At 41.8% G+C, this 57671-nt stretch carries 45 protein-coding genes (2 of these 45 only partly in view); 23 read left to right on the top strand and 22 right to left on the bottom strand.

The window, feature by feature from the left end; translation table 11 throughout:
* From LEP1GSC058_RS01180 to LEP1GSC058_RS01170, 3 genes are all read right to left on the bottom strand, one after another.
* Positions 1–1165, bottom strand: partial view of a sensor histidine kinase gene (locus tag LEP1GSC058_RS01180; protein ID WP_016547516.1) — the 5' portion only. It extends 524 nt beyond the left edge of the window; the window shows 1165 of its 1689 coding nt (coding positions 1–1165); it begins with the start codon at positions 1163–1165; its stop codon lies off the left edge, out of view.
* 181 nt (positions 1166–1346) lie between these two features.
* Positions 1347–2519: a DUF418 domain-containing protein gene (locus LEP1GSC058_RS01175; RefSeq protein WP_016547523.1), complete on the bottom strand. Its 1173-nt coding sequence runs from the start codon at positions 2517–2519 to the stop codon at positions 1347–1349.
* 29 nt (positions 2520–2548) lie between these two features.
* Entirely contained in the window at positions 2549–3472 is a 924-nt protein-coding gene (locus LEP1GSC058_RS01170) for a thiamine-phosphate kinase (RefSeq protein ID WP_016547737.1), read from the bottom strand.
* Between the two features lie 66 nt (positions 3473–3538).
* On the opposite strand from LEP1GSC058_RS01170, the gene LEP1GSC058_RS01165 reads away from it, so the two are divergent.
* Complete coding sequence (locus LEP1GSC058_RS01165) at positions 3539–4213, top strand: YceI family protein (RefSeq protein WP_051133747.1); 675 nt, start codon at positions 3539–3541, stop codon at positions 4211–4213.
* 84 nt (positions 4214–4297) lie between these two features.
* Here LEP1GSC058_RS01165 and LEP1GSC058_RS01160 read toward each other — a convergent pair whose 3' ends face one another.
* Positions 4298–4690 (bottom strand): hypothetical protein, encoded by a 393-nt coding sequence (locus LEP1GSC058_RS01160; RefSeq protein WP_016547477.1) that lies wholly within the window; start codon positions 4688–4690, stop codon positions 4298–4300.
* Between the two features lie 583 nt (positions 4691–5273).
* On the opposite strand from LEP1GSC058_RS01160, the gene rplM reads away from it, so the two are divergent.
* The 5 genes from rplM (at position 5274) to mpl17 (ending at position 9961) form a co-directional block, all read left to right on the top strand.
* Positions 5274–5723: a 50S ribosomal protein L13 gene (gene rplM, locus LEP1GSC058_RS01150; RefSeq protein WP_010568923.1), complete on the top strand. Its 450-nt coding sequence runs from the start codon at positions 5274–5276 to the stop codon at positions 5721–5723.
* A gap of 12 nt (positions 5724–5735) precedes the next feature.
* Positions 5736–6134 carry a 30S ribosomal protein S9 gene (rpsI, locus tag LEP1GSC058_RS01145; protein WP_016547528.1) on the top strand — a complete coding sequence of 133 codons (399 nt, stop codon included), beginning with the start codon at positions 5736–5738 and terminating at the stop codon, positions 6132–6134.
* 83 nt (positions 6135–6217) lie between these two features.
* A complete protein-coding gene (gene alaS / locus LEP1GSC058_RS01140) occupies positions 6218–8983 on the top strand; it encodes an alanine--tRNA ligase (RefSeq protein WP_016547639.1) in 2766 nt (921 codons plus the stop codon).
* The gene (locus LEP1GSC058_RS01135; protein WP_016547712.1) at positions 8980–9474 is read left to right on the top strand and encodes a YajQ family cyclic di-GMP-binding protein; all 495 of its coding nucleotides are present in this window, start codon (positions 8980–8982) and stop codon (positions 9472–9474) included. Before alaS ends, LEP1GSC058_RS01135 begins: the two co-directional genes overlap by 4 nt.
* A gap of 91 nt (positions 9475–9565) precedes the next feature.
* Positions 9566–9961 carry a cell surface protein MPL17 gene (gene mpl17, locus LEP1GSC058_RS01130; protein WP_016547628.1) on the top strand — a complete coding sequence of 132 codons (396 nt, stop codon included), beginning with the start codon at positions 9566–9568 and terminating at the stop codon, positions 9959–9961.
* Positions 9962–10675: 714 nt separating this feature from the next.
* On the opposite strand, the gene LEP1GSC058_RS01125 is transcribed toward mpl17, so the two are convergent.
* From LEP1GSC058_RS01125 to LEP1GSC058_RS01110, 3 genes are all read right to left on the bottom strand, one after another.
* The gene (locus tag LEP1GSC058_RS01125) at positions 10676–12592 is read right to left on the bottom strand and encodes a beta strand repeat-containing protein (protein WP_232224584.1); all 1917 of its coding nucleotides are present in this window, start codon (positions 12590–12592) and stop codon (positions 10676–10678) included.
* Positions 12593–13137: 545 nt separating this feature from the next.
* Complete coding sequence (locus LEP1GSC058_RS01115; protein ID WP_016547748.1) at positions 13138–13560, bottom strand: lipoprotein; 423 nt, start codon at positions 13558–13560, stop codon at positions 13138–13140.
* Positions 13561–13574: 14 nt separating this feature from the next.
* Positions 13575–14267, bottom strand: a complete 693-nt coding sequence (locus LEP1GSC058_RS01110; protein WP_232224583.1) for a hypothetical protein — start codon at positions 14265–14267, stop codon at positions 13575–13577.
* Between the two features lie 69 nt (positions 14268–14336).
* On the opposite strand from LEP1GSC058_RS01110, the gene LEP1GSC058_RS01105 reads away from it, so the two are divergent.
* From LEP1GSC058_RS01105 to LEP1GSC058_RS01080, 6 genes are all read left to right on the top strand, one after another.
* Positions 14337–15905, top strand: a complete 1569-nt coding sequence (locus LEP1GSC058_RS01105) for a M16 family metallopeptidase (RefSeq protein ID WP_016547725.1) — start codon at positions 14337–14339, stop codon at positions 15903–15905.
* Entirely contained in the window at positions 15902–17335 is a 1434-nt protein-coding gene (locus LEP1GSC058_RS01100) for a M16 family metallopeptidase (protein WP_016547676.1), read from the top strand. Before LEP1GSC058_RS01105 ends, LEP1GSC058_RS01100 begins: the two co-directional genes overlap by 4 nt.
* A 1-nt stretch (position 17336) precedes the next feature.
* Complete coding sequence (locus tag LEP1GSC058_RS01095) at positions 17337–18167, top strand: MBL fold metallo-hydrolase (protein ID WP_016547527.1); 831 nt, start codon at positions 17337–17339, stop codon at positions 18165–18167.
* A gap of 27 nt (positions 18168–18194) precedes the next feature.
* Positions 18195–18881, top strand: a complete 687-nt coding sequence (locus tag LEP1GSC058_RS01090) for an O-methyltransferase (protein ID WP_016547617.1) — start codon at positions 18195–18197, stop codon at positions 18879–18881.
* Positions 18882–18938: 57 nt separating this feature from the next.
* Positions 18939–19694 carry a hypothetical protein gene (locus LEP1GSC058_RS01085; protein WP_016547614.1) on the top strand — a complete coding sequence of 252 codons (756 nt, stop codon included), beginning with the start codon at positions 18939–18941 and terminating at the stop codon, positions 19692–19694.
* Positions 19695–19814: 120 nt separating this feature from the next.
* Entirely contained in the window at positions 19815–21167 is a 1353-nt protein-coding gene (locus tag LEP1GSC058_RS01080; RefSeq protein WP_016547705.1) for a hypothetical protein, read from the top strand.
* 214 nt (positions 21168–21381) lie between these two features.
* On the opposite strand, the gene LEP1GSC058_RS01075 is transcribed toward LEP1GSC058_RS01080, so the two are convergent.
* Entirely contained in the window at positions 21382–22767 is a 1386-nt protein-coding gene (locus LEP1GSC058_RS01075) for an SBBP repeat-containing protein (RefSeq protein WP_016547493.1), read from the bottom strand.
* A 756-nt stretch (positions 22768–23523) separates the two neighbouring features.
* Entirely contained in the window at positions 23524–23691 is a 168-nt protein-coding gene (locus LEP1GSC058_RS20240) for a hypothetical protein (RefSeq protein ID WP_198014367.1), read from the bottom strand.
* Between the two features lie 657 nt (positions 23692–24348).
* On the opposite strand from LEP1GSC058_RS20240, the gene LEP1GSC058_RS01070 reads away from it, so the two are divergent.
* Positions 24349–26904, top strand: a complete 2556-nt coding sequence (locus LEP1GSC058_RS01070; RefSeq protein ID WP_016547526.1) for a SpoIIE family protein phosphatase — start codon at positions 24349–24351, stop codon at positions 26902–26904.
* A gap of 22 nt (positions 26905–26926) precedes the next feature.
* Complete coding sequence (locus LEP1GSC058_RS01065; protein WP_016547760.1) at positions 26927–28501, top strand: ABC transporter substrate binding protein; 1575 nt, start codon at positions 26927–26929, stop codon at positions 28499–28501.
* Positions 28502–28557: 56 nt separating this feature from the next.
* Here LEP1GSC058_RS01065 and LEP1GSC058_RS01060 read toward each other — a convergent pair whose 3' ends face one another.
* Entirely contained in the window at positions 28558–31296 is a 2739-nt protein-coding gene (locus LEP1GSC058_RS01060) for a TonB-dependent receptor plug domain-containing protein (RefSeq protein ID WP_016547648.1), read from the bottom strand.
* A gap of 827 nt (positions 31297–32123) precedes the next feature.
* Between LEP1GSC058_RS01060 and LEP1GSC058_RS01055 the strand changes: the two genes are divergently transcribed.
* The 4 genes from LEP1GSC058_RS01055 to LEP1GSC058_RS01040 all read left to right on the top strand — a co-directional run bounded on the left by LEP1GSC058_RS01055 (position 32124) and on the right by LEP1GSC058_RS01040 (position 35828).
* A complete protein-coding gene (locus LEP1GSC058_RS01055; RefSeq protein WP_016547619.1) occupies positions 32124–32348 on the top strand; it encodes a hypothetical protein in 225 nt (74 codons plus the stop codon).
* Positions 32349–32356: 8 nt separating this feature from the next.
* Entirely contained in the window at positions 32357–33349 is a 993-nt protein-coding gene (locus LEP1GSC058_RS01050; RefSeq protein WP_084680317.1) for a patatin-like phospholipase family protein, read from the top strand.
* Between the two features lie 311 nt (positions 33350–33660).
* Positions 33661–34266: an SCO family protein gene (locus LEP1GSC058_RS01045; protein WP_016547644.1), complete on the top strand. Its 606-nt coding sequence runs from the start codon at positions 33661–33663 to the stop codon at positions 34264–34266.
* Positions 34267–34283: 17 nt separating this feature from the next.
* On the top strand, positions 34284–35828 hold the full coding sequence (locus LEP1GSC058_RS01040; RefSeq protein ID WP_016547657.1) for a methyl-accepting chemotaxis protein: 1545 nt from the start codon (positions 34284–34286) through the stop codon (positions 35826–35828).
* A 426-nt stretch (positions 35829–36254) separates the two neighbouring features.
* Here LEP1GSC058_RS01040 and LEP1GSC058_RS01035 read toward each other — a convergent pair whose 3' ends face one another.
* The 4 genes from LEP1GSC058_RS01035 to LEP1GSC058_RS01020 form a co-directional block, all read right to left on the bottom strand.
* A complete protein-coding gene (locus LEP1GSC058_RS01035) occupies positions 36255–36677 on the bottom strand; it encodes an SCO family protein (protein WP_016547692.1) in 423 nt (140 codons plus the stop codon).
* An 86-nt stretch (positions 36678–36763) separates the two neighbouring features.
* Complete coding sequence (locus LEP1GSC058_RS01030; protein WP_016547507.1) at positions 36764–37444, bottom strand: formylglycine-generating enzyme family protein; 681 nt, start codon at positions 37442–37444, stop codon at positions 36764–36766.
* A 71-nt stretch (positions 37445–37515) separates the two neighbouring features.
* Positions 37516–38892: a copper-containing nitrite reductase gene (nirK, locus tag LEP1GSC058_RS01025; protein WP_016547624.1), complete on the bottom strand. Its 1377-nt coding sequence runs from the start codon at positions 38890–38892 to the stop codon at positions 37516–37518.
* A 451-nt stretch (positions 38893–39343) separates the two neighbouring features.
* Positions 39344–39604: a nuclear transport factor 2 family protein gene (locus LEP1GSC058_RS01020; protein WP_269571678.1), complete on the bottom strand. Its 261-nt coding sequence runs from the start codon at positions 39602–39604 to the stop codon at positions 39344–39346.
* Positions 39605–39639: 35 nt separating this feature from the next.
* Here LEP1GSC058_RS01020 and LEP1GSC058_RS20235 point away from each other — a divergent pair, with 35 nt between their 5' ends.
* Together LEP1GSC058_RS20235 and LEP1GSC058_RS01015 are read left to right on the top strand one after the other, a co-directional pair.
* On the top strand, positions 39640–39804 hold the full coding sequence (locus tag LEP1GSC058_RS20235; RefSeq protein ID WP_198014366.1) for a hypothetical protein: 165 nt from the start codon (positions 39640–39642) through the stop codon (positions 39802–39804).
* 379 nt (positions 39805–40183) lie between these two features.
* Positions 40184–40705 carry a tetratricopeptide repeat protein gene (locus LEP1GSC058_RS01015; protein ID WP_156860621.1) on the top strand — a complete coding sequence of 174 codons (522 nt, stop codon included), beginning with the start codon at positions 40184–40186 and terminating at the stop codon, positions 40703–40705.
* Positions 40706–40739: 34 nt separating this feature from the next.
* On the opposite strand, the gene LEP1GSC058_RS01010 is transcribed toward LEP1GSC058_RS01015, so the two are convergent.
* From LEP1GSC058_RS01010 to LEP1GSC058_RS00990, 4 genes are all read right to left on the bottom strand, one after another.
* On the bottom strand, positions 40740–42572 hold the full coding sequence (locus tag LEP1GSC058_RS01010; protein WP_016547631.1) for an outer membrane beta-barrel protein: 1833 nt from the start codon (positions 42570–42572) through the stop codon (positions 40740–40742).
* 514 nt (positions 42573–43086) lie between these two features.
* Positions 43087–44172 (bottom strand): fatty acid desaturase, encoded by a 1086-nt coding sequence (locus LEP1GSC058_RS01000; RefSeq protein ID WP_016547483.1) that lies wholly within the window; start codon positions 44170–44172, stop codon positions 43087–43089.
* Between the two features lie 214 nt (positions 44173–44386).
* Positions 44387–45283: a bile acid:sodium symporter family protein gene (locus tag LEP1GSC058_RS00995; protein WP_016547580.1), complete on the bottom strand. Its 897-nt coding sequence runs from the start codon at positions 45281–45283 to the stop codon at positions 44387–44389.
* A 39-nt stretch (positions 45284–45322) separates the two neighbouring features.
* Complete coding sequence (locus LEP1GSC058_RS00990) at positions 45323–47608, bottom strand: SpoIIE family protein phosphatase (protein WP_016547740.1); 2286 nt, start codon at positions 47606–47608, stop codon at positions 45323–45325.
* 339 nt (positions 47609–47947) lie between these two features.
* Between LEP1GSC058_RS00990 and LEP1GSC058_RS00985 the strand changes: the two genes are divergently transcribed.
* Complete coding sequence (locus tag LEP1GSC058_RS00985) at positions 47948–49030, top strand: hypothetical protein (protein WP_232224582.1); 1083 nt, start codon at positions 47948–47950, stop codon at positions 49028–49030.
* Between the two features lie 85 nt (positions 49031–49115).
* Here the strand turns inward: LEP1GSC058_RS00985 and LEP1GSC058_RS00980 are convergent, their stop codons facing one another.
* Both LEP1GSC058_RS00980 and LEP1GSC058_RS00975 read right to left on the bottom strand, forming a co-directional pair.
* Entirely contained in the window at positions 49116–49703 is a 588-nt protein-coding gene (locus tag LEP1GSC058_RS00980; protein ID WP_016547520.1) for a hypothetical protein, read from the bottom strand.
* 66 nt (positions 49704–49769) lie between these two features.
* Positions 49770–50600, bottom strand: coding sequence for an extracellular medium-chain-length polyhydroxyalkanoate depolymerase (locus LEP1GSC058_RS00975; protein WP_016547742.1), 831 nt, complete (start codon positions 50598–50600; stop codon positions 49770–49772).
* Between the two features lie 359 nt (positions 50601–50959).
* Between LEP1GSC058_RS00975 and LEP1GSC058_RS00970 the strand changes: the two genes are divergently transcribed.
* Complete coding sequence (locus LEP1GSC058_RS00970) at positions 50960–52009, top strand: DUF3089 domain-containing protein (protein WP_016547714.1); 1050 nt, start codon at positions 50960–50962, stop codon at positions 52007–52009.
* Between the two features lie 83 nt (positions 52010–52092).
* The gene (locus LEP1GSC058_RS00965) at positions 52093–54420 is read left to right on the top strand and encodes a sigma-54-dependent Fis family transcriptional regulator (protein WP_016547627.1); all 2328 of its coding nucleotides are present in this window, start codon (positions 52093–52095) and stop codon (positions 54418–54420) included.
* Positions 54421–54453: 33 nt separating this feature from the next.
* Here LEP1GSC058_RS00965 and LEP1GSC058_RS00960 read toward each other — a convergent pair whose 3' ends face one another.
* Both LEP1GSC058_RS00960 and LEP1GSC058_RS00955 read right to left on the bottom strand, forming a co-directional pair.
* Positions 54454–55032 (bottom strand): hypothetical protein, encoded by a 579-nt coding sequence (locus LEP1GSC058_RS00960; protein ID WP_016547772.1) that lies wholly within the window; start codon positions 55030–55032, stop codon positions 54454–54456.
* A 184-nt stretch (positions 55033–55216) separates the two neighbouring features.
* A protein-coding gene (locus LEP1GSC058_RS00955; protein ID WP_016547525.1) for a SpoIIE family protein phosphatase crosses the window boundary here: on the bottom strand, positions 55217–57671 show its 3' portion. Its footprint extends 692 nt past the window's final position; 2455 of the gene's 3147 nt are visible here — the last part of the coding sequence; the start codon falls outside the window, past its right edge — the gene reads right to left on this strand; the stop codon is at positions 55217–55219.

Genomic DNA, 57671 nt, shown 5'->3' with positions numbered 1-57671 from the left:
GTAGACTTGTGTTCCGCATATACTCGTCGTCGAGCAGGTTGTTAAGCAAAGTGAATTCCAGCTCCTGAACTAGTATCGATATGGCATTCAAGGGTTGGCGCCATTGGTGTGCGATATTCCCGATCATTTCCCCCATTGCAGCCATTCTGGATTGAGCCTCCAAGATTCGCTCCCTCTCTCTTCTTAGGTGCATTTCCTGTTCTATTCTCAATTCTAGATTTTTGTTTAAAGTAGCTAACTCTTCGTTCTTAGCAACGAGACTATCTTCCGCATTCTTTCTTCGAGTAATATCCCGTATTACTCCGACAAAGAATCTTGAACCGTCCAGCCAGACTTCGGAAACTGCAAGCTCGATCGGGAAAATATGACCGTCTTTCTTCTGAGCTAACACTTCTCGGCCGATTCCTATAATCCTTTTTTCTAACGTATTCACGTATCGATTCACATACGAATCGTGTTCCTCATGAAACGGGTTGGGCATCAATATCCGAACGTTCTTCCCGATTACCTCCTCTTCGAGATATCCGAACATTTTCTCCGCGGCAGAATTAAACATTAGGATATCGGCTTTTTCCGTTATCAAGATGATTGCATCTACGACGGTTTCGAAAATGACGAGAAATTTTCGCTCGCTAATGTCCATCGCGTTCAGTGCGCTAAGCTTTCGTTCCTGTTCTAATAAATTTGCGAAAGAATACGAGAGGTAATAGGAGATATCGAATAATAGTTCTTCGGTTTCAACATCGAATTCAGTCTCCTGATCCGAAAGCAAAAGCAAAGCGCTATGAGACTTCATATGTCCGCCAAAAATGGGTATAAATACGGCGGATCTCAGATTTTCAATTCGATCTAATTGCTCTTCTCCGAACAAAAGAATAGGTTTATTAGAGGAGAAATCACATTTGTTAACTACAAGTCGTATTAAAGAATTCAGCGGTTCAGGCTCAATCTGTTCCTTTGATGATGTCTTTGAAATTCGTATCCCTGACTCCGCGTTATTTTCATCCAGTTCAATTATAAGCGCCTGTTGAAAGACGTTGTTTTCGACGGCTAATTTGCACACCTCTTCAAAGAAAGTAGGAACGCTTTTCCAAAGGAAAATTTTTCTCCGCAATTCGGATTTATATTCCGATAGACTAACGACAGGATTCGTATTGGGAGACATAAAAAGCCGTTACCCGGAAAATCGGGAATTACGCGCGAATGGAATCATATCATAAAATCGGAAAATAGGAAAGAAGTTATTGTTTCGGCGGTTAAATTCAAAATCGGAATTTACCTCGGAGACGATATCCTTAATTTTGTCAACGGTACGTCCGTGTGGATGAAAAATATGTTTAGAAAAATTAGAATAAACGAATGTTTCTAAATTTTCCGTAAGTAACGGCTCTTAGAATCGCTTCGACAGGGCCGATGGAAAAAAATCGAATCCAAATTCTGGACACAAGAATACAGAAAAACCATATCGGAAATGCCAGAAATAAGAGTTGAAAGTTTCCTAATTTATCATAAAAGCCTAATCCCCATCCGCAAAAGATCCAAGAACAGATGATGGATTGTCCTAAGTAATTCGATAGGGAAAATCTTCCTGAAGATTCGAACCAAAACCGATCCGAAAAACTTGTTTCGGAATGATAGTAAATGCCCAACCAATACACGTAACAGATCGTAAATGCAGGCGCGCTAATCGTGTCCAGTATCGAAAATCCTAATTGCCAACTTAGGGAAAGGTTTTCGACAAATAAACTCCTGGAATGGATCGAATAAATCAAATTACCCGATAGCCCTAAAGGTAATAACCATGGTATCGATTTCTTTAAGCCGTTTTTGCTCTGTTCCCATCGCTCGAAGAAGGAAGTTTTTCCTGCGGCGATGCCGAGTGCAAACATCGAGAGAATGGAAGGCCATTGAAATAAAATCGTGAACGGATAGGAAATAACCGTATCTTTGGCTCGTTGTTTTGCGGCGTCCCAGAAACTGCCCAAATAAGCCGATCGAGTTTCGGATAGGATATCCGGTAAGCTCGAAGCCAATCTACTTCGATATTCATCCTGTCCGAACGCAAGAATCATTCTGCAAAGAATCGCAATGAATAAAAATCCTAATGAGAATTTAAGCAGCCAGGCCGGGCTTTTTTTTCGAATCAACCAAGCGATCAATCCGACGATCGCGTAAGAAAGAAGAATGTCCCCTAAAAATAGAAAGACGCCATGAAGCAATCCGATCAAAAATAAGCCGGCCAATCTCCGGAGATAGCGGCCGCGAGATTCGACTTCTTCCCATTCTTTCGTTTGAACGGAAATACCGTAGCCGAATAAAAATGAGAACAGAATATAAAACTTAGATTCGAAAAGGAAAGCGACGATCCAGGATGCGACTGAATCGAGTAGGTTCGAATTTTCTCCGACAGACCCTACTAAATACATCGGCTTTGCAAAAAAAGGCAAATTGACGACGAGAATACCGTACAATGCAAAGCCTCGTAAAAAATCTAAGAAACCTATTCTTTTTTTGGACATATGATTCCTCCGGGAGATTTACCTTTCCTTTATGTAAAATGCCTAAATCCGCTTTCGGTCGGACGGAATAATCGGTCGTTTAATAGAAAGTCGACTCTCGGAGTCTCGTTTTCTTTAGTAAGACGAACGGATCCGATCGGCGTAATATCGGTGGATTCCCATTGCGACGGAATCAAATCGGGTGAAAGGAATAATAATTCGAGTTCTTCTCCCGAGGTAAGAACTCCTTCCAATCCGATCGCCTTTTCAACCCCGTCCAAAACTGGGATTCTGTTTAACTCGATTTCGATGACTAATTGCGATACTTTTGCCAATTTTCCTAAATCTTGGATTAAGCCGTCCGTAAGATCCATTCCCGCATGAATATTATGAGAGGAGTATAGAGAGCGACTAACGGACAAACGCGACCGAGGTCGAAGATGCCGATCGATGGCAGTTTCGCGAAGGCCGGGCGGTAAAGAAGTTGTGAACCCGTCCAAAATCTTATAACCGAGAAGGGAAGCTCCTATATGTCCGGTAAGATAAACCCGGTCGCCGGCCCGTCCGCCTTTTCTGCTTATCGGAGATTCGGATTTTCCTAATAGAGTTAAGGTTAAATTTAATTCTTGGGAACGATAGGTGTCGCCTCCGCAGAGTTCGATATCGTAAGAATATAATGTTTCTTTAAATGTCTGAACGAATGGATTCAGAAATTCTTTTCGATTGCAGGAAGGGGACAGTCCGAAATTAAAGAAGGCCTTTTTAGGGATTCCATTGGCTGCCGCGATATCGGATACATTGACTTCGATTAATTTTCGAGCCAAATCGGCGGGATTGCTCCAGTCTAGTCGGAAATGAGTTCCTTCCACGATGGTGTCGGTGGTGATTAAACAACCGTCCGGACCGAGATAGCAATCGCTTTCCTGTTCTTTGCCCGGAGGATATAAGGAGGAGATCAATTCTTCTTCGTTCAAATCGCATTCCTGATTTCTTTTCGAAAAACCTTGACTTCGGCTTTGTTCGGTACCATTCTTAATGCCATGAAACTTATGATCACGAAATCCGATTTACTAGCCGGAGGACGTTTTGTTTTCTTCGGACTTATCTTAGCCTCGATCTACCTCGCAGGTTGGCAATCCAAAATGGACGCGGCCCCTAAAGCCGGAGTCTGTAAATTTACTCTTGATCCGGGAAAGACAAGCTTAGAATGGAAAGCTTTTAAATTTACGGAAAAGACGGGTGTGGGCGGAAAATTTACAAAGCTAGGAATTACAGGTTACAAAACCGGGAAATCTCCCGAAGCCGCGTTGAAAGGATTGAAATTCGCGTTGGAGCCGATCGATCTGGATAGCGGCAATCCCGAACGGGACGCGAAAATCAAGGGTGCGTTTTTCGGAGCTTTGAAGAACGCAGGCAAAATTTCGGGTCATTTTGTTTCGGCCAAGTTTGATTCGAGCGGGGCTGCGGGTACCGGCATCGTCAAGCTATCCTTAAACGGGATTACTAAAGACCTGCCTTTGACCTTTACCTTGGAGAACGGGGAACTGTTCAAGGTAAAAGGGAATATTAATTTGACCGATTGGAAAGCGAGTTCCGCAGTCACCGCTTTAAACGAAGTATGTAAAGATTTGCATACTGGGAAAGATGGAAAGTCCGTACTTTGGCCGGAAATCGAGATTTCGATTACTTCTACTCTAAAAACCGAATGTCCTTGAAATAAGAAAATTGAGGGGATCCGGATGACGATTCCAGATTGTGCGTCCGGATTTCGGATCGATCCGCAAATTAAAAATTAAGTTCTATTGCCTAAACTTCGTAATCACTGCCTGAAGGATTTTTAAATCGTCTTCGGAGAGATAAGTAAGATCGGTAACTATTTCCCTCAGAAGCATATTATGACGAACTTCGTCAAGGCGAGCATTCTCTTTTTCTAATAGAGCTAATCTTTCTTCCCAAGAAGCTTTAGGCTCTCCGGAATGATTAAAAACGAAATTCTTCGAAACCCCCTTCTTAATTAAAAGTAGATCCATTCTAAATTCAGGAATCGGCTCTTGATTGCTAAGATACCGGTTCATGGATACGAGTGAGGTGCCGATTGCATTCGCTCCTTCCTCCCTGGAAATTCCCAGAAGTTTAAAAGCTGATTTCAATCGCTCGCCCGGAGTGTCTAACTTTGGTTCTTTTTTATCCATTTTGACGAAATATGCGTGAGGATTGAATCAAAATGCTTCAATCCTTGAATTGGGACGGATCCCATTGGAAGTAGGATAAGAACAAACCGAAATTGGGCAATCTTAAACTATCTCTTTTGATGCAAAATGACTAACTCGTCATCTTGCTTTCAATTCTCAAAAAATTCTCTACGTTTTTTAAAATACACGTTCCAACTTTCCTGTAGATAGTTTCGGATCATTTACGATGAAGAATAGATTTATCCGTTTTCCGAATTTTCAACGTTATCCTTACCTATGATCGGACAGGAGGCTTCGAAATTGCTGTTTGAATAAAAGATGGCCTTTATTTAATATTCCTTTAAGAATTTGTAAATCGTTCGATCTTCTTCGTAAAAATGGAAATTATTGAAGGTTCATTTTGAATGTGTTTGGCAGAGCGATTCCGGAGTCCTTTTAAAGAATGATTTGGCTTTGGTTTCCGAAGACTTGAGCGCCGAACAAATCCCTTTTATTCCGGAATTAAGCCGGAGCGGGGTGGCGGAAAATGCCTTGACCCGTATACTCGGTACGCGAAATTGGCCAATACAGGACGTTTTTTCCCATGCCAATCATATCTAAACAGCATAGAACTCCTTCCTTGAAAAAGGAACAAGCCGAGAAGGCTTGGTACGTCGTGGATGCCGAAGGAAAGACCTTGGGCCGCCTGGCTTCGGAAATCGCCCATAGACTTCGGGGCAAGCATAAGCCCACATTTACTCCCCACGTTGATTGTGGAGATAATATCATCGTAGTTAATGCAGCCAAGGTATCCGTAACCGGAAACAAAGAGAGCCAAAAAGAATACTTTCACCACTCGCGCTACCCCGGTGGTATGACGGTAACCCCTCTTCAGGATATGAGAAAAAAACATCCCGAGAGAATTTTGTATGAAGCGGTGAAAGGTATGCTTCCCAAAAGCAAACTTGGCGCAGAAATGCTTACCCATTTCCGGATTTTCCCGGGAGCGGAACACAATCTCGGCGCACAAAAGCCGACGAAACTGGAACTCTAGGAGAATTAAAAAATGGCAACTGCCAAGGAAATTTGGGCCGTAGGTCGTCGTAAGAACGCAATTGCCCGTGTAAAATTGAAAGAAGGTTCCGGTAAGATTCTTGTAAACGACAAGGATATTAAGGACTATCTCCATAATAGCCGCTCTAATCTAAAAGAGGCGCTTAGCCCTCTCGTTCTTTTGAACTTAAGCGACAAGTTCGATCTAAAACTGAATGTTTCAGGCGGAGGAATCATCGGTCAAGTTGGAGCGATTCGCCATGCATTAGCTCGCGTTGTTTGTCGGTATAATCCCGAGTTCAGACCGACCGTTAAGAAAGAAGGTTTCCTAACTCGCGACCCGAGAATGGTGGAGCGTAAAAAATACGGTCTACACAAAGCTCGTAGAGGAACTCAGTTCTCTAAACGTTAATTCATCGTTTTTCGAACCGTTTCTCGAAATGCCTGAAGTTCTTGAACTCAAGACCTCGGGCATTTTTTGTTTTTAGAGGACACATGAAGTATAAGAAAGTTTCCGAAGTTCGTAATACCTTCCTGAATTACTTTAAGCAGAAAGGCCATACTGTTGTTCCTTCTTCTTCTCTCCTGCCTGCAGGAGATCCCACGCTATTATTTACTACCGCAGGCATGGTTCAATTTAAGCCTTTCTTTACCGGAGCTGTGGATCTTCCGTATACTCGCGCTACTTCCGCTCAAAAATGTCTGAGGACCACCGACTTGGAAAACGTCGGGAAAACGGAGAGGCATTGCACGTTCTTTGAAATGCTCGGCAATTTTAGTTTCGGGGATTATTTTAAAGAAGAGGCCATCGAATTCGCTTTGGATTGTTCCGTGAATCATCTAGGTTTTCCGAAAGACAAAATTTGGATCACCGTATTCGAGAACGACGACGAGGCGGAAAAGATTTGGATCTCCAAAGGGATTCCCGTCGAGAGAATCACTCGTCTAGGCAAGAAAGATAATTTCTGGGGTCCGGCAGGGGATAGCGGAGCCTGCGGTCCTTGTTCCGAGTTATATTTGGATCGGGGGTCGGAGAAAGGATTTCCCGAATGCGGAACGAAAAAAGAATGTCGTCCAGGTTGCGACTGCGATCGTTTTTTAGAATTTTGGAATATAGTTTTTAATCAATTCAACCAGGATACCGACGGAAATTTGCACCCGCTTAAGCAGACCGGGATCGATACCGGGTCCGGCCTGGAAAGAGTCGCTTTATTGTTACAAGGAGTCGATTCGGTCTATGATACGGACGAACTGCGCGGCATTATCTCCGAGGTGGAAAAAGTTTCTGGAAAAACGTACGATGATAGAACCAAAGTCCCGTTCCGTGTAATTACCGATCATATTCGCTCGGCTTTATTTGCGGTTTCGGACGGGATTTATCCGGATCGAACGGGACGCGGATACGTGATTCGTCGTTTGATCCGTAGAGCTGTACTGTTTGCGCGTAAGCTCGATTTAAGAGAGCCGTTTTTGCATAAGCTTGTTAAGCCGGTTGTAGGAATTTACAAAGAACGTTATCCGGAGTTGGAAAAGCACGCATCCTCGGTGGAGCGAACCTTGCTCGCAGAAGAGGAGCTATTCCTGAAGACTTTGGAAATCGGTTTAGAGAAAATCGGAGTTCTCGTCGCAAAAACGAAAGCGTCCGAATCGACGATCTTTTCCGGAAAAGACAGTTTCCTTCTCTACGGCACCTACGGTTTTCCGGCAGAGATGACCGAAGAGATCGTAGCCGAACATGGGCTTTCATTCGATAAGAGCGGATTCGAAGAAGAGCTGGAAAAGGATCGTCAATCATCCCGGGAAACATGGAAGGCGAATCGGACCAGTTTATTTACCGGAATCAAGACCGATAAAACGGAATTTCTCGGTTACGCTCGATTGGAAGCTCGTTCGGAAATCGAGCACGCCTTCTTAGATAATAAACCGGTTACTACGTTGATTGAAGGACAGTCGGGAGTTTTGACTTTCAAAGCCACGCCCTTTTATCCTGAAGGAGGAGGGCAAGTAGGCGATACCGGTTTTATCCGTAAGAATGCTTCGGTATTCAAGGTTCTGGATACGCAGAAAGAGAATGATATCATACTACATTATGGGATCGTGTTGAACGGCAGTTTTAACGTCGGCGATGAGGCGGTTTTGGAAGTCGAAAAAGAAAGACGTGAAAAGCTGAAATCCCACCATTCCGGAACACACCTGCTAAACGGCGCCTTGAGAAGTCTGCTTGGCGCTCACGTAATGCAGAAAGGTTCGATCGTGTCTCCCGAATATTTACGATTCGATTTTTCGCATCCGACCGCGTTAAGCGAAGAAGAGATTCGTAAAGTCGAATCGTGGGTAAACGATAGCATCGGTATGTCGATACCGGTAGAAACTAAAATTTTACCGATCGAAGAAGCTAAAAAAACCGGCGCAGTTGCCGCGTTTGACGAGAAATATGGGGACTCCGTTCGAGTCCTGCAGATGGGCGACCGATCGCTCGAATTCTGTGGAGGAACTCACGTTTTAAATACGGGAGACATAGGATACTTTTTCATAAGGAAGGAATCCAGTCCCGGCGCCGGGAATCGCAGGATCGAAGCGGTTGCGGGTCCGGTCGTGATCGAAACCTTTCGGACTAGATTTGCGGAATTGACGAATGCTATACAAACTTTGAATTTAAAAATCAAAGAAGAGTTCGGTGAGGAATCCGGTTCGCTATCCATTAAAGAAAGCGTACCCGGTCCCGAGGAGATCCGTGCGATTTTCGAAAAGAAGGGGGCCGGAGCAGTTTCCGAATTACGGAATCTTTCCGAAAAGCTAGCCTTAGAAATCGAAGAGACCCAGTCAAAATTTTTGAAGGAAAAGAAAAATAGGGAATCACGCGACTTTGAGAATAATCCGCAGATTATTTCTTCAATGCTTTCTACGGCAAAGATCGTAGGCTCCGTCAAAATCGTTCACGCGATTTTCGATTCCAAGGATGCGAAAGCTCTAAAAGGGCTTTCGGATAATTTGAAAGTTCGGGAAAAGGAGATCATTGCGATCCTGGCGAGCCGTAACGATGAAGACGCGAGCATCGTAGTCACTTGCTCTTCTGCCTTAGCGGGAAAATTCGTTCATTGCGGAGATCTGGTAAAAGCCGCCTGCGAAGTGTTAGGTGGCAAGGGTGGTGGAAAGCCGGATATGGCACAAGGTGGCGGAAAAAATATATCTAAGGTCGAAGAAGCGGTAGAGTCGGCAGTGAATCGAGCTTTGGCAGGTTTGAACGGGAGTAAAGTATGAGCGATCCATCGTTTGATGTCGTATCCGAGATTGACAGACCGGAATTACAGAATGCAGTAACGCAGGCCATCAGTGAAATAAAAACCAGATTCGACTTCAAGGGTTCCAAATCGGAGATAAAGTTAGAGGAAGAAAGTCTAACGCTTACTTCGGATAACGAGGCCAAGTTGGAGAGTGTGATCGACGTTTTGATCAATAAGATGGCGAAACGCGGGTTAGGATTAAAATCTTTCGATTTTAAATCTAAGATCGAACCTGCAACCGGAAATACTGTTCGAATGAAAGTAAAAATCCGGAATGGTCTGGAAAAGGAACAGACGAAGGAAATCACCAAGATCGTAAAAGACTCAAAACTGAAAGTGACTGCGACGATCATGGGGACAAGCGTGCGCATTCAGGGTAAGAAGAAAGACGATTTGCAGGAAATCATGCGTTTATTGAAAGCGGCCGATCTGCCATTCGATCTTCAATTCCAAAATTATAAAGGATAACCCGGTTTATCCTTTTGGGAGAAAAAGAGAAATTTATCCAATACCTTCCCTTGATGACAACAATCCCAAACGGAAATCGGTCTAACTTAACATGAAATTGAAATTATTCGTCTTAGCGGTCATCCTTGGAATTTCTGTCGGCGTAACGGCTCAAGAAGAAAGTCCGGTCAAATTTAAACTGGAGAAAGGAATCGGAGAAACGTATTTTTTAAAGATCGTTCATCCGTCCAATTTTGGAATCCAGAAAGACGCGCCTCATAGAATAACCGTCAGCGCGGGACCTGGTTTGAAAGTCGAGTCGGCCGACTTAAAATTGAAAGGCAAAACATCCAGTAAGAAAAAAGAATATTTCGAAGCTGTGGATCCGATGGCGATTACTTTAAAAGGCGCCGGCGCGCTTGAAATTCACGCTAAGATCTTTTACTGCGATTATAATCGGAATATTTGTATTCCTGGAAAGATTGTCCAAAAAGAAATAATAAAATAGAAAGCATTTCCCCTAATATATACGTGAAGCCCAATAATTGGCTGGCACGTATGAAGATATTAGAATTAATTTCTATTGCGAATTTAACTTTTGCGATATTTCTATAGAATAGAGTTTCATATCTAAGAGTGGCGCTAGGTTTTCAACGTAAGCGGATATTCCGATTTCTGCCGGTCGAGAACGGGGACAATATGGTTCTTTTCTAAAACACTCAATATTCTCTTTACTCGCATTAGCTTGAGACGGACTTCTATGATTTCAGTCGGTCAAGAAATATCGTCGTCTCTTCGTTTTCGATTCCATTGAATATAAATCTTTGGTACAATCGAGAGAGGCTATCAAATACTATTTGCCAGGCTAATTGAATGAAACTGTTCGGAAAATATCATAATGAAGTGAACGTGAATGTCATTTGCCCTCTTGCTAACGGTCTATCTGATCTTATTTCGTCGTGATTTGAGTAGTTTTAGAAATTATTATAATTTTATAATAATTTAGATACTATTATCTGAATTGGGTATCCGATCAACTGTTCGGTCTTTGTTGCGAAATTTCTTCAAAAAATCAGTCGGGTCTATGATTATCCTTGAATCCGGAACGAATACAGAAGCTAGAGTGAGGCCGAAAGATTCGCTTCTTTTCTTGAATGTTATTTATGTTAGTATAAAATGGTAATGTACGATCGTTTTTAGGAAATAAATTTCATTCCGGTTCCTAGAAAGGATTCGGTTGCGAAAGTTCTCGTAAATACGAGAAATCACGAATACTAAATCCGTTCGTTCTGCTAGAAATTTGGAAAATCGATGTATCTTCGGTTTTAAAAATTCCCGTACGAGTAACCATTTTCAAATAATTGTCCCAAATCGAATCCTCGGAGGCTACTGAACTCCCGAAAGTACTACCTGCAGCACCCGAGATAATGGTATTGGCAGCCGAAGCAAGGGAAGCCGTAGTTCCACTTTTTCCGGAGCTAAGAAATACATACGCCCGGCCAACGTTACCGGAATAGGAGTTTGCACCTGCCGCAAGATCCGAATATCCGTCTCCGTTAAAGTCCGAGAATGCGAGATAAGAGCTAAAAGCATTACCTGTAGCTTCCCCATCGATCGTAATCGAAGCGATAGTAGTTAACCCTGCGCTTCCGGTACTAGGAAATATATATGCTCGTCCGGTAGAACTTGTATAACCCGTTGCCCCAACCGCTAAATCCGCGTAACCATCTCCGTTAATATCACCGAACGAAATGGAACCTCCAAAAGTATCGCCGCTTGTTTGTCCTGTAATCATCGTACTGGCACTTCCGGCTGCGGAAGCTGTAATCCCGCCGCTTCCGGTACTTTGGAATACGTAAATCTTCCCGGTAAACGTATTATTGTAACGATTCGCACCGCTAGCAAGGTCCGCATACCCGTCTCCGTTTACGTCCCCGAAAGCGAGAGGAAGTCCAAAATCGTTATATACCGTTTCTCCCGGTATATTTGTGTTTGCGCTGCTGTATGATGACGCGGTGATTCCTCCGCTTCCAGAGCTATGAAAGATCCATATATTTCCGGTGGAAGTGTTGTAATAATTTCCTCCGATGGCTAGGTCAGAGTATCCATCTCCGTTCACATCTCCAACAGCCAGAGACGCAGCAAAATTGCTGCTCCCTGGTCCCGTTATGGTCGTATTTGCGCCGCTGTAAGATGATGCGGTAATCCCTGCGCTCCCGGTACTATGAAATACATACGCCTGACCTGCGTGACTCCCATACATATACGCCCCCGTAGCAAGGTCCGTATAACCATCGCCGTTAATATCTCCGAGCCCTAACACATATCCTAACTGGCTTGAGGCTATCCCCGTAATCGTTGTGTTTGCATTGCCTACCGTCGAAGCGCTGATTCCGCTGCTTCCTGAGCTATGAAAGACATAGACCTGACCTGTATTTGCCGAATAGGTAGTCGCTGCTGCGGCGAGATCCGCGTATCCATCCCCATTTACATCTCCGAGATCCAGGAAATTTCCGAATGTGCTGCTTGCAGTTCCTAGAATCGAAGCGTTTGCAGCGGCTAAATTGGAAGCTTGAATGCCGCCCGATCCTGAGCTATAAAATAAAAAGATCTGTCCCGCGCTAGAAGATGCGGAAGGAGCTCCTACCGCTAAATCGGGATAACCGTCCCCGTTGATATCCCTATTCTTTCCTTGGCGCACGCTTGTCGATACGACGGCAGAAATAAGTCCTGTCGAATTTTTGCTTCGTACACTAATCGTATGCGAGCTTCCCATTTTCCAAGTATTCGTTCCCGTTGGAAGCCGATAGGCCCAGCTCGTTGTACCGGTTGCGGGCAAAAAAGCGCCTCCATCCAAGCTCACTTCCACCGAACTCAGCGAATTATTATCGAATGCAGTTCCGACTAAAAAGCCCGTCTCTATAACGGAATTTCCGGTATTCGAGAGATTAGAAATGGTTATGGAATTCAAGCATCCGTTGTGTAATGCGCAAGATAAGAATTCAGTATCCAGCCATGCTTGGGAAAACGGTATTCCAGGATTATAAGTACGAATGGCGCAATTGGAGAATCCCAGGGATAAGAAAAAGAAAGGAGTCCAGAAGAATCGAATATTCTTAAAGAAATAAAATAATTTCAATCCGTATGATGCGTTAAAAACGAAACGAATTTGTTTTAGGCATACTCGGATGCTCGATCGACTATTTTCCATTCAACTTTAATTCAAAAAAAATATAAAGTTAATTACAACAAAATTTCCCGAGAGTATAAAACATTTCGTAAAATGATTTCTTGAAAAATGATGAGCTCAAGAAATTTTTATCCCTCAAACGAGTAGTTTTTGAATTTATAAACGTGAATCCATCAATCTGAATATTCCGTTCGCCGTCATCTCTTCGGTATATATGCGAAAAAATTAGCAATTGAAAAAAAAATCTATAAATCGAATAAAAGCGATTTTTGCATACATTGCCTTTTTTGACACCCTCGGATTCTCATTTGAAATCTTATTCTTTTCTCAAAATTACCGATTAAAAAGAGTGTCGCGTAAATCCAGCGATTCTACGCTATTTTTAGTATTATCGATGTTTCATTGTATTACAATAGGAGAAATGCGAAATAGAATTCGAAAAAGCGGGTCCTTGCTATCGATTCTTGCCGATCGGAGCCCGCTTCTAATTTGAGTCACTTTTTCAATTCGACTTTTAGATCAGGTTGGGAGATATGAAAAAGATAATACGTTTTCCCGTTGATCGGCTTCGAAGTTTTGACGATCTTTCCTTTCGTCTCCACCAATTCTTTTAGGATTTTTCGATCCGTAGGTCGAAATAGCTCTCCTTTTTCGGCAATAAACAAATTTAAGGCTCTTTTTCTGGATAGCTCTAATGCTTCGTGCTCGTTGCCTTCCAGCGAAGAAACGACGACCTGATAAGTGGAAGAATTGATAAATCCTTCCGTCGCTTTGACGAATTGATCCTCTTCGGCGGGAGCAGACTCCTGCACTACGGATTTCGTTCCGCTGACGGGCGTGTCTTCTTTTTTCGGAGTTTTACAAACTACGAGTGAAATGATTAGTAGAATAAGTAGCGCAATAGTTTTACTTTGCATAGAGGCTCCAGAGTTTACCTTATGGGAAGATTAGTGATCGGGGATTCTAAAATTCGCTCTAACAAATCAGCTTCGACAATTCTGTAAACCAAAGTACATCGTTTCGGATCCGTATAATCTTCCCTATACAGGAAGAATTTATCCAAGAACCACGAAAAAGCCGCACGATAAGCGAGAAAGTCGGCATTTACATTTTCTTTCTTTTTCTTTTCAATTTCTTTTTGAGTATCGATGCGGTCCGGGGTTGTGGATGCTCCGGGTTGCGAAGCGGTTGTAGGAGTTTGAGTTTGATTCGGAGTTATAGAGGCCGTTGCCATTCCGGGTGAAACGCCACCTCCCGTCACTCCGACCTGAGGGTGTTGCGCCGGAGGAATATACGCGGGAACTCTTGTTTGCTCCGCAGTTCCTCTTAGATATTTTCGTTCTTCCCTAAGTTGTGTTACTATCACTGGAATCGTAATCTCGTCCCTGCGTCGAAGCGCCCTTGCGCGACACTCCTCTCGCAATTCAAGAATCGGTCTCTCCTGATTCGGAATCGGAACCGTAACTACTACCTGAAAATATTCACGGGAAATAAAACCGGTATCCGATACATTATCCCAGGCTTTCCGACGAAACTCCGGATCCGCAGGTTCGCAAGCGATGTGAGTAAGGGTAATTAAGACCGTTATCCAACGGAGCATAGTTCCCATTTTCGTAAATCCCATTGGAAAAACCAGCGGGATTTTTTCTCGGAACTTCTCGACATTAACGCTTTCGAGGGAAAAGCTGTTGGTATGTGGAACTTCTTCCCGAAAACACAACGAACGGTTCTTTTTGCCCTCATTTTCATTTCCTCCTTTGTCGGTTTGAACGCCGAAGAAGACCTATTTTCTCGTATTCGGACATCCCTTGAAGCAAGGGTCAGAAAAGTCGTTCTTAAGAACGGAATTCGACTGCTTTTAATGAAGCGAGAAGGATCTCCTACCGTTGCCGTATATACGAAATTCTTAGTCGGTTCCGTGGATGAAACTCCGGAAATCGCAGGCACTGCGCATTTGCTGGAGCATATGCTTTTTAAAGGAACTAAAAATATAGGAACGAATAATTATGAAAAGGAAAAACTCTATCTGGAGCAGATTCGCGTATGGGGGAAGCGCTTAGATTCCTATCGTATTAAGGAAATTGAATATATTCGGAATAAGGAGGCGATTCCGAAAGATTTTATAAAAGAAAAAGCCGTTTTAGAGACTAGATTTAGGAGTCTTTTGGATTTTCATCGAAGATTTGTCGTTTCGAACGAAGATTCCTATATCTATGATAAGAACGGCGGAACAGGTTTCAACGCATACACGACCGACGACGTCACGAATTATCAGATTTTGCTTCCGTCAAATCGATTGGAAATATGGGCTAAATTGGAATCGGATCGGCTTAAAAATCCTATATTAAGAGAATATTATACGGAAAGGGATGTCGTTCTGGAAGAAAGGAGAATGCGGGTCGATAATCAAGGACTCGGAATTTTACGGGAGAAGTTCTTAGGAGCGGCATTTGAAAAGCATCCTTACCGTATGCCCGTGATCGGTTACGAATCGAATCTTCCGTTTTTGGATATCGATAAAACGGAAGATTTTTTCCGGAGAAATTACCGTCCGGGAAACATGGCGATTGCGATTGTCGGCGATCTCGATTTCGCATCGGCGGAAGCGCTGGTTCGAAGATACTTCGAGGATATATCTGACGGAAGTCCCGCGCAGCCGATTCGCCAGAAAGAATCTTACGATCATGACACTCGGAGAGTGAGCGTTCGCCATTCCTCGGGACCGATGAAAGTAATGGGTTGGTTAACGCCGGCACCGCCGCATATCGATCGACCGGTTTTGGATTTGATCGACGCGATATTAACGCAGGGCGAGACGGGCAGATTGTATAAACGACTTGTTCTGCGCGAGAAATTGGCTCAGAAAGTGTCCTGTTGGACCGGCGAGCCTGGCGAAAGATACGATAGTCTATTTGCCATTTACGTGACGAACGTCCGAGGCGCCGATCCCGATAAAATCGAAACCTCTATTTGGGAGGAAATTGAAACGTTGAAGAAAGAATCCGTAAGCGACGAAGAACTCTTAAAAATAAAAAATCAGATCGTTGCCGATTATATTCGCGGGTTGAATAGCAATGGCAAGCTTGCGGACGTGTTGACTTATTACGAGCTCTTAGCGGGAAACTGGGCGGCGATTTTCGACGATTATTCTCAGTTGGATAAAGTCACTCCCGAGGACATAAAAAGAGTGGCTACGAAATATTTCGTGCCTCGCAATTTGACGGTTGGTGATTTAATTACCTCAGAGGGAGAGCAAAAATGAAATTCTCTCGATCGACCTTTTCCTCCATTTTAGTTTTCCTACTTTTGCCCGCCGGTATGAATTCAGCGCCGGGCGATTTCGTTAAGAACGTTAAGATCCCTCCTCTTGAATTTCATTTTCCTGAGATAAAAGAGATTCAATTGGATGCGAATACTCGGGTTCTATTTCTACCGAACGGCGAGTTCCCGCTGCGCACTTTGGAAATATCCTTCTACGCGGGGCCTTCTTATTATCCTGAAATAAAATACGAATTGTCGGAAATCCTTCCCGAAGCATGGAAGAAAGGAGGAACTCAATCCCATCCAGGCGAATCTTTTGCAGAAGTATGGGAATCGTACGGTTCACGATTACGCGTCGATTCGGACTTGGAAACGGTTACCTTAACATTTTCCTGGCTTACTAGATACGATAAAGAATCGAGGGCTCTAATTTCCGAGTTTTTGAGACAACCCAAGTTCGGTCAGGATGCTTTCGAGATCGCAAAACTGCAGTTAGGCGAACAGATTAAGCGAAGAAACGACAATATTGCCGCTCTTGCCGGTCGGAAAGCGTTGGAGCTTGCCTACAAAGGAAAAATCCGAGGCACTTCCGTTTCCCAAGCGCGTTTGAACGGATTGAGCGAGGAAGGCGTTTCCGACTATTATAGAAATGTCGTTTTAAAATCCCGTAAATCGGTTTTAGTTACCGGAGAATGGCAGGATTCGGAGGTGTCGGGTTTTTTGGCCGAAGTATTGCCCAATTCAGACGAAGTAGCAAAGAAGGACTCCGAGTCGTTATCGCAAGCTGAACTTGAGAAGAATTTAAAGTCTGTTGGATACAAAAACCTTGTCGTAGACAAAGGCAACACGCAGAATGTCGTGCTGTTTTTAGGAGTCGGGCCCGCGCACAATCATCCCGATTTTTATGCGATCCAGATCTTGAACTATATAGTCGGCGGTGGCGGATTTAATTCCTATTTTATGAGCAGGATCCGTTCGGAAAAGGGATTGGCTTATTCCTCATCTAGTCACCCGATTTTTGAAAAGGATCATTCGCTGATTTTTTTCATGACCCAAACTAAATCGCAAACGACTATGGAAGTTTATGATTTAATGGGGGAGATTTTAAGCGATAGAACCTTCTCAAAAATAACCGAAGAAGAATTAAAAACCGCTAAAGAAGCGATTCTTAATAAATTCATTTTTCTTTTTACCGATTCTCTGGAAATTCTAAGAAATGAGGCTCGTTTTAGGGAGCATCGTATGCCGAAGGATTATCTTCGTATCTATCGGGATAAAATTCAAGCGGTGAGCTTGGAAGATCTGCGAAGAGTCGGAAAAACTTATTTCCGTAGAGATGGTTTGACCGCGATCGTTTCAGGACCGAAAACCTCGGTTCAGCAGGATCTACCCTCTTCGAAAGTGATCGGTCCGGAGGACCCCGTTCCCTAGGATGCAAAGTCGTTTCGAACATAAGCGATATTCTTACGAGGGAATTTCCGAAGGAGGAATTCGCACTTCGATTATCATGTCGAACTTAAATTTGATGTTCGATATCGGTCATCAGAATCCTAATAAGATTCATATCGGTAAGTTGTTGTTGACTCACGCTCATTTGGATCATTCGGCGGGAATTCCTTATTACGTTTCGCAGAGATCCTTGCGTAAACTTACCCCTCCTAAAATTTACGTACCGAAAGAATTGGAAGCTCCTCTACACGAAATCTTGGCCCTCTATTCCAAGATAGAGGATTTTCCTTATCGATATGAATTATTCGGAGTTGCGGAAGGTGAGGAAGTCGAAATAGATCCGTATCACACCTTCAAACCTTGGCGGACGTTTCACAGGGTCGTTTCACAGGGTTACACCGTGTACGAACGCAAGAAAAAGTTAAAAGCGGAATTTCAAGGGTTGAACCCTAACGAACTATCCGAGAAAAAAAAAGTTTCGGGACCGATCGATGAAATCATATCGAAGCCGGTCGTTAGCTTTTCGGGGGATACAAAAATCGAATATGTACTCGCTCACAAGGACGTCGCCGAGTCGGAAGTAATTTTTCTGGAATGCACATACATCGACGAAGAGCGTGACGTCGCGAAGGCGAGGGAATGGGGACATATCCACTTGGATGAAATTCTTCATAATTTATCCGCGTTTAAAAACGAAAAAATCGTACTCATTCATTTCTCAAAGCGTTATCCAATTCCTTATATTAAGAAAGTAATTGCGAAGAAAATTCCAGCTTCGGAAAGGGATCGATTTCACCTTTTTCTGCCAGAATGAGCGCGACATTATTAAGAAATTTTGAATATGTCTGATTCAAAAAAACAACCGGATAAAAAAGGTCTGTCTCTCTACAAAGACGGTCTTGAAGAATGGATCGATCGCGATCTTGTTCGTCGTCCATATCCTTGGCTCTATCATATAGAAGAAAATGCTTCGAGAGATAAAGTGCCTGTTCTTTCCCCCGCCTCAGGCGCGGTACTCGCCTTTCTCGTTTCGTCATGGGAACCCGTAAGAGTCCTTGAATTAGGAACAGGATATGGAGTGTCCTTGATTTGGATTTATTCCGCGTTGAACGAAACCTCTAAAATCCAAAGTGTGGATCGAGAAATTCAATTTATGGAAACGACTCAATCCCATCTGGATCGATTGGACGGGAGTTCCTCTCGAGTGGAACTTCTACGCGGGGAATGTGTGGAAGCTCTGCGAAGATTTTTGTCTTCGGCGTCGATAGACGGAAGGGAATTTCTATTTGTCGATTGCGATAAGATTCGATACCCGGAAATTCTAAAATTGATTCGAGATTCCGGAAAGGGAAGGGGGCTAAGGACCGTTTTCGACAATGTGCTCTGGCACGGGAGGCCGGCCGATCCGGATCGCCAGGCGCCTTCGGATCAAGCGATCCGTTCCTTCTGGGCGATCTTAAAAGAATCCGGCTTGCCTTATACTCTTTTCCCCGCAGGAGACGGGCTAATCTGTATCGATTTTTACTAGTAAAAAGCTTGTTACTCGTCAATAGAATGTGCTATATTGCCGCGAGGGGGCGATAGCATGACAAAAAGTTTTTTCCCTATGAAGCTCGCGGTATTAGGATTTCTCTTGGTCACTTCCTACAGCGTGATTGCACAAAATAAGCCGCAAGCCAACGACTCGAAAACGGCGGAGCTGGCAAGCGTTGCCGATGATCCGAAATATCAGGGCGATTATCTGGAAGAATTTCACTATGCCAGAACCTTGGATTCCACTCAAGCTAAGCTTAAACACGATTTAGCGGCTTTAGATATCGTCGTGAAGAATTTCGGTTCTCAAGTTCAGGGGTCGCAGGAAGAGTTTGATTCCATTTGGAAAAAATATAACGAGGCCTATAAATTCTATTTAATGAGAAAATACGTCGTTTCCGGTCGCAAAACCAAAGAGACTGAACTCGCTACAAACAAATTGTACGGGAAATTTTCCGATCTTTATAATCAGAAAGTGGATCAACTCTTAGGCGAATGTGCGGACACGATTGTCGGTGTGGAGCAAAAACAAGGACCAGCCGGCGCTGCCAAGGGTACTGCAGGTCGAGATATTTCTCAAAATCATCATAAGCTGCAAATTGCGTATTACGAATATATTCAGGCGGAAAGAATGAGAAAAGATTCTCGGTTTAAAGACAGCCTGATCCATCTACGCCTTGCGAAAGAATATGGAATTTCGATCCTAAGTCGCTTGAAACCGGAAGAAGAGAGCAAGACAGTCCGCGAGAAATATAAAGTGGATCTTAGCGATAATCGAAACTTGATTTTTTCCGAATCAAAACTTTAATCCGATCCGTTCATTGTCCGGGACGCTTTGCTTTGTCCCGGATTTCCCTATCGCCTCTTTCATCTTTTCGCAAAGGAACAAGCTTTACACGAATCCGTCGGGATAAAATCGTTTCCTTAAGTGGGCAAAAAATTTCCAATTTTTCTAATCATTATTTTTTTTACAACTTCTCTCTCTTCTCAGGAAGTTCCGAAAAAAACGTTTAATATTCTAATCGATCCCGGGCATGGCGGCCTCGATCTCAAGCCTAAAGAAGAGCACGGAGATAAATACGATCCGGTTACTCGGAAGTACCTGGAACCTTATAAAGCCGGAGCCAAATCCAAGGGACGGAGAGAAAGCGAAGTCGTTCTAGCGTTGGCCAAAGAAGTGAAGGAAATTTTAGACCTTACGAAAACTTTGGAGGGTTTCGAGACGTTCAAAGGACACGCAAAACGTTTTACGGATGATTCTTTGCCTTGGATTAGAATCGATTCGGATTTAACTCGAGAAGAGACCGCTTCCGAAGAGGGCGTCGATTTATCTTCCGACCCGAACGCTAATTATCGTCTTTATGATTACCCCGATAAGAAGTCCGGTAAAATTCGGCCGGGGAGAATATCCAGAATCAACGCATATCGTCCGTATCTCGTGCTTTCTTTGCATCTGAATCCGAGCTGGAAAGACCATCCCGGTGGAATGGCCGCAGTTCTCACTCCGTCATACCGTACGTTCTACGCGTTGCGTAAGATTTCAGAGGGAGCTCCTTCGAAATCCTTCGAGAATGGACCTTGGAGCGAATGGATGCGATTCAAGATGGAATGGTCGAGACTGCAAAACGCAGTCGCAGATTCGTGGATTTATTTTAACGGTTACTGGCCGAATAAGTCAGGAAAGAAATCCGACCTCGCAAATTTTGAAGGGTATCGTCAAAACATGGTAACCTGGAAATACACGGACTCCGCAGGCTGGATCGAGAAGGCCAAACTAGGAGGCCCCGGTCCCTATGCAAAAAAGCATTCCGAGTATTCCGCAAAAGGTCCGTTTTGGGATCGAGAACGTTCCGAGGCTGAACTATGGAGAAGGGAAGACGGACCAGAAGGATTCGGCGGCGATAATAACTTTGCGGCAGTCGAATTGATGCGGTTTGTTCAGTACGGACTTCGCTCCATACCGACCGAGGACGCCGAACTATCTCATCCAGGACCGATCAACGATCCCTATATTTCCACTTATAGTCTGCCGACATTTATCAATGCCATTTCCGCATATCTTGAAATCGGTTATATCGATAAAGAAAAAGATATGAAAATTCTAACGAAGCGAAGAAAAGATGTGGCGATCTCGTTAGCAGTCGGAATTTATTCCCTGTTTCACGGAATGAAAACTAAAGAATTAGATTCTCCTTATATACCTAAGGGAAGGAAAATTTCCTGGTCTAAATACGAAAATTGGAAAGACGGTAATTATTTCAGAATCGTGCGCGACGAGTAATTTATTTCTTATCTTCCGTGACAGGCACTGACGAAACCCGTCCTTTCCTTGGAAAGTTATAGATTCCCAATGTTGTCGATTTTTGTATGTAAAAAGAACCGTTCTCCTCGAATCGTTCCTTAAATATCCGCTAGTCAAAATATTTCCAATTTAAAAAAAATGGTAAAACTAGCGAACCGCCTAAGAAACCGAAATCCATTGTGAAAACAATGAATTAATTCTTTATAATGTAAAGTGCGTTCGTTCCGACGAGGATTTGACCGTTCAAATTTCCGGCGGTATATCCTGTCTTATAGATATTATCATAGTAATCCGAAACGATTCCGGAAGCAGTCGAGCTGGATCCCGTCACTCCCGCTTGTTGAGTGGATTGTTTTACTCCGTTCGAATCGTATTTCGTCATATAGATATCCTGGGTTCCGGTAAGAGTATTACCGTCCAGTCCGCCTCCCGTATTTCCGGTAATGAAGACGTTGTTAAAGGAATCGTATGTGATTCCCAATCCGTAGGTAAAAGTTCCGCCGGTGCCCAAAAGGCGGGTCCATTGCTTCGCACCTTGATTGTCGTATTTTACGACAAAGAAAGCAAACGTACCTGTTAAAGTTTGGCCGTCCAGGTTACCGTTCGTATTCCCTGTCGCGTAGATATTTCCTCGCATATCGGTTACTATTCCGTTTCCGGTTTCGGAAGCCGCCGCCACTCCCAACTGACGGGTCCATTGCTTGTTCCCGTTTGAATCGTATTTGACCACGATCAAATCCTGCCCTCCGGCCAAGACGTTCCCATCCAAATTTCCGGTCGTGTAACCCGTCATGTAAACCGAATTAGAGGAATCTAAAGTTACCGCGTTCGACTGCGTGTGTGCTCCCGAAACTCCTAAAGTGCGAGTCCATAACCTGATTCCGTTCGGATCGTATTTAGTAAGAAATAAATCGTACAAGCCGGTCAGTACGTTTCCATCCAAATTTCCGTTCGTATAGCCGGTTATATAGATAAAGTTGAAAGAATCTGTCGCGATTCCCATCGGAAGAGTGGCATTCGCGAGGGCTCCTAAAAGACGAGTCCAAAGTTTATTTCCGTTTGTGTCGTATTTCGAAAGGAACAAATCGGAAGTTCCCGAAAACGCCTGCCCGTCCAGGCTCAAATTTGTCGAACCAAGCATGTACACGTTTTGGAACGAGTCGGAGGCGATTCCGCTTGTCGTTAAACTAGCCCCTGCGGTCCCCAAAGTTCTCGTCCATTGCTTGTTCCCGTTCGTATCGTATTTGACCACGAACGCGTCTTGGGTCCCGATTAGAGCGTTTCCATCCAAACTTCCAGTCGAACTACCGGCGGCATAAACGTTTCCAGAACCGTCAGCGGTCACCCCGCTGGATTGCGTGGATGCTCCGGCTGCCCCTAAGAGACGGGTCCAAGAAGCCGTCGGTAAAGGAGATTTTAGATATCCGCAAAAAGATGAGCCTTTTCGGGAGCTAAAACCTTGTAAGAGGGCGGTCGTAAAGATACCCGAATCGTCGCAGAACTTAAATTCTGTCTTTAGGCAGTTAAGAAGAACCAGCGAAATGAAACAAAGAAAATAAGGAAATTTGAAAATTCTCATCGGAAATTCGTTAAAAGAGGTTTTTTGAACCTTCTTTTTTCATTAACAGACAACCAACAAATTTTTTCCAGAAACCGCCGATAAATTTATCTTATTGAAGAAAATCGCCGACTTCCCTAGAGTCCTCACGGCCAGTCCCGCTTAACGGAGAAAATCATTTCGATCCATGTATTTCTTTTATATTAAATTGATAACTGCACTTAAATCGCTATTTTTTCCGAAGCGATTTGAATCGTTTTTTCCGTTTCACAAAACGATTCAAGAAGATTAGATTTTGCAGAAAAAAGCGGATTTTTGGCATTAAAAGCAATCGATTTCATCTCGCTTTCCAATGCCTCCATGATTGCATCGAAATCTATAATTACGATCTCCAAATTTCAAGAATTGACGACGTGCCGACACCTGCGGCTCCCAAAAAATAAAGTAGCGGGTAAAACCTTTACTAAAGCGAGTGGGCGGTCTTAATCTTAACGAAGCTCCCGGGACGTAAATATTGCCGAGGATTCTTTGCTAGATCTTCCACCGGAAGATGTTCTTGGCGTTTCGGTTGATGGCTTTTTTTGAATGGAACCTTTGGATAAAGCCGTTAGATCTGCAAATCTAAGATCGCGCCAAAGAGTTTAGGATATTACGATTAAGGCTAAAATTAATGAATTAGGCGAGATCCGTTTAGCGACAGTAAATTTCGATAAACCATGATGATTCAGGCAGAAAATGCAAGCTTCTGCCAATGATCTCCCCTTTAAAAGTATTAGATTATTTCGCCTCTTTGCATTCGGTTTTCCAACGCATAATACTATCTAAGTCCGGGGCAGCTGCCGCCTTGCATTCTTCAAAAGACTTAAAAGTTCCGATAACGGAATACTCTCTATAGGAGTAGAGCCAAAGAATCCAAACATTCAGAATTATCATCAGCAATTTCATGGGAAAAACCTCTTATTATAAATTTTTGAGACGAAGGGGAGTTGATTTGAAATACATAACTAAACAGGATAGTTAAAGAAAAAATAATGAATGAATAAATTTTTATGATCAATAAATTATTGTGAATAAACGAAGATAGTCTTAAAGATGTAGGGAGGAGTAGTTCCATAGGTAGGAGATTGTCTTTGTAAGCGGGATACCCAATTTGCCAATTTGAGTGAACAAGATAATATCTATCGGGAACTGAATCGATTCATTCAAAAACTGAAGATTCCATCGAATACGGTTTTCACCCGGAAAAACGTAGTCCGTCGACATAGTCGGAAGTAACTATGCCGTTTTTGTGATTGAGCTATCTGCTTAGAAAAAATTGCATACTCGAGTAGAAGTGGCTGCTTCAAAGCAGATTCCATCTCTTTTACGATTCTAATATTATTTTTTATTGTAATCTGCTCGTAAAACGATGATATGAAATGTTAATCGGAATGGAAAAGAAATTGATAAAACGACAGTTCATTGCAAAAAAATTCGATCATTTCTTTTTTATAAACGTTTGTAGAATATGCTATATCTTATAAGCGATCGGATGAGTAAAACTGTTTGACAAATGTCGAAGTTCCGATCAATGTTTCTGCCTCTACTCAGGGTCCCCAGAGCATGAAATATATTTTTTCCTTTTTGAATAATCTTAAAATCCGGACAAAAATGATCATATTTGTTTCCGGTATTGTCCTCCTTTGCGTTCTCCCCCTTTCGATAATCGTATTATACCGAAATCAAGCGATCGTATTGGAAAAAACGTTCGAAGTATGTCGAAACTTGGCCAACAATATTGCGAATTTGGCCACTGAAGAACTGTTGATTAATGAAACCTACGACTCTACTAGAACAAGTCTTCTTCGTTTACGTGAAAGCGATATTTCCGGACTAATCGATTCGTACGTAATTAATGTAGACCGAAAATATGTCGCAGACCTGAACGAGGATAAGATAGGGCAGGACATACCGGAATCAGATTTTCAGAAATTCTCCTCTATAAAAGAACTATCTCTGAACGAGATCGCCCTGAACGGTAAGACAGTCCTGAGATTTTCTTATCCGATTTTCATAAACTATCAAGGCCAAAAAATGTGGGTCGGAGTCGCCATATTCGAATTCGATAAGGATAAAGTCTATGAACCGGTATTTGCGATCAGACGAAGCATTATCAGCGTAGCTAGCGTATTATTCGTGTTCGGAATTGTGATAGCGATTCTAGTCGCTATCAATTTTTCAAATCCGATTCATAAACTCTCGCAGGGCGTAAAGATTATCGGAGACGGCGATCTAAACTTTCAAATAGCCGTAGGCGGAAAGGACGAGATCGGGATACTTGCATCCCAGTTCAATAGAATGACGTTACAAATTCGGGACTTTACTCAAAATCTCGAATCCATGGTTCATCAAAGAACGAACGAGTTGAATGAAACATTAGAAAAAGTTCAAGCGTTAAAAGTCTCCCAGGATGCCGATTATTATCTTACCTCGGTACTATTGGAACCCTTGCAACTTAACAATAATTTATCCAAAAGAGTGAAAACCGAGTTTTTCATTGAACAGAAAAAGAAATTTTCCTTTAGAAGATGGAACTCGCAATTAGGGGGAGATATCTGCGTAACCGATAGGATTTGGCTGGACGGCAGAGAATATACGGTTTTCGTAAACGGCGATGCAATGGGAAAATCCATGCAGGGTGCAGGCGGCGCCTTGGTGCTCGGCGTAGTCTTTAATTCAGCGATTCTCCGATATAAGCTTTCAAAGAATCAAAGGATTTTTCCGGAAACTTGGCTAAAAGAAAGATTCTTAGATCTACAGAACGTATTTTTATCTTTTGACGGATGTATGTACATTTCAGTCTGTATGGGACTCGTGGATACTCAGTCCGGACTTCTCTATTATATAAATGCGGAACATCCTTGGACTGTCCTCTATCGGGATTCGGAAGCTTCTTTTCTTGAGACGAATTTAAGCCTCCGAAAATTAGGGATGCCCGAGCAAGAAGAGAAGTTTTATATCAGACTTTTCCAAATGAAACCGGCGGACGTTATTATCATAGGGTCGGATGGTCGAGATGATATACTAGTTTCTAAATCGGGAGAACAGGATACGATCAACGAAGACGAAACGAAATTTTTGCAGCATGTGAAAAACGGAAAAGGCGAATTATATAAGATTAAGGAGGAAGTCGAAAATTCCGGATCTCTAATAGACGATTTTTCCATACTAAGAATTTCATACTTGGAAAAACAAGCTAACTTGCTTATAGGAAACGATACGCCGTTAGAAATCCTGGAAGTGATACGGGAGGGATCTCGACTTCTTGAAGATGGGGAATATCGGAATGCGATCGCTCTAATCGAATCGATCGGCAATAAGAAAGAATCCTCACCCGATTTATTGAAGCTTTCCGGAAATATCTATTACGAAAGCAGCGAGTATGAAAAAGCCCTGGATCATTTTGAGAAATATTTAAGTGAAGTCCCATCGGACAACGAATGTATTTATTTAATTTCGGACAGTCTGAAAATGTTGGGGAGACTTACCGAAGCGGCCGATTACGGAGAGAGGCTCTTCTTAAGAGATAGATTTCATTTCGCTAATTTATTGAATTTAGGGAAAATTTATCTTGATATGAAAGTTTATTCCAGGGCTAAGAAAATCGCCTCCATCGCGTTGGAGCTCGAGCCGAATCAACCCGATGCGGAAGTTCTGCTGGAAGATATAAAATCGGGAATGATGGAGGACGGCTACGTTGAGGAGATTCAGGTAATAGATGATTCAAGCGTTAGACACGTCCATTTGGAAGATATTCTTGCTAAGGCGGATTATTTATATCATAAGAAGAATTATATCGAAGCACTTGAATCGTACGAAAAAGCGAATAGAATAGAAGGAAATAATCCTTGGACATTATTCAGAATTGCAAATTGTCACTCTCTGTTAAACGACTTGGATAAAGCTGAACATTTCTATCTACAATCGATCGAAAAAGCCTCAAAAAACCATCATGCTTATAATAATTTAGGAAGCGTTTATTACAGGAAAGGCGATATTTTTCAAGCTAAACTTGAATGGAAAAAAGCCTTAGAGATTAAGCCGGATTTTAAAACGGCAATCTTAAATCTTACAAAAATCGAATCTTTGGAATCAAATCGGTTAACGTCCGAAGTATAATTTTCATCGATAGAATTTAACCATGAACAATAATACCGTTTCTAATATAGGACTAAAAGAGTTTGTTTTCTTTTTCGCTACTCTCGTCCTAGTAAGACCGATAATTGCCGCTCCAAACCTTACTTCCGGAAATATCGAGATTCTGCTCTCCTCCGATAACAGTATTTATGAGCAGGCCTTATACGGCATACAATCGACTTTGGATCACCCAGCTAAAGTTTCCTATGTGGATTTGATTCAATCCGAAAATAAGGACATCTCTTCATATTTCAGAGAGTTGGAAGCGACCAATACAAAGCTTTTGATAGCGATCGGTCCGATCGCATTGAAATTAGCGGGTGAGAATATCACCAAAATACCCGTGATATTTACGATGGTAAGTAACCCGAAATCTTTCGGATTCAATTCGGGAAATATTTGCGGCGTGGGAATGGACATTTCTATTGCCGAATTCTTCAAGACGATAAAGGAGTTATCGCCAAATGCGGAGAAGGTGATTACTTTTTACTCTCAGCCGGAAGGTGAATTTTTTGCAACAGAAGGAGATTATGTAGATTTAAAATATAAACTGCTATTTTCCAAAAGAAAGGTCAGTGAAGAAAATTTTCGAAGTAACCTAGAAAAAATAAAAGGAGAATACGACGCGTTCATAATTATCAAAGATCCCCTTTATAATAGGTCTGTTTTCGAAGAGCTATCCTCGTTCGCTCAAAAAAATAAAATAATATTAGGAGCTCCGTTCCCGGCCTTAGTCAGGGCCGGTACGACGTTCGGTATCAGTCCCGAATATAATAAATTAGGCATTGAAACAGGAGATCTGGCAAATCGCATTCTGTCAGAAAAATCCTCATGTAAGACTGAAAAATTCATTCTGCCTGATAAACCCGCCTTCTTTTTGAATGAGACTTATGCTGCCGAATCGGGCTTAAACGTTCCGATCGAGATAAAGGAAAGAGCAAAACTGACTCAATTATTCGCCGTAGGAATCAATCTTCTAAACGAGGGGAAATTAAAAAGTGCCAGAGTCATATTCGAGACTATCCTTAAAAAAGACCCGAACAACCAATCCGTTTCTTCTTATCTGCAATTAGTAATAGAAAAAATGACTGGAGGAAAAACAAAAGAACTACTGCAGTCGGCCGATGAATATTATAAGAAAGGAAATTATTCTCAATCCAGAGCGGAATATCAAAAAGTGCTCTTTATCAACCCGAATTTGCAGGTTGCTAGAGATGGATTGGCCACAGCGACGTTTGCCCAGAGCGAGGCGGAAAGGATTTCAGCCGAACATCTCGCGAGAAACGGAAAAGTATTCGATGCGATAAAAATGTATCTTTCTTCTCTCCGGACCTACCCGCAAAATTCAAAATCTTCGGGAGAGCTGAATCACATACGCGTTTCCGAATTTTCAAAAATATCGGAGTATCTGAAGGAAGGGATTAATCTCTATTCACAACGGGAATATGAGAATTCGATCCGGATATTCGAACATATCCTTTTAATAGACCCTTTGGACAAACGGGCTCAAGAATATCTTCGATTATCGAATAAGAAAAAAGAAGCGATTCAGATTCTTCAGGCAAAACGGGCTAATTAACATTAAATATTATAAATATAAAATGTTTTATTCTTTTTCGAAATCGGTTTCTATTTTTAAAATGACGCATTTAGATCGACCATTACTTGTCTCTGCGCGTTCGAATAGTCGAATGGAAAGTTGTTGATTTTGATCAGTTTCTGCTGATTATTCAATAAGTTTGAAGTAAAAACGCCTATGCTGATTTTTTCAGTAATATAATACGCAACTCTCACATCCACGTTCACCCAGTTCCCCACGTAATTAGGTCGATACTGAGGATACTGTAGTCTCGAATCGCTTTGTAAAATTCCAGTAGTGGTATCGATAGGCCCGAAATCGGAGCTACGTCTGTAAACGGTTCCTTGGTAGTGCGCCTGGACGCTGGTTTCGATTTTATTTGTGACATAGCGTATGCCGATATTTGCTAAGTGCGAAGGCGCCCAGGTCATTTGATTTTGACTGGAAGAGACTGTTTTATCCAGCATCTTTTCGCTCAAACGATGAGCATACGAGTAGTTAAAGAAACCTGAGAATTGATGATAAGTGAAATTGACCTCCGCCTCGGCTCCGTTCGTTACAGCGGAATAAATATTGGTACTCAGGTTATTATTTTGCAGACTATAAAATATCTGATTTTGAAAATTTCTAATAAAGTAGTTTACCCGAACATTTATATATTGATTTAAATTCCAATCCAGGGCGGCCTCATAATCCCTTACGATTTCGGGTCTTAACTGCCTCGGGTTAGAAGCTAGCGAGAAGGTATTGGCTCCGAACATTTCCGTTATAGAGGGGGTTCTGAACGCCTGCCCACCCATCAATTTTAAATTTAAGCTATTCGTAATGAAATAAACCAAAGCGGCTTTCGGACTGGTCTTTCTGAAAACTCGTTTTTCATGCGGAGCATAGGGGAATCCCAAGTAATTGCTATATGGATTATCGATGCCCACATAATGCTGGATTGTCTGGTCGTTTCGCACACCGATCGTCAGTTGCAATTTATTGTACAGAAATTTAGGAGATACAATTTGTCCGAAAACGCCCACCGTCCAGACAGGTTTGTTTTTAATCCAGGCAAGCCAGGGACCCAGATTGCCGTTTGCATTATTTGCGAACGGCGGGAAAGAATCCGCAGCATCGGATAAATTCGCGTTCGCATAATGACTTTGATCGCCTCCATAAATGAATCGCGTCGTCTCAACCCCGGACAAGATACTTCCTGAATTGCCTAGATCATAGGTCAACTGAGCTCTTCCAAAAAGACTCTGTCCGTTAGTTTTTAAATATTCGCTGACGCCAGCAGGATAAAATCCTGAAGACGATCCGTTTTGCGCATAACGCGTGTTCCAATCTATGCTATGTTTTTGATATTGTAAAACGTATTCGTGCGTGAGTTTGGATCCTATTTTGTTTTTGTACTTCATCGAGGCCATATCCCGATACTCGTCCATCTTACCGTTATAATCCGGAATCGCCCATAGCCATCCATGTCCGGTTTGAAAGTTCCAGTACTGTCTATGATATTGTATGGTCAGCCCTTCTAAGATATCCTTTCCTTCTAGTTTTGTGAATAGATAATAGTTCGATCTAGCGTCCTGAACCGGAAACTTAGCCAAGAAAGAACCTGTGAAATCGGTTCTACCGGAACCGTCATAGTCCTTATAGTTATTTCCATTTGTTTCATACGAATTATAACTCATGACGTAATCGAATAATTTGCCGGTATTTCCGGTTCTGAAATCGTAGATTTTGGTCCCCGAAGTTCCCATCCGAACTCTAGTTTGCATTTCACCGCGTAAATCCTTACCAGAATAGGTATTCAAAGAAATGATTCCGTTCATGGCATTACTACCGTACAAGGCCGATCCGGGTCCTCGGACCACTTCGACGGATTTAAGCATATTGAGCGGAGTTATTTCGGAAGTTAACGCCGAACCGTATAAATTATCGTTAAACTGAACTCCATCCACGAGCATTAGAAGATGGTTATTATTCCAACCTTCGAACATCCCCCTGTAACTAACCGTATTCCGATCATAGTCTTGGGAAGGCGCGTAACCCGGCAAGTTTCCCAACACATTATTCAATGAAATCCTGCCGTAATGCAGTAACTCTTTGTCGCTTATCACCGAAACCAAGTCAGGCGCATCGTGAGTAGGTAATTCCGTTTTCGTGGAGGCAGTCGTGACCTGTGATTGGAGTAGGTTAAATACTTGCTCCGTTGATTTCTTGATGTCTTCTTTTTGAACGGGAAAAATATATTTCTTACTAATAGGATTTGAAAGAATATATTCGTTTATATTTTCCCTTCTTTCTTGCTTATTCTTGTTAATTCTTACGGACAGGACAATTTTTTGAGTGAACTGATCTATTACGTTCTCGTCCGATTGATGGCCCTCGTCTTTCGGTAAATCATTCTTGATTTCCTCTAATCCCTGAACTTCGTTATAACTATTATAGGCATCGATCAAAAATCCTTTTTCGGAATTATAAATCTGGCCGTACAATATCAGCTTGCCGGTGTTTTTTTCTCTTCGATAAAAGCCGGTCAAGTAGAGGTTGCCTTTCGACATTCGTTTAAAATTCTCTTCGGGATTCAAAGGCGGAAGAATCTCGACGGAATAACGTAATATTTCAAATTGACTCTTCAACTTTTCAACGAGTCTCTTTGAGATATCCGGTTCTAATTTGGAATCGAAAGATTGAAATTGCCCGATATATATGGGTTCCGGTGAATTTTGCCCTCTTACCGATCCTAGAGCGAAATACAAACTCGCTACAATGAAACATCTAAAAATATGAAATTTATTCATTCGAAATCACGATTAATCGAAGGAAAGGGCCCGGATTGTTTACCGAATTTTCGGGGAAAGTCAATATAAAAATTATTTCTTAACTTTAGAAAATAAATTCCATTATTCGTAATGCTTCACTAGGAGTTTCAGGAAGGAATTTTAAGTATTAAATAGCAAAATTAAAGATTCATTTCATTTGCATCGTTTTGACAAATTGATTAATTTGTTTAGACATTTTTTACACAAAGACCCGATTCGAAATCGTCAAAATTCAACCCTGGGGAAGCTTATGTATAAGCGAATCACTCATCAGATTAAGGTCTTCGCAAAGTCTAAAACGGGTCGTATTCAATTTCGCTTTTTAAGAGAGTGAAAGAAGGAGCCAATCACCATATTTTCCTTTCCTATTACTAAGTCGCCCGACTCCATTCACGGTGAGAAATAGTCGGTTAGCTTTTGAAAATAATTAGAACTTGGATTAGAATTCGAAATTAAACTTCGGTATGATTTCCGAATTTAAGCGACATTATAGAGCATGCTCCGATCTGTTCGAGTTCCAGTTTACGTATTCATAATAAAAGGGATGAATTATTATTAACTTATTTGAAATGGTTTGTGTAGAAATGTTCAATCGCTAAATATTATCCAAAAAATGGACAATCTGCAAAATTCAATTACTCAAAATCTTTTTAGCTGCGGAGAAGATTTAGCAATGTGTCGGATGCGATTATCGGATACATCTAATTAGAGTCGATCCCTCGGGCGCCAAATCGTTACTCTTTAGGCTTTCTTCTCTTTTCCGAAAGCGATCTATAGGATACCCTTAGAATTTAAGAGAACCGAAGATGGATCGAGCATTATTGCTTAGCGGCTTACGGATATGCCAAACGGAAGAATATTATTTCCTCTCTCAAATCACCGTAAAGAACAAAATTTCCATCGTTACACTTTTAACCGATCCTGCATATTTTTCTTCATTGCGGGAAACAATAATACGTAGCGAAATGGCCGTCTTGACTATTCTAATGAAGAGAAATAATTTATACAAACTTCGACCGAAGGGAATTTGAGGCATTATATGAAACGAATATTACAAATTGATGGTGGCGGAATATTAGGTATTATGCCGGCTTTGGTCCTTGTAAAGCTGGAGCGTCTTCTGAAAGAAGTAATGCAAACTACATTGGCCGAATCATTCGATCTCATAACGGGGTCTTCTACGGGAGCGATTATCGGAGGTGCCATCGCAGCGGGAGTTCCGGCGCAAGCGATTGCAGATCTGTATATTAAGAAAGGTGCGGATTTGTTCTCTCCGAGAACCCGATGGAATCCCGGGAACTGGCTTAGAGGGAAATATGATCGAAATCCATTCATCGATCAAATCAAAGCTACGAAAACTTTCGATGGTAAGCCCTTAGAAACGTTGTTAATGAAAGATTTGAAGACTCGTTTTATGGCGACATCGTTTAATCTTTGTTCTCAGAGGACCCATTTTTTGAAGTCCTGGGACGCTTACGATGGAACGCATTCGCTTTATGAAGTAATTTCGTGGTCGGCTCTCTCTGCCGCCTATTATTTTGGAAAAATTAATGTTCCTAATTTTCAATGGACGGATTTTTTGCCCGACGGTTCGAGCAAAAGAATCGAAGGCGGAGTATTTCAAGACGGCGGACAAGGTATCAATAATAATACGATTCATTATATTCTTACGGAGATTTTAGCAAATAGCTGGTATCAAGAGGGGGTTGTCATTTTATCTTTAGGAACCGGTAATAAGGACTCTTACGTAAGCTATTCCCAAGCTTCTAAAACGGATTTTTTAGGCCAGATATTTAAATATCCGTTTCAAGCTCGTGCCGAATCGACGATTGATCAAGTCCTGGCTGCACAATATTTAGCGAAATTAAACGATAGCATACGCTTTCATCGTTTTGATACCATACTTCCTGACGACGAAAACGAGTTAGATAAAGTCGATTATATCGACCATTTTGTCGAGTACGGGCAACGCATGGCGGAAGCCGTCGATCTCGGTTTTCTGCAAAAGTATTTTAAAGGCGATACTGCATAAGCTAAAATTATATTCGCTCTTTCGGAAGTTCGTCTGTTGAAACTACAATAATGCTTGAAGGTACTAGACTAAGTTTTTGTCAGAAGGTTACGGTTAATATCCGCTTCAAAGCAAAAGATAGCTGGAAAAGTAATCTTCACGGCAACAATGAATGACGACTGGCTCCGAATTGTAACAAATCTACAAAATTGATTCGTTTTAACACCTCATATTCGATAGATTTTCATATATTGCCTTTTTCTAATTTTTAGGAAATATATTGCATTACTAGAAAGAATTTCGTCTATAAGCTTTTAGAAAGGAATTCTCATTTGGAACCTGAGGGAAAAATTGAAAGATTTCGAATTACCAAATTGACCTTGGGAATAATCGGCTCGGTTGTTCCGTTAGTTCTCCTGCACCTCTATTCGCTTTCCTCCGATTCATATTTGAGTAGAGAAGCGGCTTTGGACCCGATTTTCTTCGAAAATCGGAATCGCCCGAAAACTCCGGAGAATTCCATTTTTTTTGGGAAACAGAGTCTTGTATATTTCGGTTACCTACGCTGTAAGTCGGTTTGTCATGGAACTATCTCTAAATTTAAAAAAATCCTGAACGACTCCCAAAGCGAGTCTCTGCAAATCGTTTTAATCAGTCTGGATCCGGAAAACGAATCTTCGGACAGTTGGCGGAATTACTTCTCTGATGTGCCACAGCGCAGAATAAGAATTTTAAAGCCGGAAAGTTCCGAACAATCCTTTCGATTAGCAAGCTTATTTGGAGATCGAATCATCAGAAACCCAATCACACTTGAAATAGAACATCTCGACGTTATGTTCTGGGTCGATGAAGAGGCAAAAATAAGAAGTCTTTTTCCTAATTTTTCACAAAGTAAGATGTTTAGTCCTGAATTTAAAAGACTAATATCGTTAAAATAATCGCATCCGGAGAAGACATGCAAGCATCCGAAGCCAACTCATTTCGCTTAATCGCACAAACGCAATTCGATCAAGAAATCGAAAAAGTCGATCGTTTTTTCTATATATTATTATTATCTCACATACCTGTTGTGTTCTTATTCTCCATTAAGTTCGGATCTTGGAAATTTGTCGCTGTCTCTTCGATATTCATTACGATATCGGCCACGATCGGCTTTCTATTATTGCGAGGACATTACTCGCTGCGGTTTTTAAATTCGATTCTGATCATGCTTTGGTCGGCGGTTTTGATACAATCTCAGTATGGAAGCATAGAGATGCACTTCCATATTTTTGGAGCGCTCGCCTTTTTACTGCTCTACAGAGATTGGAAAGCGCTATTGCCGGGGGCTTTGTACATCGCCGTCCATCACGGACTGCTTTCCTACTGTCAGAGCATCAATGCAAAAGCATTCGATATGCCGTTAGTAATATTCAATTATGGTTATGGTTGGGATATAGTTTTCACTCATGCTATATTTGTCGTGTTTGAAACAGGCATTTTAATTTACTATGCGATCAGGTTTAAAAAGGAATTCATAGATCAGGCCGAAAATTTTTTAGCGTTAAGTGATTTAAGAAAGAATAATCATTCGATTCAGGCGGAGGTTCGAGATAGGTCGCAATCCGTTAATCAAATTCTGGAAAATTTGGTTATTAGCTCGGGTTTTGTAGCGGAGAAAACCACGGATCAAGCAAATAGTTTGGAAGAAGTCAATTCCGGTATGAACGAAATTTCCGATTCTATATTGAACATTTCCGCATCCGCGCTCAATCAAATTCAAGCGACCCAAGCTCTCGGTTCGTCTTTTCAGAATCTCGAAGAAAGCTTCGGCAAAATGAAAGACCAATTACTTTCCACTCAAAATTTATTTGAAACTACCTGGAACCATGCTAGAGAATCGGAAAAGAGTTTGCAGGCGATTGAAAAATCGATCGAGAGAATCGAAACTAGCTCGTCCGAGACCGCCGCGAAGTTAGGCACGATTACCGACATAGCGGATAAGGTGAATTTATTAGCTTTAAATGCATCGATTGAGGCCGCGAGAGCGGGAGAACATGGAAGAGGCTTTGCGGTAGTCGCGGATGAAATTTCAAAGCTAGCTGATCAAACCGGCCGAACGATCAAAGAGATTTTTCGCTTGGTTAAAAATGGAAAGGAGGAGATGTCTAAGAACACGGAGATTGTTCAAACAGGAACAAAAACGATTTCCTTAATTTTATCGGATGTCGATTCAGTCCGTGAAAGTTTAAATAAGTTCGTCTCTATTTTAGGAATTCAATCGGAAGCAATAACTACCGTCTCTGCGGCACAAGGAAAGGTGGATCAAATAGCGGGAATAATTCGACATGCGACGGAAGAGGAAAAGAAAGAGCTAGAGGAAATACGGATTCTACTAGACAAAATACAGTCTTTCAATTCCTTTATTTCGCATCAGGCCTCGGCGTCTGCCGATCAAACGAAAGAATGCAAGGAATTAAGCACCTCCCTGCAAAGAAAGGTAGAAGAATTCCAAGCATAAATAATCGAAGCGCTCTGCTCGAAATCAATATAAGTTTTTACATTTACGAAGGCGAAATTGGTAAGGTTTGCAGCGAACGCAAATGAAGGATAATCGAAAAAGAAATAAGCCAAGCAGGAATTAGAACTAAAGGATACTGAGTCGCTGCAAGCATAGATACATCTTAGTTAAAAATTCCTAATGGTGGATCACCGTGCGCAACTGCCGTAATAGCCAGAAAAAGATCGGCGTAATTCCGTAGTCTGGCCGCGTTGGGCATATCGTTTTTGATTTTTAAGACAATAAGCAATTCATGGAGCAGTAAGTCTGATCGCAATGTCACCTAAATATTGTATATACAACTATTTAAATGGTCAAACGAAACAATTCGATACGGATGGAAAAAGCAAATTTTCATTCTTATCGAAACTTTAAGAGAAGTGTCCGTTATTCCAGAACCGGCTTCCTTTCGATGATTTTTCGAATTTGTCCATCTTCAGATACTTCAAATTTACCGACTGTGTGCTCTATTTCAGGTCCGTTCGACCTGTAATTTATCTCCAGAACGGCGGCTAGTTCTCGGATATTCGGCTCCGTGCCGCGAATTAAAATCCATCGATCGTTTAATTCTTCTCTTTTCCGAAAATTTTCCAAATCTATAGCTTTGTCTTTCGCGTCGATATCGACTAGAACGATCTTTTCATTTTGAAACGTTCGATTTCGATCCATCTCTTTCAGATCTCGAATTACCAAAGGGCAAACGGTCTTACACGAAGTATAGAAAACACTCAAAATAAATTTTTCCCCGGCGAGCTTTTGAAACGTAACGGTCTTTCCTTGATCGGTTTCCCAGGCGGAGCTTAGGTCCATTAGCGATCCAATGACCGGCCCTAATTCCCGTTTTTGGGAACATTGTAAGAAAAAGACAAAACATAAAAAAATTATAATGGTTCGTTTCATGATTCGATATTTTTTGCGCAGCGAAATCCCAAATTTGACGCGGAATATTTAGCTTTTAATGAATTGCGATAAGCGTATCTCATGAAACTTGCGTAATCCGTCTTATCTTTCACGGTTGCGGCTCCGGTCGCGCAGAAGGATCCTCTCGCAGCGCCTTCTCTGTCGGAAAACGAGCCGCTTGAGAATGAATTGAAATCCTCGACCCATTCCCAGATATTACCGAATAAATTTCGAACTCCATATTGGTCGGTGTAACTTTTAAAGGATTTTGAAACTGCAGTTCCCGTCGGTTCTGAATACCAGTCCAATATTTTCTTTAAAACCCACCGCTTAGATTCGCCGCTTAATTCGGATTGGGCGATTCTCTCCCATTCGGATGTAGTAGGAAGTCTTTTCCCTTTCCAGTTGCAATAGGCTCTGGCAGCAAACCAGCTGATATTTACTACGGAGTATTTCGGGTATTTAATTCTCTCTTCTTCAAAATTAATTAAATACATATCATCTACAAAGGAAGATTTTGCCGAACCTTTCTTCCAGACCGGATTGTTCCGCAAAAATTCGAAGAACTCCTCATTCGTTGTCGAATCCGAGTCTATTAAAAATTCTTTAACTGATATCGGCTTTTCCTTTTCCGATGTCAAAAATGGGAGAAAAAACCCGGCAGAGATTTTTACCATTTGATCTTCTTTAGCTTGGATCGGTAAACCGCATATTAGTGTTATTAAGATCGCGCTGAAACCTCGCATGATTACTTGATTCTGGATACTTCTTCCGGCGTAACCATTCCGCCTTTGTTATTAAACGAATTAAGCAAATATGTGAGAACATTGGCGATAGCTTCGTCTCCCAAGCCTAAGGCGGGCATTGTTCCGTTGTAAATATCTCCGTTTACTTTGATTTGACCCGAAAACCCTTTTTTTACGATTTTAGCCGCTCTTAATTTATCGGCATTGAGGAAATCGGAATTCGCTAAAGGAGGGAATACACCCTGGATTCCTCTTGCATTGATTTGATGGCAGGCTGCACAGTTTTGTTCGAAGATATTCTTTCCCTGCTCCATCTTTTGCTGTAAGGTCCCTAACGAGGGTTTTTGTAAATCTCCCATACTTTGGGCGGCACCGCCTTCGGGTAGATAGACAAGATCGGATATTTTTCCGGAAAAGATTTGTTCTTCTGCATCGCCTTCCACCTTTAAATGCGCCAATGCTCCTTTATTGAACGCCCTAAAAATGGAATGGTCGACTAAGATATAAGTTCCGGGAACTTTTGCCTCGAATTCCACGATTGAAGCTCCGCCCGCCGGAATGAGAGTCGTTTGAATATTCTTTGCTAAGCTTCCCATCGAAGCTTCGGGAAAAACCGAATCAAAAATTTGTCCTATGATATGAAACGACGAGGCTAAATTCGGTCCGGCATTGCCGACGAACAATCTTACTTTTTCTCCTTTTCGAACTTTGATCGCCTTATCATCGGTATTCGCTCCTACCTTTCCATTAAATACGATATAGTCCGGTTGCTCCTTTAAAGCCTTTTCCATATCGAAAGGCTGCAGTCCTCGTTCTCCCGTCTTGCCTTTAGTATAGAATTCACTTTGCATAATATAATATTCTTTATCGACCTTCGGTAAGCCATCCGGAGGTTCCACGAACACTAATCCGTACATTCCGTTCGCGATATGCATTCCTACTGGCGCGGTAGCACAATGATATACGTAGAGACCGGCTCTTAATGCTTTGAATTTGAAAACGCTTGTGTGTCCTGGCGCAGTAAAGGAAGCGCCGGCTCCTCCGCCCGGACCCATTACTGCATGTAAATCTATATTATGCGGCATCTTACTTGAGGGGTGGTTACTTAGTTGAAATTCGACATTATCACCTTCCTTCAAACGTAAAAAGGGGCCCGGGACATTCCCTCCGAATGTCCAGAAAGTGTAGTCGACTCCGGGAGCCAGTTGTTTAATAACTTCCTTTGTTTCCAACTTTACGATCACATCCGAAGCGCTTCGATTTAATGGAGCGGGAACGTCCGGTGCGGACGCTACGGCAGCTGAAACGGGCGTTTTATTGCAGGAGATGAGCAAGTTAAATATTAAGGAAAAACTTAGTAATTTGATTAATTCTTTCATAAACCCTATTCATTATATTTTAATAAATGAAAAGTATAATGTTTGAAGAGGTATCAATATTTTAATTTCTCCAATTTTCAAGACATTTTTTACCGTTCCTTATTTTAGAAAAGGGAATTTGCCGTACCGGCATCCGTAAAAAGGTTTGAGTATTAATAATTTTCAGAGCTTCGTATCCGCTCGGCTTTGATGAAATTCATTAGTAGCTCCGTGAAGAATTTATTTAAGGAAAATGTCTATAGACTTCGTTGGATCATTTGGCGCCAAGCATTCTTTGCGGTAATTAGCCAATGATTTAGTTGAGTTTTCGAATATATGCCTTTTCTCACCTTGACATATGTCAATGTCAAACGCAGTAAACGTTTTCTATCGAAACTCATCCTAAATCATATATGTTCATTCCGACGGAATCATGATCCACGAATGCCGTCGAGTTTGACGTGAGACGAATTCATTCTATCTTTTCGGCAAACGGAAGATCGGAGATTAACTTCCAACCCAAGCCGGTATCGATAAACGAAAAGAAGATATTAAATCTCATGACCGGGCTTAAAAGATTCGCGCGAACAACGGCAACATTACCTCGAACAGTAATGTCTTCGATTGTCGTTTCCCGTTTTCTTCCGCCTAATTTCCTATCGCGAATCATTTGAAGATATGTTTCGCGATTCAGAATCGTGACTTTTGTATCTTCTGGAAATGCAAACGTGATTCTATGAATCGATCTGATTCGAGATATTTGTTACAATGAAACCGTTACTTCTCGTTTTGGATGATTGGGAAGACAGGACTGAAGCATTACCCATTTGGAAAGAAATTTCCAATCTCGTTGACGTTAAGTTCTTAAAAGATTCGATTGAAACGACACAGGGAGGAGAGGGTCCGAGCTGCCGAATTTTTGATGGCTATTAGAGAGCGCTCGACTCTCACCGAAAAAGTATTCGAGTCTATGCCGAAACTTAAATTGATCCTGCGAACAGGCGGAAATGAGAAGCAAGACGGATTATTCCCACGATACGAATAATATTCTAATATAGTATTCCGCGCTTACTCGGCTCCTAATCGGTCGGTTAGCTTGAAATCATTCAACGTCCGTTTAGTAAAATCCGCTCCTTATATAAGGATAGAATCGTGCCCCATTATGGAGCCCGAAAATCGATCTTAACGGAATCTTTACGTTTTAGTTGGATTTACTTACGGGAAACGATATATACTTTCGGTATCTACGAAAGTATATTTAAAATAATCCGCGTCAGTTTCTTTAGGGAAGCATAAAACGCGAGCAGAAGTTATGAGATTCATTTTACTATTCGTATGTTTCGTGACGGCTTATATTGATTTATACGCCGAGCCGGACATGGAGGCTTCAAAAGGCAGCGGAATCTTTCAGGAATTTATTCCCGGAACCGAGCTGGAGCTCGCAAAAAAATATATGGCCTTGGGAAGTTTGGAGCAGAAGATTAAAAAATACGACAAGGCGATCAAGTATTACGATCAGGCCCTTGAAATACTTTCCAGAATCGGAGAAAGGCAGACGCAAATTTACGCGCTAGTACTTTATTTAAAATCGATCTCCGAATTTCGATTGGGTAGATTCTGTAAGGCAAAAGTCGATGTCATTGAAGCGATTACGATCTATCAAATACTTGGAGATTTGGACACCGCCCTTCATGTCGAAGAAAATGCATTACCGGAATTTACGAATGCCTGCAATTCCTCAGCCTTTATTCGTCCGGATTTTGGGCAATTCGGATCTTCAGACAGCGGGGACCGATCGGGCTTCGTATTTGTAGCGCCCGCCTCGGCCTACTGATTTAAATCTTTTTAATACTATCTAAATGCCAACCTTAGAACTTGGCAACGATTCCCAGGGTAAAACCTATTTGATCATTTCTTCTGTGGCCTTGAGCGTCTACAAATTGTTTACCTAAAGACCAATCCCTTCTAATATCCAGCTTTATGAGTAGATTCTCAGTAAAGTTCCAAACCGGAGTAATGGTAAAAGTTCTATATTGCCCGTAATTATTCGCTCCATTATAGTGTTTGTAAGTAGTCGGATTCAATTGAGCCATGATCCAACCGGTTGCTGAAGTATAACCTTGAGCTCCGATGGCTTGCAAACCGTTTGGACTGCTAAGAAGAGCGTTGAGTTGTGGATTGGAGGCAAGAATGGCGTTGGCAATAGCAGTATCGGCTGATAGCTGGTAGTTACTGATGTAATTGTTGATGCCATTCGTACCGAAAGCATTAGGAGCGAACGTATTTAAAGCGCCGTTATTAAGCTTATCATCCAAATACTCATAACGTACATTGACTCCCCAAGTTTCGTTGATTTTGAATTTGGAGAATATCCCGTAAGCTTTATAGATACTCTTCACGTTTTCAGGCGTCACGTAGCCTAATGCTATATTAGTTGCAGTAATTGTGTTATTCGGATTGTATCTTTGCTGATTGAGGCCGGCATTCGCGTCAATACCGGCCTTCTGGCTCCAAGTGTAGTCCAAATCAATTTGGATTCGATCCGTGGGAGTAACTGAAAGCACCGTGTGACTCATGGCCCAATAATCTTTATTATATTTTGCTCTAGGAGAGGTTGGCGCGATTGGATTAGGAGTGACGGCAGGATCCGCCGGGATGTTGATATTCCCCGTATTCGCATAATTCGCAAGGAGAGCAGGGGTCGCATCCATTCTTCCATTTGGAAAATCTTGAGAGTAAATCGTGTTCCATATAATCGCTAACTTGTTTTCAATTAATTGGCCTTTTAGTTGAGTTCCAATCGATTTGTGTTGGGTGTAAGCTTCAACGTACGGACTATGCGTCGTGTCGGTTAGAGTCGCGCTAGTAGGAGGAAGATAACCGGTTCCTTGTCCGCTATTATATAAATATACGGTACCCGACCAGTTATTATTGATTTGCGTCGTCAATCTTGCGCCAGTATGAATGAAGGGAATCGTATTCTGAAAGATTGCTCCGATCGAATAATTAGGATTATTCATCGATTCCAGAAGTTCGTAGCCTATATGTGTCGCCATCTTTCCGACGTCCAAGGTCATGCCTTTTAAGACCGGAAAGAAAAAGCTTACGTAAGCTTGTTTCAACATATTCATGTTGTAAATCTGATTGGACGTTGTGTAAGGCGTCTCCTGAAATGCGTTGTTTTGACCGTTTTGGAAATCGACTCGAAAGCCCCAGGGGGAAGATTTCTCCGCCGTTTTATGAGTTACTAAAGAAACCGCATTGATTGCAAAGTTTTTATTACTGGTCTCAAATGCACGGGTTGTGTCGATGGAGTTCCCCTGTAATGGGTTATTATTGTACATATAGTATACGTCCACAAATCCGGAAAACTCCACTTTATCATACCATTTGCGCTCGATCGGCTCTACGTCTTTTACGGCCGGTATTATTGCAGTCGACTCCGATGCTGGTTTATTTTCCGCTTGTGCGAAAACCGACGAAGACTCGATCAGCAATAGGGTGCAAGTAAGACGAATTACTCTTACGTTTATACTATTTATTACGTATTTATTTAATCTCTTATAAATCGCAATCGCAAGTAGCAAATATTTTTGTATTCTTTGCATTCCATATTTCCAAATTGACCCCGGTATTCGAATCGAATAGATTCGCAAAAATGTAAGGCTCAGTGCGCCTGTTGTTGCGCTATGAAATTTCATAATACTTTCCTGGCAGATTGATTTTTGATATTCTAAAGAATATCAAAGCGAGTAGAATATTATAATTATTTAATTAGTAGGTCAATGCGTGGGCGACTAAGGAAAATGGAGAATTGCGTTAATTTCGTATAAAGATTTCGGAGTTCGTTTAAAATCGAGAGAACTTTCGCTCCTAAGATTCTTATCCGTTTGCTTTAATCTATGCAGGTGGCAAAAGAGTCGTAAGTGTCCTATCGATCCACGTCTACCCAAATCGACTTTAAAATGATGCGATCGATTATTGTTTTTATTGGGATTCGATTTCCAGAATTGATGAAAAGGCAATTCTCATCAGAGGAATTTATCGTTCAAAAATGCGCCGCATCCCGTGGATGAACTTGGAATTTCTTTTCCGAGACTTCGGAGATGTTCCTACGCCGATAAATTATGTATTTTGAGGTGGATTCGTTTGCTAACGGTAATTTTCCGCACGTTTCATTCGTTACAAATCGACGTGCGGGAAAAAGACTGCGCGTTAACTTATATTGACTGCAGTTTTGAATTCGGATTCATCTTCGTCGTCGAAGGCTTCGCTGTAGGTCATCCAGCAACCCGTCTTCTCATCCATCAATTTACACCGCGACGTTGATCGAAAATAGTCCTTAAAAATCGATTTTCTCTCCTGTATAAACGAAGAGTAATGAACTTTCATTTCCTGTAGCGCATGTCCTAATCGATAGAAAGGGATTTTCATATGAACATGGTGCGGCGAGTGAATAAAGATATTGTGTAAAAAGAAATTTAGGAAGCCTGGAATATGATAATTTACGGTTCCCATCATCTGTCCATAGAATGGACTCCAATCTTTCGATCCTTTCCAGGGGATTTCCGCATGGATATGATGTACGTAAACGGTGATTCCGATGAAATAATTCCAAGATAAAAATGGAAGGATCCAAACTTTTAGCAAGAACCATGCGCCCAAGGAATTATCAAAGCCGTTCGCGGTCTTTCCTCCGAAATAAAAGACCGCCGCCGCTGATCCGAATGCAAAAGTTAACATTATGATTTTATCACGAAGAGCTTCTTTTAACGGCGCTGTAAAAATAACCATTCCTTTGAGCCAAATTTCGACGAGATAATAAATACCTCCTCCGAATACCGACCATGCGATTCTATGAAATCCTTTGCGTAATAAACCGAAACTTCTATATTGTTTCGGAGTGATAGGATGCCAAACGACGTCCCCTTTTAATTTAATAGTATGCCCGTGGTGAATTCTATTATGACCGTAGGCCCACTGAGTATATGCATGCAGCGACGGTAACATTGCGATTTGCCCGATCCAGTAGGAAAGTCTTTCGCTTTTAAATAATGCACCATGCGCGGCATCATGACCGATGATAAAGAGGGATGAAATCGATAATCCGACAAGAATCCAGAGAAACGGTAGAATATACCAAGATTCGACGTTCCAAAGCAGAAAAATAGTGAATGCAAAGACCGCGAGGTCCCTTATAAAATAGAGAATACCTTTATACGTAGGATTATCGAAACTTTTTTGGGAAATAATTTCTCTCACGCTTCCGAGCGTTTCTTTAGGTATAATAGCTTTTTCCATAGAGACTCCTTTTTCGCTTTGGTTTACAAGTAGGATCGAACCTTTGTATCGTCGCTTAATAAGTAAGAGCCGAAATCGCGTTCTTTGTTGCAAAAAAACGGATTCATTATGAGATTTTTATCGTGGGTCGACGAGGCTAGACCCACAGGTTACGATTTTCATTAAACTCGACGTATCTGTCGACTTTCCTCGAATAGCGGATTTCAAAAACCGATTAACTTACAGTTTCCGAAAGATCGGCGGCTCTCGCGTTTCTATTTCGTTTAACCATAAATAGCCCAAAAATGAGGGCAGTTAGAAACATCAACAGACTGTAGGTGATCGGAACGATGGTCATGGTTGGGACCATAAGAATAGTTCCGGTTACAAGGAGTGCGGTTGTCCCGTTTTGAATTCCTAATTCGAACGCTATGGTGATTGCTTGAGGTCGACTTAGGCGCAAAAGAATACCGAGAAGAAACCCGACGCTGATGCATAAGCAATTCATTGTCAATGCCGCCGCACCGGTGACTGCGAAGAATCCGATCATTTTTCCCCAGTTTTGTTTGACTAAGCCCGCAATAATTAAGAATAAAATAATCATCGAAAAATATTTTATAGGCTTTTCGAAACTTGCTGCGAACTTGGGAATCCATCGCTTAAACGACATTCCCAAGCCGACGGGTAATACCGTGATCGTGAACAATTGAAGAATCGTTTTAAAAATCGGCAAATTAATCGCCTTTCCTTCTCCCATAAAATATACCATTGAATAGTAAGCGAGAAAGGGAAGAGTAAACGGCTTAATAATACTTATAAGCGCCGTTAATGTGACCGAAAGAGCGACATCTCCGTGAAACAGATAGGAATACATGTTCGAAGTCGGCCCCGATGGGCAACAGGACAATACCATTAAGCCGACGGCCAATAGCGGTTCCATACGAAAAGTTACCGCCACGCAGAAACCGAAAATCGGCAGAAGGATCAATTGAGCTAGTAAGCCGATCATCACCGCCTTCGGATATAAAGCTACCCTTGCAAAATCTTTACCGGTCAAGGATAGCCCCATCCCGAACATAATTATGAACAGAGAGAACGGCAATACCGTCTCTAACAGAAATCCGCCTTGCATTATTTTTCTCCTAAATATTTTTAATAGTTTTCTACTATTTCACTGTTTAATTCGACCTTTTTGGAATCTTCCGATGTGAAGACTAACTTCAGGATCCGAAATATACTCGATTTTTAAAATGGATATATCGTCGAAAAGGTGATTCTTCACTTTTTCATAAACTTCTTTAAGATCGCCCTTTGCATCTTCGATGCTGCTTAAAAACGTTTCCTGGTTTCCGTTAATTATATTGCTTCCGTTATCGGAGCGTCCTGCTATAAGGTCGTCCTTTCCGTCCGAGCCGATGATGAGGCAATCTCCGGATCGCAACTGTAATGATTGGATTATGAAGGCTTCGGAGGAATCCTGTGGCACGCCCATTCTATTAAAAAAATGCTTGGTCTGCACTAACGAAGCTCTACCGTTCCGATAAAGAATCGGAATAGGATGTTCGGCATTGACTATATATGCCTTTCCCGTATCTTCCTCGACGATTCCTATCACTGCGGTAACGAGCATCGTTCCATCAAATATTTCGAATATTTTGGACAGTTCTAAGAAGGTGGATTTTAGCCATCTTTGCGGAGTGATTTCGTTCACTTTATCTTCGAAAAGTTTTGTCCGGTTTAGGATGGAACCGAAAATGGAACCTAAGACTATTGCTCCTCCTGCTCCTTGAATGGATTTACCCATCGCGTCCGCATTGATGAATACGCTACAACTTTTACCACCGATGCTGAGCGTATCCGCCATGCAAAGATCGCCGCCGATTTCGTAGCTCTGACCTTTAAACGTAAATTGCTTCTTTTGACGTATGAACGATTCTATCGCGATTCTCCCATTCGCGATTTTTTCGACCCCGAACGGCTTGAGAAGTAAGGAAGTCAAAAAATAATCCCCCTGTTGTTGCTCCAGAAGCTGAGTGAGTTGAAATGTTCTTTCCTTTACCTGATCTTCTAACGTATTCGCATAAACGGATAAAGCCGTTTGTGCATCTCGAATCGTTGCCACCATACCATTAAATGAATTGGATAAGAATCCGATCTCGTCTTGAATGCGAACGGGTATCTTCGTAGAAAGATCGCCTTTGTTGATTCTTTCAATTGCGGATAGAAGGTTTTTAAGAGGGTTCCAGATGGTGCCTTTGAAAAAGAATCTAAAACCCAGAAGAACCGTGACGATTGTAATGAATAGTATGAATACATGCAATATGACGATTTCATGCATGGATTCTCTATATGATTCGTAAGGAAATCCTACTTCATACAGGTTCGAAGAATCCTTAATCTTGAAACGATAAGATATCGACCAAGGATTCTTCGATTCGTCCGAAAGAAAGAAACGATCCACACTTTTGGGGAAGAACGAATCAACATCTTCCAACGCCTGTCTTTTGAATTCGTTTCGTCGGTCGTGTATTACCGGAAGGGAAGCGTCCAGAGATCTTGCTGCGTCGGCTGCCTTAGAAATTTCAACCGCATATAGAATTTCGGAAGAAAAGCTTTTTAGATAAACGGAATTTTCGGATTCCCTCAGTTTCGCCAAATCGAATGTTTCTTCCTGTCTAGCGACGGAGGCTAAGCTCAACCAATATTGTATGAGTAGGAATGTCCCTAAACATATCCCGGTAATGCGATTCAGGAACCTCGTTTTGTCTTCAGTGGTATTGATGTATAAAACTAAAATTATAAAGCTTCCTGGAATGATAAAAAAAGTATATATCGTCAGGAATGTTGCTCTCGAAATAATTCCGGCGCGGCTCATTGCGTTTGCTACGACGGCGGGAAAAATCAGAAGAATAAAAAATAATAAGAATAGGGAAGTCACATATCCTTTTCCGATTTGTTTGTTTACCCAGGATTTCCGTATTCCGACGAATATCATGATGGAGCAATAGCTAAGTATCAAAATTCCCAAAAGTTTATTTTCGTTAATTAAGCCGAAGGTCCAAATTTGTTCTGTAAAATCGAAGACCGGACTTAACGATAATGTTGAGTAGATATAGAATGTGGAGAACAAGAGCCATATAACGGATTGTGTTCGGAGTAGTGCGGAGGAAAATTTTCGGTTCGTTAATGCCGGATAATGAAGGAAAAATTGCGTTAGACATATGAAAGCAGGAACGACGAAAAGAATGAGCCATCGGTGGTACGCCGCAATGGGTGAATTTAAACTGTAAGCGATTACGAATGCGAACGCATGAATCGAAAGAAATGCGAATGCCGCCCCTAGATAGGTGCTGGATTTAGATCTTTCGGGAATGCCTAACAAAAAAGTACTTAGCACTCCGGTAAAAACGCATACCGTTAATGAACCGAAAGAAAAGAAAGTAAGTTTTAGATCCATAAAGTCCTGCGATTACTTTTGCAGGAAATGTACCAATACGAACGTTTTAAAAAAGATGGATCTGATTCGGATATACCGCTAATTCAAGCTCCAATTCCCTTTCTACACTCGATGGATTCTCAAATCCGTATCGATCTGATTGGTTTCAATCGATTCGTAAAAAAATGATCGATCAATTTCAATCGAATACGATCAGAAATATATTATTAAGCTTATTCGACTCGGTTTAGAAGCTCTTCTCAATAATTTTCGCATGGCACGGAACATGCTTAAGGAGGGTGACTCCCTTATGCTTTAGCAACGTATACGGGCATTCTGAAAAATAGATCGAGGAGAAGTATGATGCGAGAAAAAGTTAAAGAAAATTTAATGCGGTTTATAATCATTTTAGGATTGTTTGCGCTGACCGGATTGCCGATCTTGGCAGAGGAATCGACCCCTGCTACGGACGAGAAAAATAAAAAATGGAGAATTCTTTTGGGTGCGATGGCCGGTCAGTTCGACTTGCAATTGCAGACTAAGCTTCCTTTTAATTATGTTAACCCGATTAACGGGCAGAGAGAAATTCCATCCTTAGGAAGCGCGACCGGCCTAACACAATCAGGATCATTGGATTTGGGATTGAACGGTTACGGTCCTCAAAAAGGATTTCAGTTTATGATACTGAGTGATCAGCTCGTCTTTCAAGCAGCCTACGCAAGAGTCGACGTAAATTTCTCGCCTTTGAATAAGCCGCCTGTCGGCGTGAATATTGCGGAAGGGCATGCGGGTGGAAATATTTATTCCACAAGTTTAGACTATTATTTTAAATTTAGTCAATATGTTCAACCGATGGTTGGCGTCGCTTACGGTGCATTTGGAGCATATTATAAAGTACGCAACGTAGTCGGTACAACCGGAGGAAACAGTTTTTATGAATCGTTTCCGGTCATCGACGCAGATGACGGATACAATTCGGATATAGGAAAAGCGGGGCTAAGGATAAAATTACCTATCCAAAGTTGGAATATTACGCCCTATTTCCAATACGCGGGAAACTATTATCATATTAATGTAAGGACGACGGCAGGCGCGATACAAGCTCAGCAAAACGGGTATCCGCAAAATCCGGGAGCTCTGCAGGACGCTTGGTACGGCCAAGGAACCGGTTCCGCTAGCATCGTTGATTCAATGATTCCGATTCAGAGGCAAGGGCGGAGCGTGGGAATGGTATTCTTCTTCGATTACAAGAAATTCCTAAGTCTTACGATCAATGCTAGGAGAAACTTCACTCAAGGAGCTTGGAATGTCTCGGCGACACTCGCGTTCTTCTTTCATCCGAATGCGGGGATTATGGCGACATATCTGTATGCGGAACCGGAAATATTACTATCATTTAATAGAGGTTGGGCAATCGGCCCGGTATTCACGGCATCGTTTTAGAAAAATGCTTATAGGGTTCATTGATTTACAATTCGACGGAATTTGTGCAATGGCCGACTCGCTTGCTTATCGACGTGCAGGATTATTATTTTCGTGAAGCTTTATTCGAGAGTTTTAAGATTGAATCGTCGATCGATTGCAACTGCAAATTAAAGTCTTTTTTTTGCTCTTCGGAAAGCCCTTCTTTAAACTGTTCGTAAGATTTTTTTAGGACCTCTCGAAGGTCCTTTTTTTTCTTCAATTGAAGAGAAATGAATTCATCCTGCTCGAAGACGGTTAATCCGATGGATTTTTCCTTTCCTTCAAGGTAATCTAACTTTTCATGAAAGGATCTTATCGCTTCGATGCGAGTCGGGTTCGAATCAGGCTTGAAGATATTATCTTCCAAATTATCCCACATTCCGCTTAGAGAAAGATGGGTAAAAGGAATTTTTACCAAAGTCGTTTTAGCCAGTTCTGAAACTTTATCCGAGCTAAATAAGTCGCTATTATTCGCTTTTGCCGGTTCAGGTTCGTTCGGGATTGATGAGCTAAGCTCAACTTCTTCCGCTTCGTTTTCCGTAGAAAGAGATGATTGCGGTTTCTGGGAGAGCAGTATTATGGAAAGTATCAGAGGTAAGAGCGGAAGAAGGAAGACTGCGAATAACGGATTCGTTTTGGTAAAGAATTTCATGATTATCCTCAAGAGGCGATTTGAAAGAGCCCGACACGATTGTATGCCGGGCTTTTCCGAAATGTATTAACGATACTGGTTAAACCAGGCGTAAATTTTGTCGGGGGAGGCCGAGAACCAGCCGTGTCCGGCGAAATAGTCCGTATACAGACCGGTAGGGATTCCTTGAGAGCGAAGTTTTTCGTAATATAAATCCATCGTCCACCATGGAACTACTATATCCAGCCAACCATGAAGAAAATATGTTGGAGGATGATTTGCCGGTAATGTAGGCACTATACATAAAGGGCCGCCGCAGGTCGCATAAGATCCCGACTGTATCGCTAAAGCCTTAAATTCTCCTGGGAAAGAGACTGCCATTCTGCTTGTATTGTACCCTCCGCTAGATACTCCCGTAGCAAATTTCTTATTGGGATTGATGGGGCCGAATGTTCCTTTTCGGATTGCAGCGAACAAATTAGTTAAATATCGGTAGTCGCCTGACAGTTCGTAAGCTATCGAAAATCCAGGAAGATTAGTTTCCCAAAACAAATCCGCTGCGGCATCGGGAGCAATAACAGCAAATCCGTTATTTAGCATTCGTTCGATAACTTGTAATTCATAATATCCGCCGAAAGGAGTTCCTTCGGTTCTAGTGAATTCTACCGGAAAAAAGGAACCTTGGTATACAATAACCACAGGCCAACCGCCTGCTGGTGGAGTTCCTTCAGGTACTTGGTATTTAACATTGCGAAACGTACCGGGTAACGCTTCAAGTAACATGCTCGAGTAAGTACAAGTGGTTGTTTTTAATAAAAAACCGCTGGTTTGACATCGAGCCGCATCCAGTTCGTTCGTTCCTGTAAAAAAGAAACTGCCTACTAACAGAGGCAATAACAGAGTTATTCTCTTCAACATTTTTTCATCCTCACCAGTCCTATGTTTTCGATAGCCTGGGTTTACCAGCATCAGAGCAAGTATCATGCCGAATAAAAAATCTATTTAATATAACAATTGTATTAAATGCTGACGCAGAATAATAAACGGAAAGCGGGTTTCAGATTTTCGGCCTCACATTGCCGTCCGGTTTTAATCGATTGAAAACCAGATCTGATCGAAATCAATCAGGCTGGATCGATTGAAAATCGCGAAACGGGATGAATGCAAGGATTCGAACGTACGGAATATCTCGATTATATGGCATACTTATTGCAATTCACTCCGTATAAAAACTTACCGAGAGTAATTTACTTTCGGTATAGGAGAACATTGATAGTATGAAAAATACTTTATATTTACAATTACTGATGTGTAGCCTGCTTTTCACTAATTGTACATCCCTATTCTTATATTGGATTAAGCCGTCCGGTGCATTCCAAGAAAATAAAGTTCCTTCATCTCCGGATTATTCCAAGCAGGAATCTTGGGCAGCGCTTCCGACAATAAAGGACGATTCGGACGAGGTTCCGAATTCTCCGGAATTTAAAAACTTACAGGATCAAGCGAAGGCGGATGTTTTTTTCGTTCATCCCACTACTTTCATCAAAGGAGAAGGTTGGAATGCGGAGATCGGTAGCAGTTTAATCGTTTATGGGATTTCGCCGTTGAAATTGCAGGCCTCGGTATTTAACGAATCGGCAAGAATTTATGCTCCCCGGTATAGGCAGGCGGTGCTTTATTCTTTCGTCGACCAAAGTGGAAGCGGCGAGCGGGCATTCTCGATTGCAAGAAAAGATGTGTTAAACGCATTCGAGTATTATTTAAAGCACTATAATCAAGGAAGGCCGTTCTTTATCGCCGGTCATAGCCAAGGATCTATGATGCTAATTTCCGTCTTAAAGGAATATCTGGATAAGAGAAAGCTTCCAAATTTTGTTGCAGCATACCTTCCAGGTTGGGCGATCCATTCTTCGGATTTCTCCAATTTAAAAATATGCAAGGACTCAAAAGACATCGGTTGCTACGTAAGTTGGAACTCGAAAAAATGGGGTTCGCAGCTAAGCGACTTTGCACTTGCTGCGGAGCGATATGTCGGAGGGATTTGCGTTAATCCGGTGAATTGGATCCAGAACAGCCCGGAAACCTCGAAAGAATTTCACAAAGGAGCGGTTGGAATCGGATTCTCTCATGTGGATCGAAATTACGTCGGGACCAAATGTCAGGAAGAAATGCTGCAAGTCGATCTGCCATCTAATCCCGAGTACGAGTCTCGAAGAGGGAATAAAAAAAATTATCACATCGCCGACTACGGACTTTTTTACCTGGATATAAGAATGAATATTCGTGAAAGATTAGATGCATACTTTTCCAAAAAAGGAAAAGATTGAAATATTTACACTTGAGATTCGGACTTTCGAAAATTGCTGCTTGATCTTCTTAGAAAGAATGCTAACTTGAAAACTCTTTTTTCATGTACCTGCAATTTCTGACTCTTTCATTTTTAATAGCAGTATTGCTTTGTTTGCTTGGCGTGTTATATTGCCTCGAAGTAAGAAATAAAATTTCGGGGATAAAAGAACTAACGATCTCTTTCGGATGTTTAGTTTTCTTATATTCGGCTTGCGTCTATGCTTCAATCGAATTGGATCCGAGAGGGGCGCAGCATCGATGGATTTCGGTGACTGCGTCTCTTTTTGCAGCCGTTTTTTTTCAGGGTTTTTTTTTCAAATTCCCGTCTAAGATTTTCACAAAGAATTCGAATATTATTTTTCAAATCGAACTTCTGATTAGTTTTGCGGTGTCCGTTTGGTTCTATTGGGAAACAAGACAAGAAAGTAAAACGTTTCACTTTAACGGGCACTATTGGGATTTAACGGCTACGTTTCAAGGTCGAATCGTCGCATTCTATTCGTTGCTACTTTCTTTCGGAATCGTTATAGTCGCAGTCATACAAATTCTGCGGAACCAAGGACAGAAAAGAATCGCGCTTATCGGAATCCTTTTCGCATTTTTCCTTACCTTTATCGTTCCTACTGTTTTTCTAACACTCTTTCGCTTGGGACAAGTAGATGCCTATGTATTCGTAAACGTTTTTGTAATTTCGGTTATCGCCGGCTTTTTTGTGTTTCATGTTTTTTTCGTCAGTTACGGAAATCTCCAGACGTCTTTGGTAGTCCGCATTCTTACCATCGTTCTTGCGATGGCTCTTTCCGTTTCGCAGGTAATGTTAGGAGGATTGAGTCATTCTATTGAAAACGAATATGATAGTCTTCAATTCGCCCGTTTGGCCGATTTGAAATCCCTGTCCGCTTCAAAGAACGTTATTTTCATATCCGACATTTTAGAGAATCCAAAGAACGGAATTTCCTCCGACCATCCTTACGTGACCGTCGGGTTCCGGTCATATTTTATTTCCAAAGACGGAAAGCCGATCGTCGTTTATCGAAATGAAACGGCAAAAGTCGAAGTCGGATTCAGCTATGAGTCCTATCGTAATTTTATACATCGTTATATTCTGGACTGGGCTATTCGCTTAATAGCGAGCCTGTTCGTTTTAATCGTCGGTTTTCTGATATTCATGAAAATCTCCATTCTCAACCCGCTCTCCGAATTATTGCAGGGAGTCGACCGAGTCGAAGGGGGAGAATTAACCGTTCAGGTCGAAGTGCGTAATCGGGATGAAATCGGTCTTCTTACGAAAGCTTTCAACTCGATGGTTAACACGATGAGAGAAGCTCGCCAAGAATTACAGCAGTATACTTCCAACCTTGAAAGGACGATTTTGGAGAGAGATTCGATTTATGACGCGGTTCCGCAAGAAAGAAATCTCGTTAATAAGACGCTTATTTATGCGAGTAGGAGTATGCAGGCAGTCGTGGACCGGGTGGAGCGAATTGCCAACAAAGAGCAGCCTGTTTTGATAACCGGAGAAACCGGAACGGGAAAGGAGATAATCGCCGCTTTCATTCACGAACTTGGAAGAGGAAGCGATCAACCGTTTGTCCCGATCAATTGTGCGGCAGTGCCTGTGAATCTTTGGGAAAGTCAAATTTTTGGCCATTCGAAAGGCGCTTTCACGGACGCGAAATCGGATTATGCGGGTTTAGTCACCGAGGCTAAAGGAGGAACATTATTTTTTGATGAAATTGGGGAGATGCCTCTTGAAATTCAGCCGAAAATATTGAGACTTTTGCAGGAACGAAAATATAAGAATGTCGGAGGTAGAACCGAATTAAACGCGGAGTGTCGAATTATTTTTGCGACCCATAGAAATCTGAAGGAAATGGCTTCTAAGGGAACGTTTAGGGAAGATTTGTACTATCGCATTAATGTTTTTGAAATCGGCATACCTCCCTTACGGGAGAGACGGTCCGATATTCCATTTTTAGTGAATCGATTCTTGGAAAATTATTCTAAACAGATGGAAATCGAAAAGCCTTCAATCAGCGAAGAAGTGATGGACTTGTTTTTACAATTTTCATGGCCGGGGAATATTCGAGAATTGGAAAATTGTATTATTCGCACGCTGGTCCACTTTAAAGGAGATACGATTAATGTTACGGACCTCCCTTCAGAAATAATGGAATTAAAGAATTCTAAAATGGAAAACACATCCTTAACGCCGGTGACTAATAGCGCATATATTGCCGGTTTTGAACCGCTCGTTTCGATGTATTCTAGAAGATTAATAGAAGCGGCATTAAACCAATGCGCCGGAAACAAATCAGAAGCTGCGCGTCTTCTAAAAATTTCGAGGGGAAAATTGCAATATCAGATGCGACAACTCGGAATGGAATAAAGAACGTATTTCCGTGTTTTCAAAACGAACTTGTTAAGGGCATTGCATTCCGGACGAAAGGGTTACCGTATTCGTAACAGTCTTAACTAGACTCGTCATACTGCTTTTCGTCGTATTCACCTTTAACGTATAATTGCCGCTTGAACCTGCACTCGATCCCCAGTCTCTACCTACGGCTATTCGATAAACACCTAAGGTAGAAATCGTAGTGGAGATTGAATCACCGACGTTCTGGTTTGCATTCGTGGGAGGGGATGGGCAGGTCCTATCATTGACACTACCGTTTAGTAAATTCGTCCCGTTCAACGCGCTTCCCGGACCATAGACGGATAACCGTAGAACGGAAGCTCCGGTCACGGCCGAGATCGTTATCGTTAAGACATCCGTTAATACGAATTGGGTATCATAAACATTCTGGCAATTCGTCAAAGAGGGGCAAGTCCATGAATCGTTAATGGATTGAGTGCTTTGGGTAGCATAGGTCAAGCCGGATAAAACTTGATCCAAGAAAAGACCTGTGGCGCTCGAAGAGTCTAACGAGAGTCTGTCCGCTTTATTGCAATCGGAAAGCAGAATCAACGAAAGCAATAGGGTTGCGTAATTTCTGTACAACGGTTTCTCCTCCATCTGGAATCATAACAATTGAGCAGTACATTTTTATCAACGTTAAATAAATTTATTGACAATTTTTCTTTCTTTTTTATCGCAAAGCCGAGATTTTTCGGTCCTTTTGGCGGAAAGGTGGATCGACTATTTTTTAGAAGAAATCGTTCTTGAATACCGTGAAAACTTTTTTCTAAGAGTTGGGTGTAATCTTGCTTAATGCGTTCGATAGTTTTAAAGCCATCTCCGACTCGGGATTGATTTTCAGAGCAGCTGAGAGTAAGATTTTGCTTCTTCCGTAATTCTTCAAAGTCATATAAACTCTCGAGAGACTGATTAGATTATTTAAATGTTCCGGATCTCTAAGTCTTAGTCTTTCTCCTAACTCGACTGCTTTGTTGAGTTCGCCCACTTTTCTGGCAATTACCGAAGAGATAAAAAGGATTTCGTTATCGATAGGTCGTAATTGAAGATAGTCTTCGGCGTAGCGAGCGGCTTGATCGTACTTTCCGTTCTTGAGAAAGAGTTTAATTAATTTTTTCTTTACCCTCGGTACTCTCGGATCAAGCGCTTCGATTTTTTCGAGGATAGCGATTGCATCCACTAGGTTCTCCTCGTTTTCGGCTTTTTTGGCCGCGGATAATAATTCTTTTACACGATTCGAATAGTCTTCATCGACGGAATGGTCGAGTAAAACACTGCCTTTGTACGATAAACGAATCATAGAAATGTCGTCGATCAATTCTCCCTCGCGCAATATTGCCTCGTAAATGCTATTTAGATTCCCTTCGCCTTCTTCCACCATTTTTAGAAAAAGTTCCTCATCATCGTTGATGATTCGATTACCGTCGGAAGCGTTGCCGATTAAAATATCATCCCTACCGTCGGAGCCCACGATAATGCTATCACCGGGAGATAATTGGAAGGTTTCGATCCTAATGTTTCCTTCGATTCCAGTGGTTCCTAGTTTGCGACAATTGAATTTTTCGCCGATAAAACCGGCCTTTTCATCTTTATAAAGGACTGCTCTCGGATGTTCCGCATTTATATAAAGTAAAGATCCGGTTGTCTCGTCGATCAAACCCATCATGCAGGAGACGAGCATCGAACCTTCGAAACTTTCGAATACTTTATGAAGCTCTATAAAAGTATCCTTCAACCATCGTTCCGGCGATTTTGAACGGACGGACTCCACATTTTTGGTCCTCTCTACTATGGATTCCAAGACCGCCCCTAAAACCAACGCTCCTCCCGCACCTTGCATCGATTTTCCCATCGCGTCTCCGTTTAGGAACACGACGTAAGGATGTCCATTTAGCTGAATATTATTCGAAACGTTCAGGTCTCCGCCGATTTCATCCTCTCGATTTTTAAACGTGAATTTCTTTTTTTGTTCAAGAAAGAAATCGACCTTAACATCCTTACTTTCGGATTTATTGGATCCGAGGGGTTTGATTAAGAGCGATGTAAGGAAAAAATCCCCGTCCTGTAATCGCTTTAGTTCCCGCACTTCGCTGAGAGTATTTTCCAATTCGATCGTACGTTCTTTTACTTTATGCTCCAGTTCCTTTGCGTATCTATCTAGACGTTTTCTCCCAGCCTGAATGGATCGCGCCATCCGATTGAAGGATCTCGCGATAAAACCCACTTCGTCCTCTACTCTGGGCTGCAATCTATAATTTAAATCTCCAGCGTTAATAGCCTGTAATCCGTCAACGACTTCGTTTAACGGAATGACTAAGGCTAATCGGAAGAAATATCGGAATCCGATCGATACGACAAGAACTACCGCTATGAGCGAATAGACGAAGATCAAGGAAGGTGAATGATTGAAGTTTCTCAACATGCCGTATTGAAAGCCGATTTCGAAGAGCGAATCGTTATCGGGTCGTTTATACATATAAGAAACTGTGAAAGTATTAGTTTCGTTTCCTTCGTGATTCGATTTTAGAATCCGATAAATCCTCTTTCCCGGTTCTATCATCGGAGATATAGGCAGTAGAATTTTCTCGGAGGCTTTTCCGTCTGCGTCGAAGGATTCGTTCTCCAAACTCCGCTTCAGAGTTGAGAGTCCTGCTAAGATAGAGGGGTCTTTATCCTTCAATAGATTAAGGACGCTCGATTTGTCCGCTTTGTTCGGAAGATGAAGATATTTACTTCGGATAACGCCGAATCGGTCCGTAAGCAAATTGAAGAACGACGCCATTTCCGAATCGGAGACGGCCGATTCTTTTTTCGAAGCTAAGAATTCCTTAATTCCGGCTTTATAAACGAAGAATTCGGGAGGCGCCTCCTCCAAGATGCTTTGCGATTTTTTCCATCGCTCTTTTCCTTTTAAATTTCCAAGATTGCAAAGTAGAATCCGAAGGTGCGTAAAACGCATCTCGAACTCTGTACGAGTATTTAAAGATGCGATCTCCTTTTTATAAGGGAAATCGAATTTATCCGATTTAGGGGTATAGGAAGTCAAGTAGATCAATCCATCGGGCGTTTCTCCTTCATTGACGATGGCTTTGATTTCTTGGTTTCGAATTTGATCGAAGGAATCGTCATATCCGTTTAAAACGAAGTATCCTACGAGTTGCAATGTTAAGAGACAAGTTGCCATCGTTATGGCGGTGATCCTACTTAAGATCGTGGTTCTTTCT

Origin of the sequence: Leptospira fainei serovar Hurstbridge str. BUT 6 (assembly GCF_000306235.2) — a bacterium.
In the GTDB taxonomy this organism is placed as follows: Bacteria; Spirochaetota; Leptospiria; order Leptospirales; family Leptospiraceae; genus Leptospira_B; species Leptospira_B fainei.
This window is presented reverse-complemented; position numbering and strand designations above follow the sequence as displayed.

What these genes read in the sequence shown, in the direction of transcription:
- LEP1GSC058_RS01175 (WP_016547523.1), bottom strand. Translation starts at nt 2,519, where the DNA reads ATGTCCAAAAAAAGAATAGGTTTCTTAGATTTTTTACGAGGCTTTGCA.
- LEP1GSC058_RS01165 (WP_051133747.1), top strand. Translation starts at nt 3,539, where the DNA reads ATGAAACTTATGATCACGAAATCCGATTTACTAGCCGGAGGACGTTTT.
- LEP1GSC058_RS01160 (WP_016547477.1), bottom strand. Translation starts at nt 4,690, where the DNA reads ATGGATAAAAAAGAACCAAAGTTAGACACTCCGGGCGAGCGATTGAAA.
- rplM (WP_010568923.1), top strand. Translation starts at nt 5,274, where the DNA reads ATGCCAATCATATCTAAACAGCATAGAACTCCTTCCTTGAAAAAGGAA.
- rpsI (WP_016547528.1), top strand. Translation starts at nt 5,736, where the DNA reads ATGGCAACTGCCAAGGAAATTTGGGCCGTAGGTCGTCGTAAGAACGCA.
- alaS (WP_016547639.1), top strand. Translation starts at nt 6,218, where the DNA reads ATGAAGTATAAGAAAGTTTCCGAAGTTCGTAATACCTTCCTGAATTAC.
- LEP1GSC058_RS01135 (WP_016547712.1), top strand. Translation starts at nt 8,980, where the DNA reads ATGAGCGATCCATCGTTTGATGTCGTATCCGAGATTGACAGACCGGAA.
- mpl17 (WP_016547628.1), top strand. Translation starts at nt 9,566, where the DNA reads ATGAAATTGAAATTATTCGTCTTAGCGGTCATCCTTGGAATTTCTGTC.
- LEP1GSC058_RS01115 (WP_016547748.1), bottom strand. Translation starts at nt 13,560, where the DNA reads ATGCAAAGTAAAACTATTGCGCTACTTATTCTACTAATCATTTCACTC.
- LEP1GSC058_RS01110 (WP_232224583.1), bottom strand. Translation starts at nt 14,267, where the DNA reads ATGGGATTTACGAAAATGGGAACTATGCTCCGTTGGATAACGGTCTTA.
- LEP1GSC058_RS01105 (WP_016547725.1), top strand. Translation starts at nt 14,337, where the DNA reads ATGTGGAACTTCTTCCCGAAAACACAACGAACGGTTCTTTTTGCCCTC.
- LEP1GSC058_RS01100 (WP_016547676.1), top strand. Translation starts at nt 15,902, where the DNA reads ATGAAATTCTCTCGATCGACCTTTTCCTCCATTTTAGTTTTCCTACTT.
- LEP1GSC058_RS01095 (WP_016547527.1), top strand. Translation starts at nt 17,337, where the DNA reads ATGCAAAGTCGTTTCGAACATAAGCGATATTCTTACGAGGGAATTTCC.
- LEP1GSC058_RS01090 (WP_016547617.1), top strand. Translation starts at nt 18,195, where the DNA reads ATGTCTGATTCAAAAAAACAACCGGATAAAAAAGGTCTGTCTCTCTAC.
- LEP1GSC058_RS01085 (WP_016547614.1), top strand. Translation starts at nt 18,939, where the DNA reads ATGACAAAAAGTTTTTTCCCTATGAAGCTCGCGGTATTAGGATTTCTC.
- LEP1GSC058_RS01075 (WP_016547493.1), bottom strand. Translation starts at nt 22,767, where the DNA reads ATGAGAATTTTCAAATTTCCTTATTTTCTTTGTTTCATTTCGCTGGTT.
- LEP1GSC058_RS20240 (WP_198014367.1), bottom strand. Translation starts at nt 23,691, where the DNA reads ATGAAATTGCTGATGATAATTCTGAATGTTTGGATTCTTTGGCTCTAC.
- LEP1GSC058_RS01070 (WP_016547526.1), top strand. Translation starts at nt 24,349, where the DNA reads ATGAAATATATTTTTTCCTTTTTGAATAATCTTAAAATCCGGACAAAA.
- LEP1GSC058_RS01065 (WP_016547760.1), top strand. Translation starts at nt 26,927, where the DNA reads ATGAACAATAATACCGTTTCTAATATAGGACTAAAAGAGTTTGTTTTC.
- LEP1GSC058_RS01060 (WP_016547648.1), bottom strand. Translation starts at nt 31,296, where the DNA reads ATGAATAAATTTCATATTTTTAGATGTTTCATTGTAGCGAGTTTGTAT.
- LEP1GSC058_RS01055 (WP_016547619.1), top strand. Translation starts at nt 32,124, where the DNA reads ATGGATCGAGCATTATTGCTTAGCGGCTTACGGATATGCCAAACGGAA.
- LEP1GSC058_RS01050 (WP_084680317.1), top strand. Translation starts at nt 32,357, where the DNA reads ATGAAACGAATATTACAAATTGATGGTGGCGGAATATTAGGTATTATG.
- LEP1GSC058_RS01040 (WP_016547657.1), top strand. Translation starts at nt 34,284, where the DNA reads ATGCAAGCATCCGAAGCCAACTCATTTCGCTTAATCGCACAAACGCAA.
- LEP1GSC058_RS01035 (WP_016547692.1), bottom strand. Translation starts at nt 36,677, where the DNA reads ATGGACCTAAGCTCCGCCTGGGAAACCGATCAAGGAAAGACCGTTACG.
- LEP1GSC058_RS01030 (WP_016547507.1), bottom strand. Translation starts at nt 37,444, where the DNA reads ATGGTAAAAATCTCTGCCGGGTTTTTTCTCCCATTTTTGACATCGGAA.
- nirK (WP_016547624.1), bottom strand. Translation starts at nt 38,892, where the DNA reads ATGAAAGAATTAATCAAATTACTAAGTTTTTCCTTAATATTTAACTTG.
- LEP1GSC058_RS20235 (WP_198014366.1), top strand. Translation starts at nt 39,640, where the DNA reads ATGAAACCGTTACTTCTCGTTTTGGATGATTGGGAAGACAGGACTGAA.
- LEP1GSC058_RS01015 (WP_156860621.1), top strand. Translation starts at nt 40,184, where the DNA reads ATGAGATTCATTTTACTATTCGTATGTTTCGTGACGGCTTATATTGAT.
- LEP1GSC058_RS01010 (WP_016547631.1), bottom strand. Translation starts at nt 42,572, where the DNA reads ATGAAATTTCATAGCGCAACAACAGGCGCACTGAGCCTTACATTTTTG.
- LEP1GSC058_RS01000 (WP_016547483.1), bottom strand. Translation starts at nt 44,172, where the DNA reads ATGGAAAAAGCTATTATACCTAAAGAAACGCTCGGAAGCGTGAGAGAA.
- LEP1GSC058_RS00995 (WP_016547580.1), bottom strand. Translation starts at nt 45,283, where the DNA reads ATGCAAGGCGGATTTCTGTTAGAGACGGTATTGCCGTTCTCTCTGTTC.
- LEP1GSC058_RS00990 (WP_016547740.1), bottom strand. Translation starts at nt 47,608, where the DNA reads ATGGATCTAAAACTTACTTTCTTTTCTTTCGGTTCATTAACGGTATGC.
- LEP1GSC058_RS00985 (WP_232224582.1), top strand. Translation starts at nt 47,948, where the DNA reads ATGATGCGAGAAAAAGTTAAAGAAAATTTAATGCGGTTTATAATCATT.
- LEP1GSC058_RS00980 (WP_016547520.1), bottom strand. Translation starts at nt 49,703, where the DNA reads ATGAAATTCTTTACCAAAACGAATCCGTTATTCGCAGTCTTCCTTCTT.
- LEP1GSC058_RS00975 (WP_016547742.1), bottom strand. Translation starts at nt 50,600, where the DNA reads ATGTTGAAGAGAATAACTCTGTTATTGCCTCTGTTAGTAGGCAGTTTC.
- LEP1GSC058_RS00970 (WP_016547714.1), top strand. Translation starts at nt 50,960, where the DNA reads ATGAAAAATACTTTATATTTACAATTACTGATGTGTAGCCTGCTTTTC.
- LEP1GSC058_RS00965 (WP_016547627.1), top strand. Translation starts at nt 52,093, where the DNA reads ATGTACCTGCAATTTCTGACTCTTTCATTTTTAATAGCAGTATTGCTT.